This is a genomic window from Neobacillus sp. YIM B06451 (assembly GCF_032667185.1).
Classification (GTDB): Bacteria; Bacillota; Bacilli; order Bacillales; family Cytobacillaceae; genus Bacillus_D.
Genome location: NZ_JAVFKJ010000017.1, coordinates 1 through 57,671, shown reverse-complemented (window position 1 = coordinate 57,671; position 57,671 = coordinate 1). Strand labels below are relative to the sequence as shown.

Here is a 57,671-nt window from a genome sequence, read left to right as displayed (position 1 = left end):
CACCCACGAAGGAATGCTGTCAACAGAAGGCGGAGAAAATTGGACCTTTAAAGGAAACTACGATTTTGATTTTATGGGCTTCAATGTAATGAGCGATGGGACGATGATTTCAAGCGGGCACCCGGGAAAGGCGTCCAATCTCCCAAATCCACTTGGATTTATGGTAAGTAAAAATAATGGCGAGAAATGGGAGCCGATTTCATTGCTGGGCAAGGTTGATTTCCACATCCTGTCCTCCAATTTCAGCAAGCCTGATGTCGTCTACGGGGTGAACCAGATGGACAGCGGCAACTATAAAGCGGGGATCTATAAGAGCACAAACGGTGGCGAGGATTGGGAGCTCCTGAATTCGTCCGGACTGCCGCAGGACTTGCATACCATTTATTCAATTGTTTCGATGCCTGATAACGAAAATGTACTGCTGGCTGGTACCGATACCGGAATCCTGAAGTCAGAGGACGGAGGCATTACGTGGGGGCTGTATGACCAATCCCGACTGATTACTGCGTTTGGCGTATTGCCGGATACAATGGAATTGATCAGTTATTCGATTACAAACCAGGGAGCGGGGATTATGACAAGCTCCGATATGGGCCAAACCTGGTCGAACAAAGGATTCGACCTTGGCCAGGATGCAGTTGCATATTTCGGCATCAACCCGAAAGATTCAAAGAAAATCGCGATTTCCACCTTTGAAAACAGTGTGTTTTATACCGAAGATGGAGGCGGCGATTGGAAGCCGATCATGGATAAAGGGGTTGTCCAGTAAGAGGCCCAGGGAAGCGGGAACCATGGAAAGATGAAAAGCTCATAAAGTAACCAGCTTTCGAAATTCAAAAGCGAAAAAAATTGGGGTGGTCTTCAATGACTGGGGTATTGTTCGGATCAATTCTGATTGTGGGATTGGGAATCATGTTTGTAATACGGCTCGCCAGCAGTGAAGCAAAAGAGGCCCAGTGCTGCGGTGAAAGTAGCTGCAGCTGTAAAGGCAAGCATTCGAAGAGATCCTTTCGTGGCTGCTGCGGAGGCTAATGATAAATGTTTAAAAGCCAGGGTTGCTTTAGATGTAAAGCCCTGGCTTTATTTTATATGCGTATTTACAGAAGGTTGATGGAGTTCTCCGTTTAGCCTTTAGTTGCCCGGGTAACAGTATAACGTGATAAAAAAGGAGGTGAATCGGATGCAAATGCTAATGTATCAGGAATGCATTGATGCCTGTTTTGATTGTATGGTGGCCTGTAATTCCTGCTATGATGCGTGCCTGAAGGAAGACGATGTAAAGATGATGGCAGACTGCATTCGGACCGACCGGGAATGCGCCGATATATGTGCTCTTGCAATTAAGGCAATGCAATCCAACTCGCCATTTGCAAAACAAATCTGCGCCCTTTGCGCGGAAATTTGCGAAGCATGTGGAGAGGAATGCCAGAAGCACAGCCATCACGACCATTGCAGGAGATGTGCGGAAGCTTGTTTCCGTTGTGCCGAGGTATGCAGGAGGATGGCAGCTTAATAATTTCGTTAATGAAGGCATTCACCCTTAAATGTTATTGGGAATGCCTTTTTCTTATAGAGTCAGCTGGATTGAATTAATTTCAGGTTCGAAATCTTAATGTGCTGCCACAAACAGGGGGTTTTTCGGGAATGTAAAAATGCCGCCCCTGAATTGGAGCGGCATTGCGACTTAATGATGCGATGTAATTGGCAATAGTCTTATTTTGCCGGAACAGGGGTAGGTGTTCCTTCACCGTACGATTTATAATGGTCGACAATCGTTTTGTTGATATCCCTCAGGCTTTTTCCGTCTTGTTTCAGCATTACCGCCTCCCGGGCGATATTGACACAAACGTCTCAGGAAATGCCGTGCGGGTCCCATTCTGTGACTGCCATATTGCCATCCATGCCGGCGATGAAACAGTCAAGATTGCTTTCATGTCCTGAATCTGCTCCACAGCCACAATAGCAAGGCACTGATTCCAAAACTTCTGGATACTGAGCGGCCAGGATGTACGTTTCCTGGACCTTTTTAGAAGATTTCATAACATAATCAGGCAGTGCTGGATGCTTTGGATCAAGTGCGAGGTTTTTAGTATCCAAGGAACTGCAGGCTGAAATGACGCCAATGGCTAGTATCGCCAAGATTAGCAGCAAATAACGTGATAATTTCATGGCTCTCCCTTTCGTGTTGGTTATTTTTTTGGGAATCAACAGGATAAGAATAATGTTTATCCTGGTGTGGCAAAGATGAATGAACCTCTATTTCAGAATGAAGGAAAATTGTGCAGAAAGTATCGAGAAAAGGTTAAGGATTTTCGAACAATGGCCAAGTTTTGTGGGACCTATCTGCTGGCTATAAAATAAAAGCCTCTCTCAGAAGAAAGGCTTTAACATTCTATAGATAAATTGGTAAATCTACCGGCTTGGCAGGCCAGGATTAATCCGCGGGAACCGGCGTCGGTGTTGCTTCTCCATAGGATGAATACTTGCCAACGATTGATTCATGAATTTTCTTCAGGCTTTTTCCGTCTTGCTTCATTTGTACCGCCTCCCGGGCGATATTGACACAAATGTCTCAAGCGGTGCCGTGGTTATCCCACTCTGTTACGGCATTATTATTGCCTATACCTTTGACAAAGCAGTCAAGGTTGCTCTTATGCCCTGCGCCTGTGCCACAGCTGCAATAGCAAGGGACAGAGGCGAGCACTTCTGGATACTCGGCGGCCATCACATACGTTTCCTGTACCATTTCAGGGGTAGCCAGGACATAATCAGGCAGCGGCGCATGCTTCGAATCAAGCTTCAGTTCATCGGACTTTGCCGAATCAGATCTGCAGGCCGAAGCCACGCCAATGGCAAGAATTGCACACATCAGCAGCAAATACTTAAAATACCTCATAGCCTTCTCCCTCTCAGTATTGTATAAACCTATTTTAACAAGGAATCCATGATGGAAACCTACCCCTTTTCAAACGTTTTGTGACACCGAATCCCAGTCCAAGGCGCCGCCTTGAAACAAAAACACCGCACTAGGTTACCAAGCACCACACTAACCTGCCGCACCGATTAACTGTTCTGTTTTTTTCGGCAAAAGGTTGGGTATTATAACAATATTTAAAGCTTTCGGAGGGGGTTTCATCATGGATTTGACGCCGCAGCAGCGAGTGGAGCTGCATGGTTTTAATAATCTGACGAAGAGTTTGAGTTTTAATATGTACGATATTTGTTATACGCAGACGAAGGAAGAACGGGAAGCGTATCTTGAGTATATTGATGAGCAGTATAACGCGGACCGTCTGACAAAAATCCTCAAGCATGTCGCGGATATTATCGGTGCGCACGTGCTGAATGTGGCGAAACAGGATTACGTGCCACAAGGGGCGAGCGTGACGATGCTTGTCTCGGAGGGGCCGGTTGTCGAGGTGCCGACCGAGGTTTTTGAGGAATCGCCTGGGCCGCTGCCATCTGCCGTTACGCTCGCTCTCGACAAAAGCCATATCACGGTCCATACGTATCCCGAATACCATCCGGATGAGGGGATCAGCACATTCCGGGCCGATATTGACGTATCGACGTGTGGGGAGATTTCGCCGCTGAAGGCCCTCAACTACTTGATTCATTCGTTCGAGACGGATGTGATGACGATGGATTATCGTGTCCGCGGATTTACGCGCGACAAAGAAGGCTACAAGCTGTTCATCGATCATGACATTTCTTCTATCCAGAACTACATCCCTGACGAGATAATCGACCGTTATCAAATGATTGACGTGAACGTATACCAGGAGCATATTTTCCACACAAAATGTAAGCTGCGCGATTTCGACCTGAACAATTACCTTTTCGGCTACACGAAGGATAAACTCACCGAAGAACAGCGCCGGGAAATCACCGAAAGCATCCAATGGGAAATGGACGAAATCTTTTACGGGAAAAATATTTACCAGGGCAGCTTTGTTAAAAATGCAGAAAAGGCCTTCCGCGACAATCTCGAAAACGAAGTGCAAAAGAAACAGACCGGTAAGGAGCCTGAATAAGGCTGCCTGACCGGTCTTTTTTTTTGAAAATTGTAACCTTTAACCCGATTGCCCGAAATAGTATGAACGGCCGGCACCATGGCTAAGATGGTATGTAGAATAAGGAAGTACGGGCGTGTGTGCCGAGGTGGGAAATGAAAACGGAAGTAAAAAATAAAGTAAACACTAGCCTTGAGGCAAATGTTGATTTTTTTAAAAAAGAGCTTGGGGTAGGCAAAAGCTTTGACGTCATCCATCTAGAAGTGGAATATGCCGGCCGGAAAATGGCGCTATTCATGGTGGACGGGCTCGTCAAGGACGACATGCTCCATCTCCTTTTGAAGTTCATGGCGAATTTACAGGAGGATCAGCTTCAAAGCGCGACAATCCAGCAGCTCATGAAGTCGTACCTTCCGTACATTGAGCTCGATTCGACGGATGATCTTGACAAAGCTGTGGACACGGTGCTTGCGGGCCCGACCGCGCTTGTTGTTGACGGAGCATCAGAGGTCATCCTAATTGATGCCAGAACCTATCCGGTCAGGGGGCCTGAAGAACCTGACACGGAGAGGGTTGTCCGTGGGTCACGCGATGGTTTTGTTGAAACAATCGTCTTCAATACGGCATTGATCAGAAGGCGGGTTCGCGACCGGACGCTCAGGATGGAGTACATCCAGGCGGGGCGGCGGTCGAAAACCGACATGATCATTTGCTATATCGAAGACATTGCCGATGGGGAGCTAGTCGATAAGATTAAGGACAAGTTGTCCAGCATCGATACGGACGGGCTGCCAATGGCTGAGAAAACCATTGAGGAATTCATTACCGGGAGCTATTTGAACCCTTTCCCGGCAGTCCGTTACACGGAAAGGCCGGACACGGCTGCGGTTCATCTGTTCGAAGGGCATGTATGTGTACTCGTTGACGGGTCGCCGAGCGTTTTGATTACACCGACAACCTATTGGCACCATCTCCAGCATGTCGAGGAATACCGGAATAAGCCGCTTGTAGGAGCCTATTTGCGGATTGTGCGGTTTTTTGCTGTATGGGCGTCGCTATTTTTGCTGCCAATTTGGTACTTGCTCACGATTGACCCGAGCCTCGTGCCGAAAAGCATGAAATTCATCGGGCCGAATGATCCCGGCAAAATTCCTTTGTTCCTGCAGTTTTTAATAATTGAAGTTGGGATCGACATGCTGCGGATGGCTGCGATCCATACACCGACTTCGCTTGCGACGGCCCTTGGCCTTGTCGCGGCATTGATGATCGGGCAGGTCGCCGTGGAGGTCGGCCTTTTGACGAACGAGGTCATCCTGTATTTGGCGCTTGCCGCGATTGGCACATTTGCAACCCCCAGCTATGAATTGAGCCTTGCCAACCGGCTTGCTAGGCTGTTTTTACTTATCGTAACGGCCTTGTTCCATACATTTGGTCTCGTCGTCGGGTTCACCCTCGTCATCATTTACTTGTCGCGCATGAAAAGCTTTGGTGTTCCGTACCTGTGGCCGTTTATTCCATTTGATTTCCGGGCGTTCAGGGATGTGCTGTTCAGGTCACCTATCCCACTCAAACATCTGCGGCCAAGAGTACTAAAGCCAAAGGATCCAGACAGGTAGGAAAAAGGGGCAGCATTTTCCGTGTTGTTCCTTTTTAGTTTTTTTATGTGAATATTCAAGAGGATCTGCGACGGAATCAGCATGTTTTCTATAACAAGGATTGCTGCTAGAAAGCAATTATTTTTCGAAAAAAGTGGCAGCCCAAATTCTAAAATGTGGGCTGCCACTTCTTTCGCTATGGTTTCCCTAGTCCTCCACAAAAGGAAACATCAGCACCTTCTTCGACTCGCAATACTGAAGCAGCGGTTTCCCCGGCAGAACCACCGGGCTCATCGTATTCACATCAACCACAGCCTCCGCAACCGACACATCCCACGGCAGATGGTGAATATCGCCGCGCAGCACCTTGCCATCCCGGACCGTGAACAGGCAATACCGCTCAACCAGCCAATGCTCCAGCGTCCCTGCCCTGCACAAACCCGGCTCCGAAACCGGCCGATACAAACACTCAAAACGGCCGACCCCATCCTCGCCCGTAATCCGCCTGTTCGAAAACCGAAAACCTTTTCTTTTGTGAAAATTGGCCGCCGCGCTCGTGCTATTTTCTGGCACACTCAAGTCTTCCGCGCCGTGGTTCTCCTCCGCACTTTCCTCATCAAACGACATCTCCGCATTTTTATAAGGAAGCGCAAGCAGACCGTTTGCCGCGAAAACCGCCGGGGCAAGGTTCGCATCCAACGAAAAGAACCAGATGCCCTGCCTCCCCTTACGTTTTACATACGTCCTCACATTGAGCTCCAAATACTCATTCAGCATAGGGATTTCTGGCAGCGCCCTGAACCGCTGGTGCTTGACCTGGAACGGCGATATTGAAATCCACGCCTGGCCTTCCCACGTATCAAGCTCCATTTCTTCCGGTACCTGCTGCCTGACCATGGCGGCATCAACAGGCCAATGCAAAAAAAGCAGACTCTCCCACGTCTGGGTCATCAGCCATGGCGCATCCGGCAGGGGGTAGGGCCGATGAGCCGTCTCCCTCAGCAACTCGTCCATATTCGTGAACCACCTTTCATTCAGCACTTTCCTATCCTTTACCCTTACCCAATTTTCCGCTAAGCCAGCCTATACATCCGCCAAAGTTGAAAAAGCAGGCGCCCTATATGCAAATAAATGCTATTTCGGGTATGATAGAATAAAAATTACAACAATTGCGGGGGAAAAAATGAAAGATTTAGAACAAGAACTCTATTATAATCTACTTTCCCGTTCGGCCGATATGACAGAGGAATGGCTTAGCCGGAGGACCGAAAAAGCCGGTTCGCCTTATTCAATCGAAGCATCCCCAGAGCTTGTCAACAAACTCCGCGAACAAAACAAGCTTTTTATTGAACGGATCATAAAAGTCTTTATTGAGGAAGAAGAGGGATTCAAAAAGGGAATTCTCGACTGGACCCGTATGGTATCGGAGGACCGGGTAAATTCAGGGGTACCGCTTCACTCTGTGATTAAGCAATTCGGGATTTTCCGGAGTGTCATCATACTTTTTATCGAAAATTTCGCGCGTGATTACGAGAAAGAGCTCTCATTCGAAGACATTTTCCGTTGGACAAAGCAAATCAATTTTGCCTTTGACAAAGTCATTGATTTATTTTCAAAACATTACTACGAAGTCCACAGCAAGCTGATTTCGGAAAAGGAAAAGATGATCTACGAGCTAAGTTCACCGGTCATACCGGTAACAAAAGGTACGGGTGTATTACCGCTCATCGGTGAAATCGACATTGACCGTGCCGCTGACATCCTGGAATCCGTCCTGAACCAAAGCGCCGCTATGCGCATCAACAAGCTCGTTATTGACATGTCGGGCGTACCCGAAATGGACTCCGCCGTCGCATGTGAGTTGTCAAAATTATTCAAGGGATTGAACCTGATTGGCATCCGCGCGATCCTTTCCGGTATCAGGCCAGAGGTCGCCAAGGCTGCTATCACCCTTGGAATCAACTTCGATAACACCGAATTCGAACAGGACCTCGCCGCAGCGTTGACAAAGCTCAACTGGCAAGACTAGCGCACGAACCAAATCAAAAGGGGGGTAAAAGGTGATTCAATATCTATCAGCATTCTTCCTGCCCGGCCTGTGCGTCATGCTGTTTGCAAGGGTCACCTACAACCGGGTCATTGCACTCGCCCTAACAGTCGGCCTCATCGCGGCATCCGTCTACAAAGGCTACACAAACAGCTGGGGACTCATCATTGTCGACGCCTTCTCGCTCACCGTGGGCTTTTGGGCCGCCTCGCACCTTAAGCCGAAAGAAACCGCAAACAAAGCCTGACCAGCTACCCGCCAAACTCCGGCGGGTTTTTCTATTTCTGGGCCTAATGAAAAATTGGCCCCCGCACCATATAAACCGCGGGTATAAAGCAAGCATACCCAACACGTTATCAAATTTTCCAAAAAACATCCTGAATGTAGCAGGAAAACCAAAAATTAAATCGAATATTTGTTCGTATAATGTTGGTTTGCGCCCTCCCCTTTGTGGTAGAATGTTTTTATAAGATTTTTAGCAATGCCGGGATTGTGAATTTCGGCATCCTTTCAGTTTGTCCGTAATATGGCCGTCTTTGGAGCCAGCCGGTTTGAATGAGGCGCCATGGCGGGCATACTGATTACCATATGAATTGGCGGCAGAGAAACGCCAATATGCACACCTTGAATGATTAAACCATACACCCGTGTTTGCCAATAGACGCTTTATTTTAGTATTGGAGGTTCGGATAAACGTGAAGAACCAATTTGAATTAGTGTCCAAATACAAGCCGCAGGGGGACCAGCCCGAAGCGATTAAAAAGCTTGTCGACGGTATTTACAAAAAGAAGCCCATCCAGACGCTTCTTGGCGCGACGGGTACGGGTAAGACGTTTACCGTTTCCAATGTCATCAAGGAGGTAAACAAACCGACGCTTGTCATCGCCCATAATAAGACGCTCGCCGGCCAGCTTTACAGCGAGTTCAAGGAATTTTTCCCGAACAACGCGGTCGAGTATTTTGTCAGCTACTACGATTACTACCAGCCGGAGGCCTATGTGCCCCAGACCGATACATTCATTGAAAAAGACGCGAGCATCAATGATGAAATTGACAAGCTTCGCCACTCGGCTACTTCTTCTTTGTTCGAGCGTCGTGACGTCATTATCATCGCATCTGTATCGTGCATTTATGGTTTGGGTTCTCCGGAAGAATACAAGGAAATGGTGCTCAGCCTCCGGGCGGGGATGGAAATCGAACGGAACAAGCTGCTCCATAAGCTCGTCGATATCCAGTATGCCCGGAATGACATCGACTTTAAGCGCGGTACGTTCAGGGTACGGGGCGACGTTGTCGAAATCTTCCCGGTGTCAAAAGACGAGCATTGCATCCGCGTCGAGTTTTTTGGCGACGAGGTCGAACGCATACGCGAAGTAGACGCCCTGACAGGCGAAATCATTGGTGAGCGGAACCATGTCGCCATTTTCCCGGCATCCCACTTCGTGACAAGGGAAGCAAAGCTGAGGCTAGCAATCGAAAATATTGAAAAAGAACTGGAAGAGCGTCTCGAGGAACTCCGCGCCGAGGAAAAGCTGCTTGAAGCACAGCGACTCGAGCAGCGGACCCGCTATGACCTTGAAATGATGAGGGAAATGGGCTTCTGCTCCGGCATTGAAAACTATTCCCGCCATTTGACGCTCAGGCCGCCGGGTTCGACTCCATATACACTTCTCGACTACTTTCCGGACGACTTCTTGATTGTCGTTGACGAGTCCCATGTTACGCTGCCACAAATCAGGGGTATGTTTAATGGAGACAAGGCCCGGAAGCAGGTACTTGTCGACCATGGCTTCCGCTTGCCGTCCGCGCTTGATAACCGCCCACTCAAATTCGAGGAATTCGAGCAGCATATCAACCAGCTAATCGCTGTTTCGGCTACGCCAGGCCCATATGAAATTGAACATACACCGGAAATGGTCGAACAGATTATCCGGCCCACGGGGCTATTGGATCCAAATATTGACGTGCGCCCAATTGAAGGCCAGATTGACGACCTGATTGGCGAAATCAACGAACGGGTCAAGAGGAATGAGCGTGTACTAGTGACGACCTTGACGAAAAAAATGTCCGAAGACCTGACCGATTATCTGAAGGAAATTGGCATCAAGGTGCAATACTTGCATTCCGAAGTCAAGACACTGGAACGGATTGAAATTATTCGCGAGCTGCGCCTCGGGAAATACGATGTGCTTGTAGGAATCAATCTTCTCCGGGAGGGCCTCGATATTCCGGAAGTGTCGCTTGTCGCAATCCTTGACGCCGATAAGGAAGGTTTCCTCCGTTCAGAGCGGTCGTTGATCCAGACAATCGGCCGTGCCGCCCGTAACGAACGCGGGCACGTCATCATGTATGCGGATAAGATGACGAATTCCATGCAGATTGCGATTGAAGAAACGAAGCGCCGCCGCGCCATCCAGGAAGAATACAACAAAAAGCACGGCATCACTCCGATGACGATTCAGAAAGACATCCGCGATGCGATCCGCGCCACGCAGGCCGCTGAGGAAGGCGAAGCGTATTCACCGGCGAAATCACTCGGAAAGCTGGCCAAAAAGGACCGCGATCGCGTGATTGCCGACATGGAAAAAGAAATGAAGGAAGCAGCAAAGGCGCTTAACTTTGAACGCGCCGCAGAGCTTCGCGACCTGATACTAGAGCTGAAAGCGGAAGGATGACTGTAACATGGCTATGGATAAACTTGTCGTAAAAGGCGCCAGGGCCCACAATTTAAAAAATATTGATGTCACCATTCCGAGAGATAAACTTGTCGTTTTGACAGGGCTTTCCGGATCCGGAAAGTCCTCGCTTGCCTTTGACACCATTTATGCGGAAGGGCAGCGCCGCTATGTCGAATCGCTGTCCGCCTATGCCCGCCAGTTCCTTGGGCAGATGGACAAACCGGATGTCGATGCAATCGAGGGCCTTTCGCCGGCGATATCAATCGACCAGAAAACAACGAGCCGCAACCCGCGCTCGACCGTCGGGACGGTCACGGAAATTCACGATTATTTAAGACTTCTTTTTGCCCGTGTTGGGCGCCCCGTGTGCCCGAACCATGGAATCGAGATATCTTCCCAAACGATTGAGCAAATGGTTGACCGGATCATGGAATACCCTGAACGGACGAGGCTGCAGATTCTCGCACCGGTCGTATCGGGCAGGAAAGGGACCCATGTCCAGGTACTTGAAGATATAAAGAAACAGGGATTTGTCCGCGTCCGCATTGACGGGGAAATGCTTGATTTAAGCGATGAAATTACGTTGGAAAAAAATAAGAAACACTCGATCGACGTTGTCGTAGACCGTGTCGTTGTAAAAGAAGGAATCGCGGCCAGGCTAGCGGACTCACTGGAAACCGCGCTCGGGCTAGGGGACGGGAAGGTTGTCATCGACGTCATTGGCGAAGAGGAACTGCTGTTCAGCGAACACCATGCCTGCCCGCTCTGCGGTTTTTCAATCGGTGAACTCGAACCTAGGATGTTTTCGTTCAACAGCCCGTTCGGGGCTTGTACGGAATGTGATGGGTTAGGCGCAAAAATGGAAGTCGATCCGGACCTTGTTATCCCGAACAAGGAACTAACCTTGAACCAAAACGCGATTGCCGCCTGGGAATCAGTCTCTTCACAATATTATCCGCAGCTTTTAAAGGCTGTGTGCGACCATTACGGCATCGATATGGATGTTCCAGTCAAGGACTTGCCAAAAAGCAAGATGGACCGCATTTTGTATGGATCGGAAGGGAAGAAAATCTACTTCCGCTATCGGAATGATTTCGGCCAGGTAAAGGATGGCTATATCGTTTTTGAAGGTGTCTTACGGAATGTCGAGCGCCGCTTCAAGGAAACGAGTTCCGACTGGATCCGTGAACAGATGGAAAAATACATGGGGCAACAGCCCTGCCCAACCTGCCATGGGTACAGGCTAAAGAAAGAAACACTAGCTGTCCTCATTACAGGTAGGCATATTGGCGAAGTAAGCGAACTCTCTGTCGAGGAAGCAAAGCAATTTTTCCGATCCCTTGACCTAACTGAAAAAGAAAAGCAGATTGCAAGACTCATTCTCCAGGAGATTAATGAGCGGCTCGGCTTTTTGGTGAATGTCGGCCTGGATTATCTGACTTTAAGCAGAGCAGCCGGGACACTTTCCGGCGGTGAAGCCCAGCGGATTAGGCTCGCCACACAAATCGGCTCGCGCCTGACCGGGGTTCTCTATATCCTGGATGAGCCGTCGATAGGCCTTCACCAGCGCGATAATGATAAACTAATCAGCACATTGAAGAGCATGCGTGATATCGGCAATACCTTGATCGTTGTTGAGCACGACGAAGATACCATGCTCGCTGCCGATTATTTGATCGATATCGGTCCGGGTGCCGGGGTTCATGGTGGCGAAATTGTTTCGGCTGGAAAGCCTGAGGAAGTAATGAACGATCCCGCGTCATTGACAGGCCAATATTTGGCCGGCAAAAAGTTCATCCCGCTTCCGATCGAACGGCGCAAGCCAGATGGCCGATTTATTGAAATTAAGGGCGCTACCGAAAACAATCTGAAAAATGTTTCAGTCAAGTTTCCGTTGGGCGTGTTTCAGGCTGTCACCGGCGTTTCCGGTTCTGGAAAAAGTACGCTTGTAAATGAAATTCTTCAGAAGTCCCTTGCCCAAAAACTGCACAGGGCTAAAACGAGGCCCGGAGCGCACAAAAGCATCAAGGGCATTGACCAGCTTGATAAAGTCATCGATATCGACCAGTCGCCAATTGGCCGGACGCCACGTTCAAACCCGGCAACGTACACCGGTGTATTCGATGATATCCGCGATTTATTTGCCAATACGAATGAAGCGAAGGTGCGCGGCTACAAGAAGGGGCGTTTTTCCTTCAACATCAAAGGAGGGCGCTGTGAAGCCTGCCGCGGCGATGGCATCATCAAAATTGAGATGCACTTTTTGCCGGATGTTTATGTACCGTGTGAGGTATGCCACGGTAAACGCTACAATCGTGAGACACTTGAAGTGAAATATAAAGGCAAAAACATCTCTGATGTCCTTGATATGACCGTCGATGACGCAGTTGAGTTTTTTGCCAATCATCCAAAAATCAGCCGCAAACTCCAGACGATTGCAGATGTCGGCCTTGGCTATGTGAGACTAGGCCAGCCTGCGACAACTCTTTCCGGCGGGGAAGCGCAGCGGGTTAAACTTGCCTCCGAGTTGCACAGGCGCTCAAACGGCAAGACTATGTATATCCTCGATGAGCCGACTACCGGTCTGCATGCCGATGACATCTCCCGCTTGCTGAATGTACTGCAGCGCCTCGTTGAAAACGGCGACACAGTCTTAGTCATCGAGCACAACCTTGATGTCATTAAAACAGCCGATTATCTTGTCGACCTTGGTCCTGAAGGCGGCGACAAAGGCGGAACGATTGTGGCAACCGGAACGCCTGAACAGGTGGCCGAAGTCCCTGAATCGCATACCGGCCGCTACCTGAAGCCAATCCTCGAACGTGACCGCGCCAGGATGCTCAAACAGGTCGAAGGAACTGAAAAGCAAACAGCTAAAGCAAGATAGTAAAACGGGACCGCTCATTTAAAAGGGCGGTTCCTTTTTTCGTGTTAGGAGACAAATTTTTTAAATGTATGCTTCAAACTCTTTGGGAGCGACATGAGTCCCACGCCCTCTTAATTGTGACACAGATTCGGTTTTAGTAGCGAGTTGAATCCCGAAACCCCAGGAATCGGGACACAGAATTGGTTTTAAGAGGGAGATGAGTCCTGATTAACAGTTAACCAAAATGAGAATCCCCACAAGGAATATTCTTTAACAATCTATATCCTTTTTTTCTTCCAATTCGTCAACTAAGTTTAAATGTTCTCGGTATACGTCACCTGTGGATTTCGTTACATCTTTCTTCCAAAATTGTTACAATTCTGAAGTTTGTGTAAAATGAATGTAATAGTAAAGAAAGAAGGAGCTTACCCAACACAAAATTGCTGCGGAAAAAAGTGTCTGTGTGCTGGTTTCAGCCCAAAGGGGATGTGAGAAAGATGTTAAAGTTTTTACTTAAGCAAGCGGCGATGTGGGTTTTGGTTATGACGCTATTTTTGGCTCTTTTGTTTTTACCCAGGGATATCATCTACCAGGAAGGCCGAGCTGTTAAATTTCTTGGGGCGAAATACGAATATTCGCTTGAGAAACATATTGATCAATTTCAGGAGTTTATTACATATATCAAGGAAAACAAAGGCCTCGGGGATGTAATGGAGGGCCATTCGCGGGTTGAAAGCATTATGCACACCTTTATAAAGAGCATGAAAATTGCAATCCCTGCCTTATTCATCGGCCTATTCGTTGGAGTGGCCAAAGGGGTGCTCGACTATCGAATCAGAAACAAGAAGACTAATATTTTTGGTGAAACATTAACAAGGTTCTTTCTTTCAATTCCGGACCTGTTTTTAATTATCATGATACAGATTGGAGTCATGACGGCGTACAGTTGGGGCCTTCTCCCTTACATGCGGGTTTACGGAAGCGACACAATGAGCACGACGATTCTCGGAATTATTTATCTCTCCATTTACCCAGTATTTTATATTGCCAATATCACGTTTTTAAGCATCCGCGATGAGCAGGCAATGGATTACATCAAGACGGCTTTTTCGAAAGGGACTTCTTCATTAAGGGTTCTCTACACGCATGTTCTAAAAAACTGCTATCCGAAAATACTCAGCCATACGAACACCATTACACTTTATACTTTATCAAACTTGTTCATTGTTGAATTCTTGACGAATTACCGCGGTGCGGCCTATTTCTTTTATCAGTCCGTTGCATCGCCATTCATATTTGCTGTAGGGCAGGAACAATACCCAATCAATATTTATAGCGCGGCGGGGTATATCTTTCTTTTTACATCAGTTATTTTCCTTTCAAAAATTAGTCAGCCAGATTGGAAAAAGCCTGCTGTATCCGCTTGAAAGGAATGAAGCATGATGAAGGATAACTGGAGGCTTTGGACTGGTGCTTTTTTTCTTATTCTCTTAGGTGTCGTCGCTGTGGTGGGGCCGTATTGGCCATTTGTTGATACGGAGCTGAAAGAAACTGGAGCGATTAGAACGGATGAGGGGAAAATCATCCTAGTACCATTTCCGCCAATGGAAGGATATCCGCTTGGAAGCACCCATAAAGGGGTGGATATCCTGAGCCTGCTCATAATGGGAACGGGAGAAACGCTTAAAATTGTCCTGAGCGTCGTAGCGCTGCGTTACGTATTTGCAGTTCCGCTAGCTGTAGCCGGCTTTTACTCCAAATTTATGGAGGGGGTCATGAACGGCTGGCAGCAGCTTTTTTCATTTATGCCGCCAATTTTCTTCGTATCGTTTTTTTCCGGCCTGCCACTCATCTTTTTCTCTGATTGGAGGCCATTTTATATGATTTTAATCCTTGCTTTGCTAGAAACAGGGAGGGTCGCCGAAATCATTCACACACATTTGCGGGATACAGAGAAACGGCCATATATTGAGGCGGGAATTGTCTCTGGCTGCTCGCCGTACACATTGTTCAGGAATTATTACATGCCTGTCGTCATACCAAATATTATTGTAATGATTATAAATGATATCGGCAGGACGCTATTCCTTCTTGCGCAGCTTGGCATCGTCTTTATTTTCATCAGCCAGAAATTCATGATGAACGAATGGGGATCGGCGTATGAAGTTGTCAACACTTCTCCATCGTGGCCAATGATTTTTACTACGATCCTTCATGATGTCCGAATTTACAAATGGATTCCGTTTGCCGGGATAGGCGCAATCGGCATCACCCTTCTGTTCATCAATCTGTTTGCGGGAGGGCTTCAACGTTATTTTGAAAGCAAGCACCGGACTGCAAGGTATGATTTGTAAAAAAAACAACACATCCTGAAACTTTTCAGGAAAAGGCCCGTAAAAACAGGGGAAGGAGGCTGGTGTTATGGATACAAGGAAAATCCTATCAGGATTATGCTATTTCAGCATTTTTTTTGCACCGTTCCTATTTCCAATTGTCGTTTATTTTGTAGTAGATGATTTCATCACGAAGGAACACGCCAAAAAGGCATTGTTATCCCACCTTATACCATTCGTGGCGATTCCGTTTGCGATGCTTGGTGCGATAGCGGGTGCCGGGTCTGATGCAGGATTTGGGATTGCGATACTCGGCATGGGGATATACGGAATCCTGTCGATTGGCGTAATCATCTGGAATGTTGTGAAAGGAATAAAAACGATCCAGGAGCTGTAAGCTGTACAAACTTGCAAAATTGGCAAGGAATGAAACGAACATCCCTGTTTAGGCTAATTTCTGATATACATGAAGGAAAAAGTAGAGGAAGGGGAGTATTTTTGTGAAGGAAGAACGTAGAAGGATTTTGGAAATGGTTGAGCGTGGCAGTTTATCAGCGGTGGAAGCCATCACCCTGCTTGAGGAATTGGAAAAGTCGTCCAAGATTGCCGGCGAGAAGGAGCAGGAGCTGAGGAACGAGCTTTCGGTAGTCGTGCAGGAGGAGCCCGAAAGCAGTAGGGGAAGCGATGAGCCATACAGGTCTCATACAACGAAGGATAAGCTATTTGAACTTCTTGATACCGCGATTAAAAAAATCAAGGAGCTGGATCTGGATTTCAATTTTGGCCAATCCGTGGAAATTTCACACATTTTCCACCAGAACGCAGTGAGCCTGACTGACATTGATGTAAGCATTGCAAACGGCTCGCTGAAGATTGTCCCATGGGACCAGCAAAACGTCCGGGCTGATTGCCAGGCCCGTGTTTACCGGGTCGAGAACCAGGATGAGGCAAGGAAAACGCTACTTGAAACGGTTGTTTTCGATGTTAACGACGGAAGGCTTAGATTTTTAACGAATCATAAATGGATGAAGGTGGACACAGTCCTGTATGTCCCGGACTCGTCGTACGAGAAGGTTCGCGCTAAATTGTTCAACGGGCCGGTAACCGGGGAAAATCTCCGCGCGGCAGATGTAAAGGCAAAGACGGGGAGCGGAAAAATTTCCTTTAAAAGAATTTCCGGCAAAAAGCTTGAGGCCGAGACCGGAAATGGGCACATTAAGCTGAAAGGCTGCGCTGTGGAAAAGGTTGAGGCCGAAACGATCAATGGCGGCATCAAGCTGGAGGGCTCCTTCCAATCGGCGGATCTTAGGACCTTTACCGGTGGCATCACCTGTGACATTCAGGGGGCATGCGAGTTCATTTCGGCAAAAGCGGCGACCGGAGGAATCGATATATATGTGCCGGACGGCCAAGCGGTCGATGGCGAACTAAGGTCCAATTTAGGCGGATTCCAGGTTGACCTCGACAGGATCCAGCTTCTTGAAGAAAAGAGCGAGATGATCCAGAAAATGCTCCGCTTTAAAACGATCCAGCCAGATGGACGGACTGCCCGGATCATCGCCGAAACAAAAACCGGCGGCATCACTGTCAAAAAGGCCGGTACTTATAAGAAGGATGAATTTTAATTGATAGTTGCGGCTACGTCATTCGAATTTGATTTAGATAGGTATTCCGTATGAATTTTTAAAAAAAGAGAAGGTTGCTGTAAACGAAAGGGTGAGCTACAAATGAGATGGCTAATTGGGATTGGAATCAATGCAATATTGTTCATGGCAATCGCGGGGTATTTTGATGATGCTTTCCGGCTTTCGGGCTTTGGCGCCGCCATTGTTGCAAGTTTCCTGCTGTCCATCCTGAACGTGCTCGTCAGGCCTGTACTCATTTTGCTCACCTTGCCTGCTACTATTTTGACTCTAGGGCTGTTTTTGTTTGTAATCAACGCGATAACACTGCTATTGACAGATGCACTCATGGGGCCGGCATTTGATATCTCAGGCTTCGGGATGGCGCTGCTCGCGGCAATCATCCTCTCGTTGGTGAATATCATCATCCAAAAATTCGTGATGGATAAAAAGAAAAAATAGAGCTCAATGAAAAAAGCGCGGCGAATCGCGCTTTTTTTCGTTGCCTGCCAGGTTGGAAGATAGTTTTCAACGGGAAAAACATCATCTACCACGGAACTTTTTCGGAATCTTGTACCTTATTCAAGATAGACAAAGGCTGTAAATCCATCGGCCTTCAGCTTTATTACAAGTGCTTCGGCATTTTCTTTTTTGGAAAAGGCGCCTGCCTGTACTTTATGTAGGCCATCTTTCCCCATTGTGGTATAAGCGTGGTAGCCTTTAATCGACAGTTTCTTTATCAAATCATCGGCATTGGCTTTATCACGGAAAGCCCCCGCCTGAACATGATAAAGATTCCCTCCGCCAGAATCAGGTGCCGCTGGTGTTTTCTTTAATGCGTAATGTTCGGCAATCCCGGCGGCAATCGCCTTTCCGCAAATCTGCCTGTAGGAGTCGGAACGCAGAAGGGACTCTTCTTCCAGGTTGGTCATGAACCCGCATTCCGTAAGAATGGCGGTCATATTTGTTTCCCTCAAGACGTGAAAATCGGCGGTCTTGACGCCCCGGTCACGGCGGCCGGTTTTTTCGACCAGATTTTTCTGAACCTTTAAGGCAAGCTCATAGGCATCCTTTGGTTTTGTCACGTAAACGAACGTATCGACCCCGTTCGCGCTGTTCCATGTATTTTGGTACGCATTTGCGTGAATCGCCACATAGGCATCCACCTTTAATTGGTTTGCCTTGTCTGTCCGTTCCTTGAGAGGGACATCCCTGTCGTCCGAGTGGGCGAAGTATACCAAAACATCCTGATATGTTTCGAGTTCCTTTTTTGCATAGCCTGCAACAGCCCTGTTAAATTCGTATTCCCGCATCCCCGAAGGACTCCGCTTGCCCGCAGTAGAATAGCCATGGCCCGCATCCAGCATTAACTTCATCTAACTAACCCCCTTTATAAACTCTTTCTCTTACTAAATATGAAAAAGTTTCGATAGTGGATAGGGACAAGCTGGTATTTATTTAAATTACATTCTAAATGTAGAGGGGGGTAAAACAAAAAAGAGCCATTTGGCTCTTTTTCATAATCGTATTGTTCAAATTTTTCCTGCTAAATTATCGAACTGCAAGTACCTAACGGCCCTTTTGGTCAAATATCATTAATCAGGCTGAGCGCATCCTCATCGGCAATGATTGTCACATTTCCATGCCGCTGCAGCGCAGATGCTGGGAAGTCTTCGGTAACTTCTCCTTTTATGAGGCTGTGCAGCGCTTCAGCTTTTGACTTTCCGTTAGCTAGGAGGATAATTTCTTTGCTTTCAAGGATAGTCGCGATTCCCATTGAAATCGCCTTTGTCGGTACTTCCTCAGGAGAGGAGAAAAAGCGGGCATTATCCGTGATTGTCTCCTCCGCGAGCGAGACTATTTGGGTCCTGCTATCGAATGAAGTGCCTGGTTCATTAAAGGCGATATGGCCGTTGCGCCCAATTCCAAGAAGCTGGAGGTCGACTCCGCCAAGCTCGGCGATTCTCTTTTCATAATTGGTACACTCCGCCTCGAGGTCGTCCGCCGTTCCATCAGGAATGAAGGTTCTCTCCGGACTGATGTCGAGATGGTCAAACAAATTTGTTTTCATAAAGAAATAATAACTATTGGGATCTGTTTTCGGCAGACCGATATATTCATCGAGGTTAACGGAAGATGCCTTGCTGTAAGAAGTCCCGTTTTCCTTGTGATCTTCAATCAAATATTGATATGTGCCAATTGGCGTACCGCCCGTCGCGAGCCCAAGTACAATCTCCGGGTTGGCGCGCACCTTTTCCGCAATCATTTCCCCGGCGGTTTTTGCCATTTCTGTACTATTTGATACTTTGATAATTTTCATCCTTCATCCCTCTTTCCTAACCAATACTTATTACCGTTTATTATTATGACGGAATTTACCGTATCATCCAAATGAAAAATTTGCAGTCTTATTCATTTTTATGCGCCAGCACCCCTCGGCACCATGTGGCAGCGACTTCCATGTTGGAGTCCAGAACGGCCAAATCCGCGTCCTTGCCTGGAGCGATACTGCCTTTTTTATCAAAAATGCTAATTTGCTTAGCCGGGTTCACGCTTGCCATCCGGACCGCATCCAGGAGGCCAATGCCGGAAAAATCGGATGCATTCCGGACCGCGTCGTTCATTTTTAGTATGCTTCCTGCTAGCGTGCCATCAGCCAAAACAGCTCGGCCATCCCCAACGGTTACATCCTGGCCTCCGAGGTCATAAATGCCTGCATTCAGGCACTTCGCCCTCATTGAGTCGGTGACGAGCACCATCCCATCGGGCCCTTTCGCAGAAAGGGACAGCTTGACCATTTCAGGGGCGATATGGATGCCGTCGACTATCATTTCAACGAGAAGCTCCTTGAACAATAGCGCCGATCCGGCTGTACCGGGCTCCCGGTGGTGCATGCCGCGCATGCCGTTGTATAAATGGGTCACATGCCTTGCTCCTGCATTCACCGCTTTTTTGACTTCATCATAGACGGCGTCTGTATGGCCGATGGAGGCGACGACGCCTGTGCTCGCCAAATATTCAATGAACTTTGTTCCGTTTTCAAGCTCAGGCGCCGTTGTGACGAGCTTAATTAGGCCCGCTGCGCTTGATTGCCAATGTTTGAAAAGATCGATATCCGGATCGATAATGTATTCCCTTGGCTGCGCCCCCGCCCTTTTTGCATTGATGAATGGCCCTTCAAGATGGACGCCGACCACTTCCGCCTTCCCAGGGCGGTTATCAACTTCGCAGTAACTTGCCGCATTTTTCAGCGCATTCTCGATATTCCCATGTTCCTGGGTGATTGTCGTTGCGAGGAATGCGGTTGTTCCTTCCGCGGGCAAAGCGCTGGCAATCGTCCGAAGCGCTTCATGTGTGCCGTCCATTGTATCCGCTCCGGCCGCTCCGTGAATATGGAGGTCAATGAATCCTGGTACGACCGTTTCGGATTCCCCGATTTCATGCACCTCAGCATCGGGGTATTTTCCATTGGCTTCAGCTAAAGGGCCTACTGCGGAGATTTTTCCATCCTCTATAAAGATGTACTGATTTGTTTTGACTTCATTTTCAAAAACACTTCTGCCTTTTATTTTTAGTAAAATGGCCAAATTAACCAGCTCCATTCGCCTAAATACGTCTTGGTGCTTCACTTAAGTATACGGTTTTTCTCGTTTGGCTGTCCAGACAACAGGTATGTACGATGATTAAATGGGCCGGCTTGATTTTGTTCCAATGAAAAAAGTGCTAAAATAGATAGAATCAATTGAATGCGCCAGAAGAGAAGGAGGAAGGGCTTTGTTGAAAGTACGTACGAGAGATATATACGAAAAGTTTGGCCTTGAACTCATTTGTGGCGGTGAAGGAATAGACAGGCCGATTACGACAAGCGATTTATCCAGGCCGGGCATCGAACTCGCGGGCTTTATTGATTATTATCCAGCTGAACGCATCCAACTGCTTGGAATGACCGAGCTTTCTTTTTTTAAAAAATTGAATGAAAGCGATCGCGTCTTAAGGATGGAGCAGTTATGCACGGATATTACTCCTGCAATCATCATTACACGAGGCCTTGACGTTCCGGAAGAATTAATAGAAGCAGCCGAGCGGGAATCCGTTCCAGTGCTGCGCACGAAATACAAGACAACCCGCTTCTCCGGGAACTTGACTAATTTTCTTGAAAGCAGGCTCGCACCTACAACGGCGGTCCATGGAGTATTGGTAGACGTTTATGGAGTGGGGGTTCTCATTACCGGAAAGAGCGGCGTTGGTAAAAGTGAAACCGCGCTCGAGCTGGTGAAGCGCGGCCACAGGCTTGTTGCCGATGATTGTGTTGAAATTCGCCAGGAGGATCAGAATACGTTAATTGGAACGTCGCCTGAACTAATCGAACATCTCCTCGAGATCCGTGGACTCGGCATTATCAATGTGATGACACTGTTCGGCGCTGGAGCTGTCCGTACTCACAAACAAATTATTTTAAACATCCATCTTGAAATATGGGACCAGGAAAAACAATACGATCGCCTGGGCCTTGACGATGAAAAATTGAAAATTATCGACTCCGAAATTACGAAACTGACAGTTCCCGTCCGCCCAGGCCGAAACCTGGCTGTTATCATCGAGGTTGCCGCGATGAACTTCCGTCTGAAGCGTATGGGCGTCAACGCAGCAAAGCAGTTCACTGAAAAGCTGTCAGGTGTAATCGAGGAAGGCCGGTCTTAACTGTTGTAACCGCCTTTAGCTATAGTAAACTGTCCAAATTTTTATAGGTAGAGAGAACACTAAAAGGAGAATGAGAATGGAAGAAACGATTACCCCGCTTAATCCGGTTGCGATTGATTTAGGGCCGATCCAGGTCCACTGGTACGGCATCATTATCGGGACCGGGCTGGCACTGGCTTTATTTCTCGCCATGAGGGAAGGTGACCGGAGGGGGCTGCCAAAAGAGACCTTTTCCGACCTGCTCATTTGGGCAATCCCGATCGCCATAATTTCAGCACGCATTTATTACGTTATTTTCCAATGGGACTATTACGCCCAAAACCCTGGCGACATTATAAAAATCTGGAATGGCGGAATCGCCATCTACGGCGCCCTGATCGGTTCCGTTTTGACAGCGTACTTCTTTACAAAGGCACGCGGAATATCCTTTTGGAAAGTCGCCGATATCGCCGCTCCGAGCATCATCCTCGGCCAGGCAATCGGCCGCTGGGGGAACTTCATAAATCAGGAAGCTCATGGGGAAGAGGTTTCGCGGTCGTTCCTTGAAGGCTTGTACCTGCCTGATTGGATTATTAATCAAATGTACATTGGTGGACATTATTATCACCCGACCTTCCTGTACGAATCGCTTTGGAACTTTGCCGGCTTCGCGTTGTTGCTTTTCCTGCGACGCGTCAACCTTCACCGTGGGGAGAGTTTTTTGGCATACGTTATCTGGTATTCAATCGGCCGTTTCTTCATCGAAGGGATGCGCACTGACAGCCTAATGCTCGGTGATATCAGGGTCTCACAGCTGCTATCGATCTTCCTTATTCTGCTTGCAGCTGGATTGATCATTTACCGCCGCAAAAAAGGCCTCGCCGATGCCCGTTACCTGGATAATGACGGGAAAGGGAAGTAGGGCTATTGTAAAAACGTACATTGGATAGGCCGGGGAAGCCGCCATTTAATGTATGACAGTTTAAGTAGGTTTTTCCGTTTGAAAGTTTCTTTATCCGGGCAATGGAGGGGCAGTTTTGATAGAGTTTTACGCTTCCGCATCTTTGGATGCTAAATCAGTGAAATCTCTGGTCTCTGATCAAACACGAGGGCGGTTCTGTGCTCTCAGCTTCTGTGTTTGAATCAGGTGGGATTTTTGACTGCAAATGGATTTTTCTCGTCTAGGGTGTCCAAATAAATCCTGGATTCGGACACTGAATGGAGTTTTCCGAGCTTCAGTGTCCAAATAAAGCCTGGATTCGGACAGCGAATGGAGTTTTCTGAGCTCCGGTGTCCAAATGAAGTCCGGATTCGGACAGCGAATGGAGTTTTCCCAGCTTCGGTGTCCAAATGAAGCCCGGATTTGGACAGCGAATGGTGTTTTCGTAGCTTCGGTGTCCAAATGGCATCAAATGGAGTCATGCAATTCAGGTTTTCCTTAAGAAGACAGTTTTGATAGGGTTTCAGCAAACAACTGTCTTCATCGAGGTTATGAAGACAGTTTAGATGAATTTTCAACTTTAAAGTGTCTTCAAATTTATTTTCCGAAACGCACCACAATACAAAAAACAAAACGCACAAAGGGGAAAAGAGAAGGAATGCTCGTCCAATCAATCAAAAAAGGCTTGCTCGTTGGCTTAAAAACAACCTGGTCGCTAGGAAAAGTCATTTTTCCTGTCACTCTCGCCGTCTCAATCCTGCAATATACGCCTCTTTTGGCATGGCTAATAAAAGTGGTCAGCCCATTGATGGAACTGATCGGACTGCCCGGCGACGCGGCAATCCCGCTCGTCCTTGGCAATGTGCTCAACCTGTACGCGGCAATCGGGGCGATTTTGACTCTTGATTTCAGCGTCAAGGAAGTTTTCATTCTCGCCGTCATGCTGAGTTTTTCACATAATCTAATCGTGGAATCAACCGTTGCCCTGAAGGCAGGAGTGAAAATTTGGATTGTGCTGACAGTCAGGCTTGGACTGGCCTTCGTGTCCGCTGCAGTTATCAATCTTGTTTGGCACGGAGGTGGCAGCCAGGCGGTTTACGGATTCATCCAAGCAAAGGCAGAACCGGCTTCTGGTGCTCTGAACATTATCCTTGAAGCCATTGGAAAAGCAGGCCTTGGCATCGTCCAGCTTGCCTTGATCGTCATCCCGCTCATGGCTGTCATCCAGATCATGAAAGACCTTCAATGGCTCGGTAAATTTTCAAAGACAATGGCCCCGATGACCCGGGCGCTCGGTATGAAGGAAAACACGTCCACGACAATGGCTGCAGGCCTTCTGTTCGGCCTTGCCTACGGGGCGGGCGTCATGATTCAGGCTGTCAAGGAGGATGGGGTCAGCCAAAAGGATGCGACGCTAGCATTCATCTTCCTCGTCGCCTGCCATGCGGTCGTCGAGGACACACTGATTTTTATCCCGCTCGGCATCCCGGTTTGGCCGCTGCTCATTATCAGAATCGGCGTTGCGGTCCTCCTGACTTTCATCGTCGGGACAATCTGGAAGCAACCCGGTGTTATACAAAGAAAGGAAGTTAATTTATGAAGCCAGCCTTAGGAATCGATACAATATTGTTTGACCTCGATGGAACATTGATTGATACAAATGATTTGATCATCAACTCGTTCCTGCACACCCTTAACCGCTATTATCCAAATAAATACACGCGTGACGATGTCCTGCCGTTCATGGGCCCGACACTCCGGGAGACATTCGAACCGATGAACCCGGAAGCTGTCGAAGAAATGATCGCCACGTACCGCGCCTTCAACCATGCCAACCATGACCTGCTCGTCAAGGAATTCACCGGCGTGTTTGAAACAGTAAGGACGCTAAAGGAAGGCGGCTACAAAATCGGAATCGTAACGACGAAAATGCACGATGTCGTCCTTAAGGGGCTAAAGCTCTCCAAGCTTGACCAGTTTTTCGATGTCATCGTCGCCCTCGACCATGTCTCCAAACCAAAGCCCGATCCGGAACCGATCCTGCTCGCTCTCGAACAGCTTGGATCGAAACCTGAGACGGCCATCATGGTTGGTGACAACTACCACGACATCCTCGGAGGGAAAAACGCCGGCACGAAAACAGCCGGGGTCGCCTGGTCGCTAAAGGGCCGCGAATTCCTTGAAAAATTTGAACCGGACTTCATGCTTGAGAGCATGGCCGACATCCTGGACATCGTCGGGGCAGGCAAGCAATGAGGCGCACAAAACGATACCCTGTGGAAGGCGCCAACTCGCTCTGGCAGGTATATAAAACAGTATCGTTTTGGAAAGTCGCCAAAAACTTCATCATCATCCAGATCGCACGTTACACCCCTTTTATCGCAATGAAAATCTGGCTTTACCGGACATTCCTCGGCATGAAGGTCGGCGACAGGACCTCATTCGCCCTGATGGTCATGCCCGACACCATGTTCCCCGAGCTAATCAGCGTCGGGCAGAATAGTGTCATCGGCTACAACACAACCATCCTCGCCCATGAATACCTGATCAAGGAATACCGGCTAGGCGAGGTCCATATCGGCAGCGAAGTCATGATCGGCGCAAACTCGACCATCTTGCCTGGCGTCACAATCGGCGACGGAGCCATCGTCTCGGCCGGCACCCTTGTCCATAAAGACGTCCCCGCCGGCAGCTTTGTTGGCGGAAACCCGATGCGCATCATCTACACCGCCGAACAACTTGCCGAGCGCTGGGCCGACGACCCGATCTATGGCACCGAGAAATCCGAATAAACGGTTCACTTCTTTTTTGGGAAAAAGGGACAAAGTATGCACGCCTACCAAATTTGGACACCCAGAACCGCGTTTCGCTTAGGCCGTTCCGGAACCTGCTCAGCGCAGCTTCCGGAACGGCCTTTTTGCATGCGGCCTGGACTCACGTCCCACAAGCGGCCGCTCTGCCACAAAATGTATTTCTGCTGCTGAATAGGGGAGGCGCTCAAGCCCGCTGCTAGCGACTACTTTTCATCCGCTTTTTTATGCTAGCAAACTGCTATTGGATTGGTAGCGATTCCCGGAGATTTTCCCGATTTATCCTGAAGTTCGGTTTTATTGGTTTATCCCGAAATTTTACTAATTTACCCTGAATTGCGTTTATTAATCCTGAAATCCACCATAGTTGAGAATGATTGTGTTCGTCCGTAACCTTATTTGAATTCTCCGAAAGTGATTATCTCTTTCTCCAAGCAGTCTGGAAGTTTCTGAGTTTCATCCCCGGGCCGCCAAATTTGTGATATACTACTTAAGTTATTACATTAGTGGAGGACTTCATGGGGAAAGATTCGAAAGCATTTAAAGGCAAGGGGAAGCTTCTCTCCTTTTTCCCGACAGGTGAGTATTATTTTACAAAGGGGCTGAAGGCCTACCACCGCAGGGATTTTGAAAAAGCGAAACGATATTTAGAGCGTGCATTCCAGCTGGAGCCGGGCGAACCGATGATTGCCTGCCAGCTTGCTTTGGTGTGGACGGAAATTGGCGGGTATGAAAACTCGAACCGGCTTCTCCACATGATCCTGGATGAACTTGATCCGGAAATGACTGAATGCCATTATTTTTTAGCGAACAATTACGCCCATTTGGGATTCTTTAAAGATGCCAACCATCATTCACGGCTCTATCTTGAGCTTGAAGAGGATGGGGAGTTTGCCGACGACGCAGAGGAGCTGCTAGAGCTGCTGGCCATGGAAGGCTTCGATGACGAGGATGAACTGTTTGAGGAAGATGACCTAATGGTACGGCAGGAGGAAGCGCGCAATCTGCTCGAGTCGGGTTATTTTCCGAAGGCAATCGAAATGCTGACGTCAATTGTCGAGGAATATCCCGAGTATTGGTCGGCATACAACAACCTGGCTTTGGCCCATTTTTACCTTGGTGAAACCGAACAGGCACACGCGGTCCTTTACGATGTGCTTGAGAAGAATCCCGGGAACTTGCACGCACTATGCAATTTGCTTGTGTTTGCCCATTACCGCCGGGATAAAAAAGAGACTTCAAGGTTGATAGAAATCCTGAAGAAAATTAAGCCGATCATGACGGAGCACCAGTTTAAGCTTGGCGCGACCTTCGCTTTGTCAGGCGAGTACGAGCTTGCGTTTGAATGGCTAAGGAAGCTGCATAAGCGCGGATATGAAGGCGATTCCCCGTTCTACTATTGGTTTTCGTATGCGGCCTACTATACAGGGAGGGAAGAGCTCGCACAAGCCCTTTGGAAAAAGGTTATTGCGATGTCACCCGACAAGGAAGGCAGCGAGCCGTGGAATAACGACGGCGCTTCAGGAGGGATTGAAACCCAGTCTCGTTCGATCATCCAAAAACTTGGCAGCGATTATCCAGAAGAACGGCTGTTTGGAATTTTCCTTTCTTCTGTTTCAAAGAACAGGCAGGAACTTTTCGAATCAAGCGTGCTTGATGAAAGCGGAAAGTTTGGGGCACTTGAACGGGCTTATCTTGCCTACCTTAAGGAAGGCAAGCGTTCACCGGCTGCTGATGCTCATGATGCAGCGGAGATCCTCTACCAGACGTATCGGCCGATTGGCGCTGTTGAAGCAGGTTTGTACCTGATGTGGTTCTCGGTGTTCGAGGAAGCCGAAAAGCAGGGGTATAGCCTGAAGAATGCTGCAGGCTGGGCGGCCGGAGTTGTGTATGTATGGCATAAATTGCGAAACGATAAGGTGCCTATGGACCAGCTTGTCGACCAGTATTGCGTTTCATCGGGAACAATCAGGAAATATGCCAAACTCATCATGGGCTGCATACAATAGGGCAGAGCGTGAATTGGTAAGCTTGACTGGCTCTTTTTCCAATGGCACCAGCGGTTTTACGCGGCAGGGGCAGGAAAATCGGGGATGGACCGGCAACGAACGAGTGAGCAGATGGTTGGACTCGAAGCCTGTTGTTTTATAGGATAGATGTGATAAGGAAAGACTATTCTTGGAATGCAACCATCGTTCGATATAAGGAGTGACAGGCATGTCGGAAGAAAAAATTTATGATGTGATCATCGCTGGCGCTGGGCCTGCCGGAATGACAGCAGCGGTGTACACATCTAGGGCCAATTTGTCCACGCTCATGATTGAGCGCGGGATTCCCGGAGGGCAAATGGCAAATACGGAAGAAGTGGAAAACTATCCTGGATTTGACCATATCCTGGGCCCGGAGCTCTCGACAAAAATGTTCGAGCATGCGAAGAAATTCGGCGCGGAATATGCATACGGAGATATAAAAGAAGTGATTGATCACGGTGACTACAAGACTGTTGTTGCCGGGGCGAAGGAATACAAGGCGTATTCTGTCATCATATCCGCAGGAGCGGAATACAAAAAGATTGGTGTGCCTGGCGAGAAAGAACTTGGCGGCCGCGGCGTATCTTACTGCGCCGTTTGCGATGGCGCCTTTTTCAAAAACAGGGAACTTGTCGTAGTCGGCGGCGGGGACTCCGCTGTAGAAGAAGGCGTGTATTTGACCAGGTTTGCGACAAAGGTGACGATTGTACACCGCCGTGATGAATTGCGCGCGCAGAAAATCCTCCAGGACCGCGCTTTTGCGAATGACAAAGTTGATTTCATTTGGAACCATACAGTAAAGGAAATCAATGCGAAGGATGGTAAGGTCGGCAGCGTTACGCTTGTTTCGACGGTTGACGGCAAGGAAACGGAATTCCCGGCGGATGGAGTTTTCATCTATATCGGCATGGTGCCGCTGTCCAAGCCGTTTGAAGGCCTAGGCATCACGAATGCAAATGGCTACATTGAAACGAATGAGCGAATGGAAACGCGGGTTCCTGGTATTTTCGCGGCTGGAGACATCCGTGAAAAAACGCTCCGCCAAATTGTCACCGCAACAGGAGATGGCAGCATCGCGGCCCAATCCGCCCAGCATTTTGTTGAAGAGTTAAAGGAATCCCTAAAGGAAAAGCAGGCATAACCTATTCCGGAAAAGTATGAGCCTGTCGAAGAATGGGTAAGCTTGTCTTTAAAAATTAATGTCATTTTAATTTAACTGTAACAAAAGTGAAATAATGGTAGGGTATCATAAAAATAGAAATTGACCCCCTTTTTATATACCCTTCAGCACGGGCTCTTGTCCGTGCCCTTTTTTTGTTGTTTTTTCAATACCAGCTAATAACAAAACTTATTTTCCCTTCATTGTGGGGGAATTTTAAAAATAGTATAATGTATAGAATCAGGGCAGGAATGTCGTTTTAAATTCCCGCTTTGCCATAATTGAGGTGGAAGCTATGCAAAGGGTCGCCAATTGCGTATTGATGAAGGATAGCGAAATACTCCTCCTGCAAAAGCCACGGCGGGGTTGGTGGTCGGCTCCGGGCGGGAAAATGGAGCAGGGTGAATCCGTCCGCGACGCCTGCATCCGCGAATACAGGGAGGAAACGGGCATATACCTGAAGCATCCGAAGCTAAAAGGGGTATTTACAATCATTATCCAGGAAAACGGCCAAACCGTAAATGAGTGGATGATGTTCACTTTTTTTGCGAAGGAATACGAGGGGAAGCTAAGCGAAAGCTGTGAGGAAGGGATTCTTCAATGGCATTCTGCTGACAGGATTTCCGGCCTGCCAATGGCTCCCGGGGATTACCATATCCTTGAATATACGATTCATGGTAACGATATCATTTTTGGAACATTCACATATACACGGGAGTTTGAATTGATTGGTTACCGGCTTGATCCAGGTTGAAAAGGGGGAATCACGAATGAGCACGGGTTCGGTACATGGTACACAAATGGTCATCATTACAGGCATGTCGGGTGCCGGCAAAACTGTCGCTATCCAGAGCTTCGAGGACCTTGGTTTTTTTTGCGTTGATAATCTGCCGCCAACTCTTCTTCCCAAGTTCCTCGAATTGATGAAGGAATCCGGGAACAAGATGAACAAGGTTGCCCTTGTCATGGATTTGAGGGGCAGGGAGTTTTTTGATCACTTATTCAAAGCGCTTGATGAACTCGCCGACGCAGATTGGGTGACACCGAAAATTCTATTCCTGAACGCCGATGATGCCGCTCTCGTCAGAAGATACAAAGAAACACGAAGGTCGCACCCGCTGGCAAGCTCCGGCCTGCCTCTTGAGGGCATCAGGCTTGAGCGTGAACTGCTTGAGGATTTAAAGGGCAGGGCCCAGGTAATCTACAATACAAGCGATATGAAGCCAAGGGAGCTTCGCGAAAAAATCCTGAACGAATTTTCGGAAGACAACGAAACGATTTTCACTGTAAATGTCGTGTCATTCGGCTTCAAGCATGGCTTGCCGATCGACGCGGACCTCGTCTTTGATGTAAGGTTTTTGCCAAATCCCCATTATATTGAGCATATGCGCCCGAAAACAGGCCTTGAAACCGAGGTTTCGGAATACGTCCTGAAGTGGAGCGAAACGCAGAAATTCCTGGCGAAAATAACCGACCTGCTAAGCTTTATGCTTCCCCATTATAAAAGGGAAGGGAAGTCCCAGCTTGTCATCGCGATTGGCTGCACAGGAGGCCAGCACCGTTCGGTAACCCTTGCTGAATACATTGGCCATTATTTCGAAAAAGATTATAAAACTGTCATTTCCCATCGGGATATTGCCAGGCGAAAGGAAATAACGACATGAATGGCGCCGCGCAACCAAGAGTCGTAATCATAGGAGGCGGAACCGGCCTTCCCGTCCTGCTTAGGGGATTGAAACGTTATCCCGTCGATATAACAGCAATCGTAACCGTGGCGGATGACGGGGGAAGTTCCGGACGGCTGCGTGAAGATTTGAACATACCGCCTCCTGGGGATGTCCGGAACGTACTTGCCGCGCTCTCAGACGTCGAACCCCTAGTGGAGGAGATGTTCCAGCACCGCTTCGCTACATCCAATGAACTGTCCGGACATTCACTCGGAAATTTGATACTCGCCGCAATGGCTTCAATTACAGGGAATTTCACACATGCAATCCAGGAAATGAGCAAGGTCCTGAATGTAAGGGGAAAAGTGTTGCCTGCCGCAACGCGCAGTGTCGTCCTGCATGCTGAAATGGAAGACGGCTCGGTTGTGTCCGGGGAATCGAAAATCCCATATTCGGGCAAAAAAATAAAAAGGGTTTATTTGACTCCTTCCGATGTCCAGCCGCTTCCGGAAACACTCCAGGCCATCAGGCAGGCCGACATGATCATCATCGGGCCAGGAAGCCTTTATACGAGCATCCTTCCAAATCTCCTTGTGAAAAAGCTTGGACAGGAAGTATGCCGGTCGAAAGCCAGGAAGGTATATATTTGCAACCTGATGACACAGGCGGGAGAAACGTTCGGCTATACGGCGAGCGACCATGTGGAGGCAATTTACAAACATATGGACCGCCCCTTCATAGATACAATTCTCGTCAACAATGAGGAAATTGACGAACATATCCAGCTTCGCTATAAGGAAGAACTGGCCCATCCGGTTAAATATGACACGGAACGTCTGGAAGAGCTTGGCATCCAGGTAGTCCATGAGGAAATTGCCGTCCAGGATGGCACCGCCCTTCGCCACGACACCAAGAAAGTATCTGCGATTCTTTATTCCATGATTGTAGAGGAAACGAACAAGCGCGGAAACAGTTGAAATTGCATCGCTATTGGACAGCCCCCGCTATAAATCCTGACGGGCAAAAGTTCCTTTAAATGCCTATTGTAGGCACTTGGTATTTGGGGTATGATCGGATATTGGCAGTTTTTTTGCTAAATCCCAGTATAAGTGAAACCAAGCTGAGGCTTGCCCGTACAATAAAAGCGAACCTTCTAAGTGGGGGTTTGGTTTATTCCCCATTGAGTGCCCATTAGAAAATGAGTTAGAAAGAGTATCGTTCTGGAGGTGAGGAATTGTCTTTTGCATCAGAAACAAAAAAGGAATTGACGGCAATTGAAGGAAAGCCCTGCTGCAATTTAGCAGAACTTTCCGCCCTGATCCGGATGAACGGCTCGCTTTCCTTTTCAAACAGGAAGCTGATGGTGGATGTCCAGACAGAAAATGCGGCGATTGCCAGGCGTATTTACACACTGATCAAAAAGAATTATCCCATCCAGGTCGAGCTGCTTGTCAGAAAAAAGATGCGCCTTAAGAAAAACAATGTGTACATCGTACGCCTGGCCCAGGATACAAAGGAAATCCTTGAGGATTTAAAGATTCTTGGCGAAGGCTTTACAATTATCCACGACATTTCGCCGGATTTGATCAAAAAGAAGTGCTGCAGGCGTGCATACTTACGCGGTGCATTTTTAGCAGGCGGTTCTGTCAACAATCCTGAAACATCATCATACCATCTTGAAATAGCTTCACTTTATAAGGAGCATAACGATTCGCTTTGCGAATTGATGAATACATTCGGGTTGAACAGCAAAACGCTTGAACGGAAAAAAGGGTTTATCACCTATTTGAAGGAAGCCGAAAAAATTACCGAATTCTTGAATATAATCGGAGCCCACAATGCCCTGCTCCGCTTTGAGGACGTCAGGATTGTCAGGGATATGAGAAACTCTGTAAACCGGCTTGTGAACTGCGAGACGGCCAATTTGAACAAAACAATTGGTGCATCGCTCAGGCAGGTAGAGAATATCCGCTACATCGATCGGACTGTAGGCCTTGAAGTTTTGCCAGGAAGGCTTCGGGAAATAGCGGAATTGAGAGTGGCTTACCAGGATGTGACACTAAAGGAGCTTGGTGAAATGGTTTCCGGAGGGACCATCAGCAAATCGGGCATCAACCACCGCCTTCGCAAAATCGATGAAATCGCCGAGAAACTAAGGGCAGCTGAACAGGCGCCGAAATAACAGCCAACGATGCGGAAGGTGTTTCGCATGGAGTTTAATTGGGAAGGGTAACAGCAACAGGCAGCTGCCGTAAAAGAGATATAGAGGAGGAAGAATGATGGTAGAAAAAGAAGTGGAAGTAAAATTGAAAACCGGCCTCCAGGCGCGGCCGGCTGCCCAGTTCGTACAGGAGGCTAACCGTTTTTCAGCGGATGTCTTTTTACTGAAGGACGGCAAGAAAGTGAATGCAAAGAGCATTATGGGCCTAATGAGCCTGGCTGTCGGCTCGGGAGCGGTTATCACCATTGCGGCCGATGGCCCCGATGATAACGCCGCCGTCGAAGCTCTCACACAGTATGTTTCGAAAGAAGATTGAATTTTTTGAAAGCGGATTCGTTCAGAGGTGAACGAATCCGTTTTTTTATGGATATGTGATGGTGGCAGCCCGGGGTGTAATTGAAAGGTGATTAAGGACGTCTAATTCTTAAAAGCGGAGAAAGGAGCACCCGCCTTGAGGATAAGGATGGTTTCGATTATTGTTGTATTTTTGATTTTAGCAGGCTGTAATGACAGTAAAGAAGCAGCTAAAGGCCAGTTCGATTTAAAAGGAGTAATTCAAGAAGTAGATAGTGATGAAAACCGAATTTTAATTGAGGATGGAGATGTAGGTCTCGTATGGGTTACGCTTTCCATCCATGGGAAAATTGATCGCTACAGTAAAGGGAAGGAAGTCGTTGTCTGGGTTGACGGTGGAATTGATACATCGCTTCCAGCACAGGCAAAGGCGCTAAATGTTGAAATTGTAAAGTAGAAGCTGCTGAAAGGTAGTATTAGTGAAATTGGGTTCTTGATAAAGGGTCGGCGTTGATTCATCCTTAAATGATGGTTGTAAAGACCGTTTCGAGCTTAGCCAAGAGGTGAAACGGTCTTTACGTGGGTTCTAAAGACCGTTTCGAGCTGAGCCGAGAGGTGAAACGGTCTTTACGTGGGCTCTAAAGACCGTTTCGAGCTTAGCCCAGAGGTGAACCGGTCTTTACGTGGGTTCTAAAGACCGTTTCGAGCTGAGCCGAGAGGTGAAACGGTCTTTACGTGGGCTCTAAAGACCGTTTCGAGCTTAGCCCAGAGGTGAACCGGTCTTTACGTGGGTTCTAAAGACCGTTTCGAGCTGAGCCGAGAGGTGAAACGGTCTTTACGTGGGCTCTAAAGACCGTTTCGAGCTTAGCCGAGAGGTGAAACGGTCTTTACATGGGTTCTAAAGACCGTTTCGAACTTAGTAGCGAGGTGAAACGGTCTTTTTTGAAGGGACTTACACCCAGCCCACACCAAAACAGCCCGCCTCCAAATGGAAACGGGCTGAATCGCCAACTATTATTGCTTATCTTTTTTCTCTTCAACAATATTACGAGTGATGATATGATCGACGAGGCCGTATTCTTTCGCACGCTCAGCAGTCATGAAGTTGTCGCGGTCTGTATCCCTTGCAATTACTTCAAGCGGCTGGCCAGTGCGCTCGGAAAGGATAGTGTTCAGCTTTTCACGAAGGAACAGGATCCGTTTTGCGGCGATTTCGATTTCGGTTGCCTGGCCTTGTGCGCCTCCAAGCGGCTGGTGAATCATTACTTCAGCATTCGGAAGGGCGTAACGCTTGCCTTTTGTTCCGGCTGCAAGAAGGAATGCACCCATGGATGCCGCCATGCCGATGCAGATGGTTTGGACATCCGGCTTGATGAACTGCATCGTATCGTAAATGGCCATCCCGGCCGTGATGCTTCCGCCTGGGGAGTTGATGTAGATGGAGATGTCCTTTTCAGGGTTTTCCGCCTCTAGGAACAGGAGCTGGGCGACGATCGAGTTGGCAACATGGTCGTCAATTCCGCTCCCAAGCATGATAATCCGGTCTTTTAAAAGGCGTGAATATATATCATATGCTCGCTCGCCCCGATTTGTTTGTTCAATGACTGTAGGGATCAAATTCATAAGACTGCCTCCTTAAGAAACATTTTAAGATTTCCTTATGTAAGTATCATACAATGATGGTCAATAAAGGTCAAACGAATCGCTCAGCCAGTAAGGTTATTGATCGAACTTTTTTCCATGTTAGCCATCTTACCCAACGTTGCCCATTTTAAACATAATCTACACTTGCAAAGATGAACGGTTTCCCCTATAATATGAAATTGTGATGCAAAAATATGCCCTCGTGGTGCAACGGATAGCACGCAAGATTCCGGTTCTTGAAATTCGGGTTCGAGTCCTGACGAGGGCGCTACTTTTTAAAAAAATCAACGGTTCCTGACTCGGGCCGTTGATTTTTTTTGTGAAATTTCCTCGCTATCGCATTACGTACCACCGGCCCAGGGGAGCGAAGACAATTCTTTTCCCAAAAACCTTGCCAAGTTTTTCTGTCTATAACCCAAACCGCCGATTTTCATGTAAAATAGAAGGCGGGGGGTAAGCAGATGAACATGAGGATTGGACTTTTGCAACAGCAGCAGACAAGATTGTCAATGACGCAGGAATTGTCCCAGGCAATTGCCCTGCTCCAATACAGTGCCCAGGAGCTGGCGAGCTTTCTGGAAGCAAGGGCGCTTGAAAATCCCCTGCTTGAAGTCATGCCTTCCGGGCAGTCAAAAGGCCGTTCAAGGAAAACAACCTACAGAAAAAAAGAAAACGATATAAATGGAATTGCATCAGAGACGGGGACGACGCTTGAGGAACATCTTCTTTCCCAGCTGAAGCCCGGGCATTTTCCAAAAGATGAACAAAAACTTTTACGTCAGGTAATATTGAATATAGATGAAAATGGTTATTTCCGCGGAGATATAAATGAAATCGCTGTCATTTCGAATGCAAGCCCAGCAAAAGTGGAAGAGTGCCTGCGGGAAATTCAGGAGTTGGACCCGCCAGGAATAGGCGCACGAAACCTGCAGGAATGCCTCCTCCTTCAACTTGATCGAAATGGTCAAGGGTCTCCTTTGGCTCATGTGATCGTAAAAGGATTTTTTTCCGAATTTGCGGAAAAAAAGTGGAAGAAGCTTGCGAAGGAATTAAAGGTGAGCCCTAAGGAAATACAGGAAATATATGACCTATTGCAAAAGTTAAACCCAAGGCCAGGAGCAGATTTTCACCAGGAAAGAGCAGCTTATCTTGTACCCGACGTGGTGGCGGATTGCGTGAATGGGCAATGGCGCGTCCATCTTGTTGAAGGGAATCTTCCGGCAATCGGCTTTAACGACGATATGTACCATTCACTGACGTCTAGCGGCGATGAGCAGGCAATCAAATTCCTGCAGGAAAAATACCAGGATTACCAATGGCTTGCAAAAAGTATCAGGCAACGGAACGATACACTTTTAAAAGTGGCTGGGAAAATTATTGAAAAACAGCCGTACTTTTTTGCGGAGGCGAAGGGGCAGCTGATGCCGCTTACAATGAAGGAAGTTGCCGATTGCCTGGATATCCATGAATCGACCGTCAGCCGGGCAGTCCGTGAAAAATACCTTGGGACGCCATTTGGCACCTTTGAACTGAAGTCGTTTTTCTCCTCCGGAATCGGTACTGTCTCGGACAGCAGTGCATCCTCGGACCAGGTGAAAAAATTGATCGCCGCGATTATCGGGCATGAGGACAAGAGGCAGCCAGTTTCAGACCAGGAGATCACCAATATGCTAAAGAAGAACGAGGGGCTTGTCATTTCGAGAAGGACTGTGGCCAAGTATCGGGAACAACTGGGAATCGCCTCTTCTTCAAAGCGGAAACGATTTTAATAAAGGATGATTGAATTGAAACCGAAAGTTACCTTCTATACTAGGAGCCGCTGCCCGCTTTGCGAAAAGGCGAAGGAGGATTTGCTTGAAATCCGTGAGTCTATCGCATTTGAGCTAGAGGAAATCGATATTGCGTCCAGCGACAAGTTGACTGAGGAATATGGGCTGATGATACCGGTCATCCTGGTTGATGGAATCGAAGCTGGATACGGAAGCATTGATAAGCAGTATTTAGTTTCGTATATTAAAAATAGATAATCCAATCATATTAGTTGAATGTGAAAATCACTCCTGTTAAAATAAGTGCGAACAGGGTGATTTTTTTTGCGACAGGTGGGACATAATTTGTCATAGCGGGACAGAAAACGTCCCAGCGCCTTGGGAAAGGTTCAGTTATGTCTCGCTAATTTGCAAGAAGGAGTTGCGACTCATGCACTCGTTATTAGATATCCAAAAAAGATTATTGCCGGACCTTCTCGACGTTATGCAGGAAAGGTATTCCATTCTTCGGACAATCAATTTTTTGCAGCCAGTGGGAAGAAGGACCCTTGCCGCAAATCTTGGCTATACGGAGAGGGTTCTGCGGACAGAGACCGACTTTCTGAAGGAACAGAACCTGATTGTTTCGCAACCGTTGGGCCTGATGCTTTCAGAAGGAGGAAAAAATCTCCTGGAAGATCTTGATGGCTTAATGCGGGAGCTAAAGGGTATAGACGTAATGGAGCTGGAATTGAAGCATCGCCTTGGCATCCGGAACGTTATCATCGTACCCGGAGATAGCGACCAATCGCCCCTTGCCAAAAAGGAATTGGGGCGGGCGACCGCGAACAGGATGAAAAAGCTGATTGACGGAAAAAATATCATCGCGGTCACAGGTGGATCTACTATGGCGGCAGTAGCCGAGGAACTGGGCCCGGGCCTTGGGAAGGAAGATTTGTTGTTCGTTCCTGCCCGAGGCGGAATAGGCGAGGATGTCCAAAACCAGGCGAATACGATTTGCGCCATTATGGCTGCCAATACAAAATCCCGCCATCGAGTCTTTTACGTTCCCGAACAGGTGAGTATGGATATTTACGAATCTTTTATTAAGGAACCCGGAGTGCATGAAGTGTTGTCCCAGATTAAATCGGCCGGAATTGTGCTCCATGGGATAGGGGATGCTATTACAATGGCTACTCGGCGCAAAACCCCACAACCTGATATGGAAAAAATCATTCAAACCAAAGCTGTTGCTGAGGCATTTGGCTATTATTTTAATGAACAGGGTGACATTGTCCATAAAGTAATGACTATCGGCTTACAGCTTGGCGACCTGGCGGGCATCCCAAAAGTCCTTGCTGTTGCGGGAGGGAGCTCAAAAGCCAAAGCCATTCAATCGTATTTAAAAATAGCGCCGCCCCAAACAATCCTCATAACCGACGAAGGGGCAGCCAAACTAATACTAAGAAGCAATGCAATCTAATCAAAACTGGACACATGTTATTAAAAGGGTATTTACCCTTTGATATAAAATTTTAAGCCTTACCGAATCAAAGGAGGAACTAATCATGGCATTAAAAGTTGGTATTAACGGTTTTGGACGTATTGGACGAAATGTTTTCCGCGCTGCTCTTGACAATCCGAACATTGAAATCGTAGCAGTAAATGACCTTACAGATGCAAATATGCTTGCCCACCTTTTGAAATATGACACCGTTCATGGAACACTTTCAGCAGATGTGACAGTTGACGGATCCAATCTTGTTGTTGGCGGAAAAACTGTTAAAGTTCTGGCTGAGCGTGACCCTGCGCAGCTTGGATGGGGAGACCTTGGCGTTGAAGTGGTTGTTGAATCAACAGGCCGCTTTACAAAGCGTGCTGACGCTGCGAAACATCTTGAAGCAGGTGCCAAGAAAGTTATTATTTCTGCCCCGGCTTCCGATGAAGATATCACAATCGTAATGGGTGTTAACCATGACAAGTACGAGGCAGCAAACCACCATGTGATCTCGAATGCATCTTGTACAACAAACTGCCTTGCACCTTTTGCAAAAGTACTTAACGACAACTTCGGCATTAAGCGCGGCATGATGACGACTGTCCATTCTTATACAAATGACCAGCAAATCCTTGATTTGCCGCATAAAGACTACCGCCGCGCACGTGCAGCAGCTGAAAACATCATTCCTACAACAACTGGTGCTGCAAAAGCGGTTGCCCTTGTCCTTCCTGAATTGAAAGGTAAGCTGAACGGTATGGCGATGCGTGTTCCAACTCCTAACGTATCCGTTGTTGACCTTGTTGCGGAGCTTGAGAAAAACGTAACGGCTGAAGAAGTGAATCAGGCACTGAAAGAAGCGGCTGAAGGCCCGCTGAAGGGAATTCTTAAGTATACAGATCTTCCGCTTGTCTCTTCTGACTATAACGGCAGCACCGAATCTTCCATTGTTGATGGCCTGTCCACAATGGTCCTTGAAGGCAATTTGGTGAAAGTCCTTTCCTGGTACGACAACGAATACGCCTACTCAAACCGAGTAGTTGACCTGTGCGAATATATTGCTGAAAAAGGCGTTTAATCCATACTTATTGGTAAAATTGGCTAACTTTTAAAAAAACAACTATAATGAAATTGGCTTTTAACGGGGAGCGGGGAGGATTCCCCTCTCCTTTTTTAATGGCAAAATCGAAAAAATTCGATGTTCCAGGAGGGATTCCATGAACAAGAAGACGTTGAAGGATGTAGATGTAAAAGGAAAGCGCGTTTTCTGCCGGGTCGATTTCAACGTCCCGATGCAGGACGGTAAAATTACGGATGAAACTAGAATCCGCGCTGCACTGCCAACCATCCAGTATTTAATCGATCAAGGAGCCAAGGTCATCCTTGCAAGCCATTTTGGCCGTCCGAAAGGCAAGGTTGTCGAAGAAATGCGCCTTGCTCCAGTTGGCGACCGCCTTGGCGAGCTGCTTGGGAAGAATGTCCTGAAAGCTGAAGAGGCCTATGGTGACACGGTAAAGGCGCAAATTAGCGGCATGGCTGATGGCGATGTGCTCCTTTTGGAAAACGTCCGTTTTTATCCCGGCGAGGAAAAAAATGATTCGGAACTCGCAAAGGAATTTGCCGCACTTGCCGATATTTATGTGAATGACGCGTTTGGCGCGGCCCACAGGGCGCATGCATCGACCGAGGGCATCGCACATCATCTTCCAGCTGTGGCCGGATTTTTAATGGAGAAAGAGCTTGAGGTTCTCGGAAAAGCACTTTCCAACCCTGAACGCCCATTTACAGCCATTATTGGCGGCGCGAAGGTCAAGGATAAAATTGGTGTAATCGAAAACCTTCTTGAAAAAGTCGACCATTTGATCATTGGCGGAGGCCTCGCTTACACCTTTGTAAAGGCAAAGGGCCATGAAATCGGCAAATCCCTTCTTGAAGAGGATAAAATCGATTTAGCTAATTCGTTCATAGAAAAAGCGAAGGAAAAAGGCGTCTCCTTCCATATGCCAGTCGATGTTGTCATCGCGGATGACTTTTCTCCGGATGCCAATTCTAAAGTCGTCGGAATCGAGGAAATCCCTGCTGACTGGGAAGCGCTCGATATCGGCCCGAAAACCGCGGAGCTTTACAGGGATGTAATCCAGAATTCAAAGCTTGTTATCTGGAATGGCCCGATGGGTGTGTTTGAATTTGATAAATTTGCAAACGGAACAAAAGCAGTTGCCGAGGCACTTGCTGAATCCGAATCTACATATTCGGTCATCGGCGGCGGTGATTCTGCTGCGGCGGTTGAAAAGTTCAACCTGGCAGATAAAATGAGCCATATTTCAACTGGAGGCGGGGCTTCCCTTGAATTTATGGAAGGAAAAGACCTTCCGGGCGTATCCGCGCTGAACCATAAGGAATAAAACAGGAAAGAAAGGACGTGCCGGAATGCGTAAACCGATTATCGCGGGAAACTGGAAAATGCACAAGACGTTATCGGAAGCAAAAAGCTTTGTAGAAGAAGTAAAGGGCCTCGTGCCGGACAGCGGGGAAATCGAATCGGCCATCTGTGCCCCGGCACTATTTTTATCATCATTGGTCACTGAAACGGACAGCTCCCCTGTTAAAATTGGGGCGCAAAACATGCACTTCGAAGAAAAAGGGGCGTTTACAGGTGAAATCAGCCCGGCGGCATTGGCGGATCTTGGTGTCGCTTATGTAATCCTCGGCCACTCCGAACGCCGTGAAATGTTCAATGAAACGGATGAAATGGTGAACAAGAAAACGCTGGCGGCGTTCAAGCATGGGCTTGTGCCAATCGTTTGCTGCGGTGAAACCCTTGAGCAGCGTGAGAACGGCGAAACAAACGGGTTTGTTGCAGGCCAGATTGAAAAGGCTCTCGAAGGACTGACGGAGGAACAGGTGAAGCAAACCGTCATCGCTTACGAACCGATTTGGGCAATCGGCACCGGAAAATCATCGACTGCGGAAGATGCGAATGAAGTATGCTCCCATATCCGGAAAGTTGTTGCCGAGAAGTTTTCACAGGAAGCGGCTGACGCAGTCCGCATCCAATACGGCGGCAGCGTCAAGCCTGATAACATTGCGGAGTACATGGCCCAGCCTGATATCGACGGTGCGCTCGTTGGCGGCGCAAGCCTGGAACCACAATCGTTCCTTCAGCTTTTGGAGGCTGGTAAATAATGAGCAAATCTCCTGTAGCTCTAATCATTCTTGACGGCTTCGGCCTGAGGGGTGAACGATTTGGAAACGCCGTTGCGCAGGCCAAAAAAACAAACTTTGAACGGTACTGGAATGAATACCCACATGCGCAGCTCCTGGCGTCCGGCGAGGCGGTCGGCCTTCCAGAGGGGCAGATGGGCAACTCTGAAGTCGGCCATCTGAACATCGGCGCGGGCCGGATTGTGTACCAAAGCCTGACGAGGGTGAATATCGCCATTCGGGAAGGGGAATTCCAAAAGAATGAAACCATCCTGGGTGCCATTGAGCACGCGAAAAAGAACGGGACCGCCCTTCATCTGTTCGGGCTCCTGTCCGATGGCGGTGTCCATAGCCATATCAGCCATATGTTTGCTTTACTAAAGCTTGCTGCTGAAGCAGGCCTGGAAAAGGTTTATATCCATGCCTTCCTTGACGGCCGGGATGTCGGCCCGCAGACAGCTGGCACCTTTATTGAGGAAACACTCGAAAAAATTAAGGAATATGGCGTCGGCCAGTTTGCAACCATTTCCGGACGTTATTACTCAATGGATCGCGACAAACGTTGGGACAGGGTTGAAAAGTCATACCGTTCCATGGTCTATGGCGAAGGCCCGTCGTACTCCGAGCCGATGCAGGTAATCGAGGACTCTTACCAGCACGGGATTTTCGACGAATTCGTACTTCCTTCCGTTCTGACGGACGAAGATGGCCAGCCGGTAGGGAAAATCCGGGACAATGATGCGGTTATTTTCTTTAACTTCCGTCCGGACCGCGCCATCCAGATCTCAAATACATTTACCAATGAAGATTTCCGGGCTTTTGACCGCGGATCAGGACATCCAGAGCATTTGTATTTTGTCTGCCTGACTCATTTCAGCGAATCGGTTGACGGATATGTGGCATTCAAGCCAACCAATCTCGACAACACGCTTGGCGAGGTGCTTTCCCAAAACGGACTGAAGCAGCTGCGGATTGCCGAAACAGAAAAATACCCGCATGTCACTTTCTTTATGAGCGGCGGGCGGGAAGACAGGTTTCCGGGCGAGGAAAGAATCCTCATCAACTCCCCGAAGGTTGCGACCTATGACATGAAACCGGAAATGAGCGCCTACGAAGTAACGGATGCGCTTTTAAAAGAAATCGAGGCTGAAAAGTTCGATTGCATCATTCTCAACTTTGCAAACCCGGATATGGTCGGCCATTCAGGAATGCTTGAACCGACCATAAAGGCTGTTGAAACAGTTGACGAATGCCTTGGAAAAATTGTCGACCTACTTTTACAAAAAGGCGGCACTGCCATCATTACCGCTGACCACGGTAATGCAGATGAGGTTGTTACGATTGAAGGAAACCCGATGACTGCCCACACGACAAACCCGGTTCCTGTCATCATCACAAAACCGGATGTTGCATTAAGGGAAGACGGCATACTCGGCGACCTTGCTCCAACCGTCCTCGACCTGCTTAAGGTCGAACAGCCGAAGGAAATGACAGGAAAAACGCTTCTGAAAAAATAAAACAGATATTATTAACAAGTTCTACTACCGGAATAAAACCGGTAAACTACTACTACTTTTTAAGGAGAGATACTGCATGCCATTTATTACTGATGTTTACGCACGCGAAGTACTTGATTCCCGCGGCAACCCAACAATCGAGGTAGAAGTTTTCACTGAATCCGGCGCATTCGGCCGCGCCCTAGTTCCAAGCGGCGCTTCTACAGGTGAACACGAAGCAGTTGAGCTTCGCGATGGCGACAAAGAACGTTACCTTGGAAAAGGTGTCCTGAAAGCTGTTGAAAACGTAAATGACGTGATTGCGCCTGAATTGATTGGTGAATACAGCGTCCTTGACCAGGTTGGTGTCGACCAGGCCCTAATCGAGCTTGACGGTACGGAAAACAAAGGGAAGCTTGGTGCCAATGCCATCCTCGGCGTATCGATGGCGGTCGCACATGCCGCGGCAGACTATCTGGATATCCCATTGTACCAATACCTGGGCGGCTTCAACTCCAAGCAGCTTCCTGTTCCAATGATGAACATCGTTAACGGCGGCGCGCATGCCGATAACAATGTCGACATCCAGGAATTCATGATCATGCCTGTTGGCGCTCCTAATTTCAGGGAAGCCCTTCGCATGGGTACGGAAATTTTTCACAGCCTGAAAGCTGTCCTGAAAGGCAAGGGCCTCAACACGGCTGTTGGTGACGAAGGCGGTTTCGCTCCGAACCTTGGTTCAAATGAGGAAGCGCTCCAAACAATTGTTTCCGCGATTGAAAAAGCCGGCTACAAGCCAGGTGAAGAAGTTATGCTTGCAATGGATGCGGCATCTTCTGAGTTTTACAACAGAGAAGATGGAAAATATCATTTGGCCGGTGAAGGCGTTGTAAAAACGTCCGCCGAAATGGTCGACTGGTATGAAGAAATGGTATCCAAGTACCCAATCATTTCGATTGAAGATGGACTTGATGAGAACGACTGGGAAGGGCATAAGCTATTGACTGAGCGCATTGGCAATAAAGTCCAGCTTGTTGGTGACGACCTATTCGTAACAAATACGAAGAAATTGGCACAAGGAATCGAGCAGGGTGTCGGCAACTCCATCCTAATCAAGGTGAACCAAATCGGTACACTGACTGAAACATTCGATGCAATCGAAATGGCGAAACGCGCGGGTTACACTGCTGTTATTTCCCACCGCTCCGGTGAAACAGAAGATGCAACAATCGCTGATATCGCTGTTGCAACAAATGCGGGCCAAATCAAAACAGGCGCGCCATCCCGTACTGACCGTGTGGCAAAATACAACCAGCTGCTCCGTATTGAAGACCAGCTCGGCGAAACTGCCCAATACCTAGGCCTTAAGAGCTTCTACAACCTTAAGAAGTAAATGTGAAGCAGAGGACTCTTCTGTTGCTTCACCAGAAGTTTAAATAGTGAAGCTGAGTGTTTCATTGCAAATGAAAAAACTCCTCCAATGTGCAGCATCACATTCGGAGGAGTTTTTATTTATGAAACGGCCCCAATCAAATTACTTAAATTGGAATTCCCATTTTAGGGACTTTTCAAGAGGTTTTTGGCCGGTAGAGGCCTTGGCGTATTCAATGCAGTATGGAAAAATAGTATTAACCATTTTAAATCTATAACCCCGTGTAACAGATTCCCCTGGCTTCAGCGTTTTTGGACTGCCTATTTTAACTTCTTCATAAGTATCATTGGTATAGTAGATTTTTGGCCGGAGCTCTGGAATAGGTTCATTTGTATTATTCTTTTGGGTGTAGGACACACTGTATTCATAAAATTCACCAAGATTTTTTTTGGTCATCGTTCCCATCTTTACAGTCATGCCGTTATCCGGCGAGATGTAATCCACGTTAAATTCGAGATAGCCACTTGGCCCTTCTTTCACGGTTACGGTACGCTTATATTCAGCCTTGTTTCCGGCCTTATCCTTTACGCTATAGATTATCGTGTTGACTCCTAATATCCTTGTGTTGATATAACCGGATACCTTAATGATCCGGGTTAAGTCGCCATCATTATTATCGAAAGCGGTAACTCCCTTAAGAGGGTGAAAGGATTCACCGATAAACAACTCTATGTCTCCTACTCCTGAAAAAACCGGCTTGATATTATCGATAACAGTAACAATCCGTTCTCTTGAGGCGATATTCCCGGCTTTGTCACTAACAGAATAAGTAAGCTTGTACTTTCCGGCTTTCTTTTCGTTGACCCTTCCGGAAACTTCAATTTTCGAAGTCACGTCTCCATCAGCATTATCCATCGCCGTCACGTCAAACAAAGGATCGAAAGCTTTGGAAATGTAAATCGACTTGTTTGCAACCCCTGAAAGTTCTGGGTCAACCGTATCTTTTATGACGGTTATCGTCCGTACCGCCATTGCTTTATTTTTTGCCTTATCATATACAGTATAGGTCAGGACATATTTCCCGGCCTTTTTCGTATTCACCTTCCCTGATACCACTATTTTTCGTGTGATGTTTCCATCTACATTATCTTTTGCTATAACGCCCTCTAACGGGGTGAACGCCTGGCCGATGAAAATAATTTCATGGGTGATTCCCGCCAGCACCGGCTTTTCCTTATCTTGGATGCCAGCGCCAGCCGCATAGCTTGAAGATGAGAAAAAGAAAAAAATGGAGATGAAGAACATCCATCCGAAAACATGCTTGTTCTCTCTCACTTGCATAATACCCCCTATTAGAAAATGCCATCTCGATAATTTTACATTATTAAATTAATATGGTATATATTTGAATTTTAGTTTTCCGGAATAAAATATAATTAAGCAAGGAGTCGCAATCTTTCGACACATATTATTTTACGAATACAAATATAGTGTTTAATATAAAGGTAGGCAGGCTATCCGCCTGCTTGTAAGCGCTTCAAAAATTTGGAGAGGAAGAGGTGTGGAAAGATGTTAGGTTTTTTGGTACGGATAGGAAGGGCGCTCATGCTCCCAATCGCCGTATTGCCAGCAGCTGCCTTATTGCTTCGCTTGGGCCAGCCGGACTTATTGGATATTGAATTTATTTCTTCTGCTGGTAACGCGATTTTCGCCAACCTTGCACTCCTTTTTGCAATCGGGGTCGCTGTTGGGATAGCCAAGGATGGCAACGGGGCCGCCGGGCTTGCCGGAGCGATTGGCTATTTCATTTTGACGGAGGGTACAAAAGCGATCAATGAAGAAATAAACATGGCGGTCCTCGGAGGAATCCTTGCCGGGGTTATTGCCGGGCTATTGTACAATAAATACCATGATATCAAACTTCCAGATTGGCTCGGTTTCTTTGGAGGGCGGCGCTTCGTTCCGATTATCACAGCTTTAACCATGCTCATCCTTGCCGCGGTCTTTGGATATGTATGGCCGCCAATTCAGCATGTAATCAACTCTGTCGGCAACTGGATCGTTGGAGCGGGGGCTCTGGGGGTCGGTGCATTCGGCTTCCTGAACCGTTTGCTTATCCCGCTTGGCCTGCATCATGTCCTGAACACGCTCGTTTGGTTTGAATTCGGTGAATTTACGAATGCAGCTGGCGAAGTCGTCAAGGGTGACTTGACCCGTTTCTTCGCGAAAGATCCAGATGCTGGAATCTTTATGACAGGCTTCTTCCCGGTCATGATGTTCGGCCTCCCAGCCGCAGCCGCTGCGATGGTAGCCGCGGCCAAAAAAGAAAGGCGTAAAGCTGTAGCCGGGGTAATGATCGGGCTTGCGTTTACCTCGTTCCTGACAGGTATTACAGAACCAATCGAATTCTTGTTCATGTTCCTGTCCCCGGTTCTATACTTTGTCCATGCACTTTTGACGGGGATTGCGCTCGCGGTCACCTATCTAATGGGCATACGGCACGGATTCGGATTCTCGGCAGGTGCGATTGACTACTTCCTGAATTACGGCATCGCCACCAAGCCGCTCCTTCTCGCGCTGGTCGGCCTAGTGTACGCAGCCATTTACTTTGTTGTGTTCTACTTCCTCATTAAGAAACTCGACCTGAAAACCCCAGGCCGTGAAGACGATGTCGAAGGAGAGTTTGACGAGGATTCTGCGATTAAGGGCGACTACCATACAGCCGCCGTCCAATATGTCGATGCCCTTGGCGGAAAGGATAACCTCGTTAGCATCGACAACTGCGTCACCCGCCTTCGCCTCCGTGTGAAGGACACAGACAACGTAGATGAAAACCGCCTTAAGCAGCTCGGCTCCAAAGGAGTCATCAAGCTTAGCAAGCAGGATATCCAAGTTGTCGTCGGTACCGACGTTGAGTTCCTGTCCAACGAAATGAAGAAACTATAGAAAGTTTGGATATGCTTGGCGGCCCTGTGCCGCCAGGTATTTTTTTCGTTCCCTTTGAAAAAATAACCATGTTGATGGCATTAAAAGAGGAGCTGGATTATAAGGCAGTTTCGAGGGGGATTTTAACATGAAAGTGTCTTCATCGGGTTTATGAAGACAGTTAGGAATGCGATTTTTAACATGAAAGTATCTTCATTAAGGTTTAAAGACTTGGAACGAATTTAATTTAAACGCCAACGAAAAAAATTCCCTTGGGAGGTAGCTAAGTTGAAACGAATTCTTGATTGCACCGCGTCCGATTTTGCGAAGATGACCGGGCAGGATATTAAAAAGTCGATCCTCGCCTCGGAAGGTAGGACGATTTTAGCAGAGGTTATCGGGGCGTTTACCCCGCTTTACCCCGCTGTGACAAATCCCGAGATGGTGGCCGCATTTGGCGCAGACTTGATCCTGCTGAACTTCTTTGACGTTTTCAACCCTGAAATTCAAGGGATGCCGGCAACCGAACCGGAGGAGATTGTCCGCAAGCTTAAACAGCTTGTCGGCCGGCCGGTTGGATTGAACCTTGAACCTGTAGACCTTTCAGCGGAAAAGCTTGAAGCACTCACTAAACTACCTGAAGGGCGCATTGCAACCGAGCAGTCCCTTCGCCGGGCAAAGGAGCTAGGCTTTGACTTCGTATGCCTGACGGGAAACCCGAAAACAGGGGTCTCAAATGCCGAGATTACGAAAGCGATAGCCATTGCCCGGGATGTCTTTGGACCTGAAGGACTGATTATTGCCGGAAAAATGCACGGAGCCGGAGTCGCGGGTGAAACTGGAAGCAGCCTGATGGGCGAGGGAACATTGCACGGGTTCATTGAAGCGGGTGCGGATATTATCCTCATTCCGTCCCCGGGAACTGTTCCAGGCTTTACGGTATCAAAAACAGCCCGCCTCGTCGATCTAGTCCATGAAAAGGGCGCCCTAGCCATCCTTACGACCGGGACAAGCCAGGAGGGAGCCGATGAAGCGACCATAAGGCAAATTGCTTTGAACAGCAAGATGGCCGGCGCGGACCTTTACCATATCGGAGATGCTGGTGCAAATGGAATCGCGCTCCCGGAAAATATCCTGGCCTATTCCATTGTCGTCCGCGGCAAGCGGCATACGTATGTCCGGATGGCGGCATCGGTCATGCGTTGAGAAGCTTGGCTTCAGCTCCCACGCGCAAACCTTTTTAGAGAGCAAAGGCTGAAGCCGCCTCGAAGAACTGTCAAAATCTCCATGAATCCCGCTATTGTGAAAAACGGGATTATATGTTAAATTAAGAATACTGTGAATGAACGTCTAACAGGAGGTGGCCTTCATGCATGCATTTTTCGTAACATTATTGGTAATCGTATCAATTGGACTTATCGTCGTTGTTTTACTACAATCTGGCCGTAGCGCGGGTCTTTCAGGCGCAATTTCCGGCGGAGCGGAACAGCTTTTCGGAAAGCAGAAAGCACGCGGTATCGATCTTATCCTTCACCGGATTACGGTTGTCCTTTCGGTATTGTTCTTTATCCTTACAATCGCCGTAACATACTTAAATCTTTAATAATGAAAATTGACCCGGCCGCGTGCCGGGTTTATTTTTTGCGAAAAAAAGGAAGAACGGCTGCTCCTCTCGAATAGGTGAGTGGGATTGGAATAAAAGGAGCGATTGTATGTTAAAGTGGGCCGGCGCAGCGGGTATATGTATAAATGAACAAGGCAATATCTTAATGGTTTTGCAGGGAAAACCTGAGGAAGTGAAAAAATGGTCCGTGCCCTCCGGAGGCATTGAGGAAGGTGAAACATTTCGGGAGTGCTGCAGGCGGGAGTTCCAGGAAGAAACGGGTTTTCTTGTTGAAGTGCTGGATGAAGTTAAGGTGAAAACAGGTACATATGAAGGTTTTTTGGTCGAAGTCCGTTATTTTATTGTAAAAATCGTCGGTGGCAGCCGGAAAATCGAGGATCCGGATAACCTGATTTGGGATATTGCTTGGAAATCAAAAGAGGATTTGGCCACTTTGGACCTTTCCTTCCCGGAAGATAGGGATTTTTTGCTAAATTGCATGGAACTTGAGTGTAATTTTACATAAAAAGGAACCTGGAAAAAGGACTTTCTGAATGGAGAAAAAGGATTCGCCCAGTTATTGGACTTATTTACCCTGTTTTTAAAAGTATTCGCCCCATTTTTCTTGCGATTCGTACCTATCTAAATTTTCAGAAAATAGTTCCTCTATGCTGTAAAGGCTTATTTCTGGAATGTGCTGCCTGCCTTTGTTAAAACTAAGGGAGATGGACATGAGAAGGAGTTAACTGAAATGAAAGTACAACCACCTAAGCCGTTTACGTTTGAAGCCGGGCCGCGAGCGGTGCTTCTCCTGCACGGATTCACCGGAAACTCCGCAGATGTCCGCATGCTGGGCCGCTTCCTTGAGAAAAAAGGATACACTAGCCATGCGCCTCACTATAAAGGCCATGCGGTCCCGCCGGAAGAACTTTTGAAAACCGGACCTGAAGATTGGTGGCAGGACGTCATGCGCGGCTATCAATTTTTAAAAGAAAAGGGCTATGAGGAAATCGCGGTCGCCGGCCTGTCGCTTGGCGGAGTATTCTCTCTCAAGCTGGGTTACACGGTGCCTGTGAAGGGTATTATTCCGATGTGCGCCCCAATGGATTTCCGAAGCGAGGAAACCATGTATAAAGGGGTTCTCCAGTATGCACGTGAATACAAGGAGCATGAAGGGAAAACCCCTGAGGAGATCAACGAGGAAATGGAAGAATTCAAGAAAATCCCGATGACGACGCTAAAAGCACTTCAGGAACTAATAACTGATGTTCGGGACCAGGTCGACCTTATCTATGCACCTCTGTTCGTCGTCCAAGCCCGCCATGACCGAATGATCAACCCGGATAGCGCGAATATTATATACCGCGAAACGGAGTCAATTGACAAGAAAATCAAGTGGTATGAGGAATCGGGGCACGTTATAACGCTTGATAAGGAGAAAGAGCAGCTCCATGAAGATGTTTATACGTTTCTAGAAAGCCTGGATTGGAAAGAATAATAAGAAACACCCTGTTAGGGAGGGATAATTTTGGCAGAAAACATTCAAGCGCATATAGACAGGCTTTTGCAATATATGAGAGATGAAGCCTACAAGCCGCTTACCGTCCAGGAGCTTGAGGAAGCATTCGGGATTGAGGATTCGGCCGATTTTAAGGAATTCGTAAAGGCGCTCGTCCAGATGGAGGAAAAGGGCCTTGTCGTCAGGACCCGTTCAAACCGCTACGGCCTGCCGCAAAAAATGAATCTGATTCGCGGAAAGGTTGCCGGCCATGCGAAGGGCTTTGCATTCGTTATGCCCGAAGAACCGGGAATGGATGATATTTTCATACCGCCGAATGAAACAAACAACGCCATGCACGGGGATACGGTACTGGTCCGTGTATCATCGGAAACATCTGGCGAGCGCAGGGAAGGGACGGTTGTCCGCATCCTGGAACGCGGAATCACCCAGATGGTGGGAACATATGTTGAAAGCAAAAGCTTTGGATTCGTCATTCCGGACGAGAAAAAGTTTGCAGGCGACATCTTTATACCGAAGGCCGCTAACGGAGGAGCCGTTGAAGGCCATAAGGTTGTTGTGAAAATCGTTAATTACCCAGAAGGCCGAACGAGTGCAGAAGGCGAAGTCATTCAAATCCTCGGCCATAAAAATGACCCGGGTGTAGATATCCTGTCGGTTATTTATAAACACGGCCTGCCGCTCGCTTTTCCGGAAGAGGTCTTGGATCAGGCAAATTCGGTACCGGATGAAATTGACGAACGCGACATTGAAGGGCGCCGCGACCTGCGCGACCAGGTGATCGTCACAATCGACGGCGAGGATGCAAAGGACCTTGATGACGCTGTAACCGTAACGAAGCTCGACAACGGCAACTACAAGCTCGGCGTGCATATTGCCGACGTCAGCTATTATGTGACGGAGGGTTCTCCGATTGATATAGAAGCGGAAGAGCGCGCCACCAGCGTGTATCTCGTCGACCGGGTCATCCCGATGATTCCACACAGGTTATCGAATGGAATCTGTTCCCTGAATCCAAAAGTAAACCGCCTGACACTTTCGTGCGAAATGGAACTTGATTCGAGCGGCCATGTGGTCAAACACGAGATTTTCCAAAGTGTCATTAAGACGACCGAACGGATGACATACAGCGATGTGAACAAAATCCTCGTCGAGAAAGATGAGGAAACACGCAGCCGCTATGAAGCGCTCGTTCCAATGTTCGAGTTAATGGAGGAACTGGCTTCCATTTTGCGTAAAAAAAGAATGGGCCGCGGCGCAATTGATTTTGATTTTAAAGAATCAAAGGTGCTGGTGGAAGAGGACGGCAAGCCGACCGACGTCGTAATCCGTGAACGCTCGGTTGCCGAGAGGCTCATTGAGGAGTTTATGCTTGCAGCCAACGAAACTGTCGCTGAACATTTTCACTGGCTGGATGTTCCGTTTATTTACCGGATTCATGAAGATCCGAAAGAGGAAAAGCTGCGCAGGTTTTTTGAATTCATTACAAACTTTGGCTACCTCGTTCGGGGGACGGCCAATCAGGTCCACCCGCGAGCCCTTCAGGAAATCATCGAAGAGGTACAGGGAAAGCCGGAAGAAATGGTCGTATCAACCGTAATGCTTCGTTCCATGCAACAGGCGAAGTATTATCCTGAAAGCCTTGGCCACTTCGGCCTTTCAACTGAATTTTACACTCATTTCACTTCCCCAATCCGCCGTTATCCGGACTTAATCGTTCACAGGCTAATCAGGACGTACTTGATAAAAGGGAAGCTGGATGAAGCGACTCGAGAAAAATGGAATGCGAGGCTGCCGGAAATCGCAGAACACTCCTCCAAAATGGAGCGCCGCGCAGTTGACGCCGAGCGGGAAACCGACGAACTGAAAAAAGCCGAATTCATGGCCGACAAAATTGGTGAGGAATATGATGGCATTATTTCCTCGGTTACGAACTTCGGAATGTTTGTTGAATTGCCGAATACGATTGAGGGGCTAGTCCATGTCAGCTATATGACGGATGACTATTACCGCTACGACGAGCGCCATTTTGCGATGATTGGCGAACGGACAGGCAATGTGTTCCGGATTGGCGATGTAATCACAGTCCGCGTCATCAACGTCAACAAGGACGAGCGGTCGATCGACTTTGAAATCGTCGGCATGAAAGGGACAAGGCGCGAACGGAGCGGAGAAGGAAAAGTTTTCAGGACGAACAGCTCCGATAAAAAGCCGACCAAAGGCAAGGAAGGCGGACGCGGTTCCGTATCCAAAAGCATTGGCCGCGCCGAGCCTGGTTCTTCTGGCGATGGCGATAAGGCAAAGAAGAAAAAGAAACGTAAATTTTACGAAAACGTCCCGAAAAATAAGAGTGCGAAACGAAAAAAGCGGTAAAGTGCCAGTGCTTCGGCTAGAATGCCTATAACGCTTTTCCGAAAAGATGGAGGGCCTCCTGGAGGCTCTCTTTCTTTCCTTGCCCATTCGTTGTGGGAATAGAGATATTTTGCTACAATTAAGGAATGTTAGGGGGAGTCAGCATGCCTAAAGGTGTTGGAAAAACAGTCGCGCAAAATAAAAAAGCGTACCATGACTATTTTATAGAAGAGACATATGAAGCCGGAATCGTGCTGCAGGGAACTGAAATCAAGTCGATCCGAGCCGGCAAGGTGCAATTGAAGGATTCATATGCAAGGATCCACAATGGCGAGATGTTCCTGTACAGTGTCCATATTTCCCCGTATGAACAAGGGAACCGCTACAACCATGATCCGCTAAGGACACGGAAGCTCCTCTTGCACAAACGGGAAATCATGAAGCTGCTTGGCGAAACGAAGGAATCAGGCTATGCGCTCGTTCCATTGAAGATGTATTTGAAAAACGGTTACGCCAAAGTACTCATCGGCCTAGCGAAAGGGAAGAAGAAGTACGACAAACGCGAAGATCTCAAGCAGAAAGAAGCAAAGCGTGATATCGAAAGGGCATTCCGCGAGCGCCAGAAAATGTAAGGTCCGACAGGGAAACCAAGTCCTTCCTATTGAAAAATTCGCTGTTTGTGATATAATAAGAACTGTCGCAGGGTCACTGCGGCACATAATCTAAGCTCATACTCTGAGCTTTTCCGACGTCCGGCAATGTAATAATTGCCGCTCATACTACAATGGGGACGCTACGGATTCGACAGGGGTAGTTCGAGCTTAGGTTGCGAGTCGAGGGGATCGGCCTCGTTAAAACGTCAACGCCAATAACTGGCAAAACTAACAACAACCTCGCTTTCGCAGCTTAATACTGCGTAGCGGTTCCTCCCTCCATTGCCCATGTGGTAGGGTAAGGGACTCACTCTAAGTGGGCTACGCCGGATTCCACCGTCTGAGGATGAAGGAAGAGAACAACCAGGCTAGCTGACCAAACGCCTGTCGACAGGCAGATGGCTCAGCGAATCGCGAATATGTCGACTACACTCGTAGAAGCCTAAGTGCCGATATCTTTGGACGTGGGTTCGATTAAGTATTAGTCGCCTTGCATAGCAATATGCAAGTGAAAATCTGGCTTTATCGGTGAAACCTAAGTCGCGCTATCGCGATAAGGCAATGCCGAGCGGTATGTGGAGCAATTCAACAGCCGTGTATCGACTTATAGGCTGCCCAAGCGGCAGTACTAGGATGCATAATCTGTCCGGGAACCGGGCAAATCTACATTATGCATAATACGCCAGACGGCCTTCGTTATAGAAGAAGGTCGAAGATATAGTCAGTGCCATGACGAAAGCATGGAATAGCACGTCCCACCGTCTCCACCAATACATAATTGGTGGTTTTTTCTTTTTATACGCAAAAATCCGTGATGATCCGCCATAGTTTTTTTATTAAAATCTTTGTTTGATGAACATGAGGTGAATGAGTGAATGATACGAATGGCATGATTATAAAAGAAAGAAACTTTTTTCAAATTCCATTTTTCGCTCCATCATTTGTTGATCATACTTACCGTTTCTAGGAGTAACATTGTTATAATGTAGAAGAATCCAGTTACACCGCTGTCTTTTTCTTTCAACTCTTAAACATTTGGCAATTTGATGCAATGCGGAGAAGAATTCATTCTTTTTATTTATATTTAAGCAGTAAGAGTTTTTGTGCTTTCCAGGCTTGTAGTTTTTCTTGTTAATAATAGTGCCTCCGGTAATACTCTTAATATAATCCAAGAGCTCTATATCTGTAGATGCAATACTAATACAAGGGCGTCAAAACTCTATTTGATGCATTCTTGTTAAGGTTATACTTCCTTCACCATCAATTATTCCAGCTCGATAAGATGCCTCCCACTCTTCCAAAATTTATCCCCCCAACACGATTTGTAATCCTTTACTCTAATTTTAAAATTTTCAACTAAAGAATTCTACATTAACAGAAGCAATGGCAGTGTTTTAGTTATGTGGTTATAATAAATGGCAAAATAGATAACATGAAAACGAAGTGGAACGGCCTTCAAATTAGCAAATAAATAAAAGGCATCGGGAAAAAATCATTCCCAATGCCTTTTATTTTTGGCCTTTAAACTTTAAAGGTTGCTGCGCTCCGCTCTAGTTAGGTCTTTTCGCGATCATTTCGATCTCAACGCCCGCTCCAAGTGGGAGTTTTTCTTGCAATTGTTATTCCTCCAAAAAAATCGGATGTTTATTCTTGATGTATTTTTTCAATAAACGGTGAAATAACGCCGATAGTGATAAATTGTTTTAAAGCCAATTTTCAGCCCATGATTCTAAACCTTTAAGTGCTTTCCCTAATTCGGTTCCTTTTCTTGTTAAGGAATATTCAATGCGAACAGGTCGGCCCGTAATGACATGTCGAAAGATAATCCCCGATTCCTCTAATTCTTTCAGACGTTCATTAAGGACGCGCTTACTTAGATCAGGAATATTAGCGTGAATCTCACTAAACCGTTTTGGTTCCTCAATAAGTGAACGAACAATAAGTCCTACCCATTTCCTTCCTATTAACTGATAAGAATGTTCTATTTTATCGCATAGTGGTGGTTGGGGTACTTCTTTGCTCAACTGTTTCACCTCTGCCATTATTTGTTTTCTTTCTACTTTTAATAACCATTTATTGAAAATAAAATAATATATCATGTTTTATTGTAACACACAAAATGGCTGGTACATAGGAATTTAAGCGTTTCCATCAGTATTAGGGAGTTTTGCCAAAATAGTTCACAAATGTACTTTGGTTACTTATTGTGATAGTTTTCACAAATACCTTTAATTAAAATATCTTTAATTCAAGACAAATTCGTTGACGGATAAAACCTAAGGAATTATTATGTGAATATAAAGTTTGTTTGATACAAAAAGTAACCTATTGATTAAAACAAAGGAGGTGATTTTTATACATTTTTAAAAAGTATGTATGTAAGAGTTTGATTAAGAAAAATATCATAACCAAACTCTGGTATGAATGCTAAGGCATTAACAAAAATTAATTCTAAAAAGCCTAAAAGAAATTCAAATCTGGAAATCGGTCCTTTATTTGAATCAACTATTTAATACGAAAATGAAATTATAAATTTAGATCGATCAAATGTTCAAGTGTGGGATAGGCTCTGCTTAGTGATCGAAACAAAAAAGGGGTGATTCGATTGAAGCAAATCAATCGTGAACAATTAAAAAAAGCGGGGTTTAGCGAAGATATTTTGCCGACGAAGCTAGAAGATAAGAATTGGAACGTCGGAAATTATACATCAATTTGGATGGGTTCAGTTCATAATATCCCAAACTATATTGCCATTGGCGGACTTTTTGCAATAGGGATGTCTGTTGGACAAGTTTTCGCCGTCATTATGGCTGCGTCAATTATATTAGCGGCCGCAATGGTTCTTAACGGGCATGCAGGATCTAAATATGGTTTACCTTTTGCTATGCTCATACGCTCATCTTTCGGAACTAAAGGTGCAATGATTCCAGGAGTGTTAAGAGGGGTAATTGCTGCAATCATGTGGTTTGGATTTCAAACCTTCGCAGGTAGCCAAGCGTTATCAATCCTAATCGGAAAGCTTTGGCCAACATATTTAACGTTAGGCGGAGATTGGAATCTTTTGGGGTTATCATTACCCGGGTTAATTTCGTTTCTATTATTCTGGTTATTTAATGTTGCTCTAATTTTTGGAGGAATGGGACTTGTAGGTAAATTTGCAAATATCCTTTCTCCACTTGTCTATATTGTTTTTGGTGGTATGGCAATTTGGGCAATTAAATTAGCTGGAGGTATTGGCCCAATTTTAGCTTATACAGGAGCAGGAGTCAGCGGAAATAAAGTAATCGTCTTTTTGGCAGCTGTAACAGCAATCATTGCTGCTTGGGCAGCCCCTATCGTAAACGTGTCGGACTTTACAAGACTGGCTCGCTCGACGAAGGATCAAGCGATTGGACAAACAGTAGGTTTAGTCGTGACTTATTTATTGTTTGCCATTGCAAGTATTTCGATCATTGTAGGCTCCGAGATTGCCTTTGGGACACCAATTTGGAATGTACTTGATGTCGTTGCACGGTTTGACAGTACTTTTGCGATAGCAATATCAGTTCTTACACTCTGTTTAACAACATTATCGGTGAATGTGACAGGTAATATTGTGCCTGCTGGTTACCAATTGGCATCCCTATTCCCGAAAAAATTAACGTTTAAATCAGGTGCAATGATTGCAGCTGTAATTGGGATTCTTGTAATGCCTTGGAAACTTATGGAGAATGCGACAAGTATTTTTACATTCTTAAATATAGTTGGCGGCTTATTAGCTCCAATAGCAGGTGTTATGCTGGCTCATTATTTTGTGGTATCAAAAACAGAAATTGACTTGGGAGAACTATATTCCAAGGAAGGTAAATACAACTATAAAAATGGATTTAATGTAAATGCCCTCATAACAGCTACTATTGCAGGGGTGCTTTGCTTAATCGGTAATTTCGTTCCGTTGTTTAAGCCGCTTTATGAAATTTCGTGGTTTGTTGGGGTTATTTCAGCGTTTATTATCTACATTATCCTTGAGATGCGTAGTACAAAAAGTGTTTAGTTAACAAAGTTGAGCAAATGAATTTAGAAAAGTAGCTAGAAAAAAGATTTATCAATATTAATTGGGGTGTCAGGCGGCAATTTTTTAAGAAATGCTGCTAGGGGAATGTCAAACAAAGGCAATTTTGACGGTGGGCATTAATCTTTTTTATCGAAAGGGGTTTTAATAATGGCACTAGATTTACTTATTAAAGGCGGCAATGTTGTATTCCGGGATGGTGTTCGAAAGGTTGATATTGGAATAAAAAACGAAAAAATCACCTGCATTGCTGAGCAAATTACTGAGGATGCAAAAGAAATCATTGATGCGAATGGGCAATATGTCATGCCAGGAATGATCGACACACATGTCCACATCAGTGAACCTGGCCGGACAGAATGGGAAGGCTTTGAAACAGGATCGAAAGCATTGGCAGCCGGCGGAACGACGAGTTATGTGGAAATGCCATTGAACGCGCTCCCAGCAACAATCAATAAAAATGCGCTGGATCTTAAACTTGAAGCGGCAAAAACACAAAACTATGTTGATTATGCCTTTTACGGGGGTCTAGTGCCAGATAATCTGGACAAGCTGGAGGAACTGGCTGATGCGGGAGTCCTTGCCTTTAAATGCTTCATGTCTGATATCACAAGCGATATCCCTGGAGATTTCACAAATGTCGATGATTAT

At 47.1% G+C, this 57,671-nt stretch carries 52 protein-coding genes, 1 tRNA gene and 1 other RNA gene (1 of these 54 running past the window's edge); 45 read left to right on the top strand and 9 right to left on the bottom strand.

All coding sequences use genetic code 11. The annotated features are described in order from the left end of the window. Nucleotides 1-769, top strand: partial view of a F510_1955 family glycosylhydrolase gene (locus RB160_RS20830; RefSeq protein WP_316572369.1) — the 3' portion only. 170 nt of this gene lie to the left of the window's left edge; the window shows 769 of its 939 coding nt (coding positions 171-939); its start codon lies off the left edge, out of view; its stop codon occupies nt 767-769. Nucleotides 770-1,180: 411 nt separating this feature from the next. Next, complete coding sequence (locus RB160_RS20825; RefSeq protein ID WP_316572368.1) at nt 1,181-1,513, top strand: four-helix bundle copper-binding protein; 333 nt, start codon at nt 1,181-1,183, stop codon at nt 1,511-1,513. Between the two features lie 200 nt (nt 1,514-1,713). Here the strand turns inward: RB160_RS20825 and RB160_RS20820 are convergent, their stop codons facing one another. Together RB160_RS20820 and RB160_RS20815 are read right to left on the bottom strand one after the other, a co-directional pair. Continuing rightward, entirely contained in the window at nt 1,714-2,169 is a 456-nt protein-coding gene (locus RB160_RS20820) for a PCYCGC motif-containing (lipo)protein (protein ID WP_316572367.1), read from the bottom strand. 265 nt (nt 2,170-2,434) lie between these two features. After that, nucleotides 2,435-2,896 (bottom strand): PCYCGC motif-containing (lipo)protein, encoded by a 462-nt coding sequence (locus tag RB160_RS20815; RefSeq protein ID WP_396954755.1) that lies wholly within the window; start codon nt 2,894-2,896, stop codon nt 2,435-2,437. A 241-nt stretch (nt 2,897-3,137) separates the two neighbouring features. Here RB160_RS20815 and speD point away from each other — a divergent pair, with 241 nt between their 5' ends. Both speD and RB160_RS20805 read left to right on the top strand, forming a co-directional pair. Beyond that, the gene (gene speD, locus RB160_RS20810) at nt 3,138-4,034 is read left to right on the top strand and encodes an adenosylmethionine decarboxylase (protein WP_316572366.1); all 897 of its coding nucleotides are present in this window, start codon (nt 3,138-3,140) and stop codon (nt 4,032-4,034) included. 134 nt (nt 4,035-4,168) lie between these two features. Beyond that, entirely contained in the window at nt 4,169-5,629 is a 1,461-nt protein-coding gene (locus RB160_RS20805) for a spore germination protein (RefSeq protein WP_316572365.1), read from the top strand. Nucleotides 5,630-5,815: 186 nt separating this feature from the next. On the opposite strand, the gene RB160_RS20800 is transcribed toward RB160_RS20805, so the two are convergent. After that, nucleotides 5,816-6,649, bottom strand: a complete 834-nt coding sequence (locus RB160_RS20800) for a YqjF family protein (protein ID WP_316572364.1) — start codon at nt 6,647-6,649, stop codon at nt 5,816-5,818. Nucleotides 6,650-6,791: 142 nt separating this feature from the next. Between RB160_RS20800 and RB160_RS20795 the strand changes: the two genes are divergently transcribed. The 9 genes from RB160_RS20795 to RB160_RS20755 all read left to right on the top strand — a co-directional run bounded on the left by RB160_RS20795 (nt 6,792) and on the right by RB160_RS20755 (nt 17,616). Then, nucleotides 6,792-7,637 carry an STAS domain-containing protein gene (locus RB160_RS20795; RefSeq protein WP_316572363.1) on the top strand — a complete coding sequence of 282 codons (846 nt, stop codon included), beginning with the start codon at nt 6,792-6,794 and terminating at the stop codon, nt 7,635-7,637. 31 nt (nt 7,638-7,668) lie between these two features. Further along, complete coding sequence (locus RB160_RS20790) at nt 7,669-7,902, top strand: CsbA family protein (protein ID WP_316572362.1); 234 nt, start codon at nt 7,669-7,671, stop codon at nt 7,900-7,902. A gap of 448 nt (nt 7,903-8,350) precedes the next feature. Further along, nucleotides 8,351-10,330 (top strand): excinuclease ABC subunit UvrB, encoded by a 1,980-nt coding sequence (uvrB, locus tag RB160_RS20785; protein WP_316572361.1) that lies wholly within the window; start codon nt 8,351-8,353, stop codon nt 10,328-10,330. Between the two features lie 7 nt (nt 10,331-10,337). Then, on the top strand, nt 10,338-13,220 hold the full coding sequence (gene uvrA, locus RB160_RS20780; protein WP_316572360.1) for an excinuclease ABC subunit UvrA: 2,883 nt from the start codon (nt 10,338-10,340) through the stop codon (nt 13,218-13,220). A gap of 476 nt (nt 13,221-13,696) precedes the next feature. Next, nucleotides 13,697-14,626 carry an ABC transporter permease subunit gene (locus RB160_RS20775; RefSeq protein ID WP_316572359.1) on the top strand — a complete coding sequence of 310 codons (930 nt, stop codon included), beginning with the start codon at nt 13,697-13,699 and terminating at the stop codon, nt 14,624-14,626. 12 nt (nt 14,627-14,638) lie between these two features. Then, entirely contained in the window at nt 14,639-15,553 is a 915-nt protein-coding gene (locus tag RB160_RS20770) for an ABC transporter permease subunit (protein ID WP_316572358.1), read from the top strand. A gap of 67 nt (nt 15,554-15,620) precedes the next feature. Further along, on the top strand, nt 15,621-15,929 hold the full coding sequence (locus tag RB160_RS20765) for a magnetosome magnetite crystal formation protein family (RefSeq protein ID WP_316572357.1): 309 nt from the start codon (nt 15,621-15,623) through the stop codon (nt 15,927-15,929). A 103-nt stretch (nt 15,930-16,032) separates the two neighbouring features. Beyond that, nucleotides 16,033-17,157, top strand: a complete 1,125-nt coding sequence (locus RB160_RS20760; protein WP_316572356.1) for a DUF4097 family beta strand repeat-containing protein — start codon at nt 16,033-16,035, stop codon at nt 17,155-17,157. A gap of 102 nt (nt 17,158-17,259) precedes the next feature. After that, nucleotides 17,260-17,616, top strand: coding sequence for a phage holin family protein (locus tag RB160_RS20755; RefSeq protein WP_316572355.1), 357 nt, complete (start codon nt 17,260-17,262; stop codon nt 17,614-17,616). A 116-nt stretch (nt 17,617-17,732) separates the two neighbouring features. Here RB160_RS20755 and RB160_RS20750 read toward each other — a convergent pair whose 3' ends face one another. From RB160_RS20750 to nagA, 3 genes are all read right to left on the bottom strand, one after another. Then, complete coding sequence (locus tag RB160_RS20750) at nt 17,733-18,530, bottom strand: N-acetylmuramoyl-L-alanine amidase (RefSeq protein WP_316572354.1); 798 nt, start codon at nt 18,528-18,530, stop codon at nt 17,733-17,735. 209 nt (nt 18,531-18,739) lie between these two features. Beyond that, entirely contained in the window at nt 18,740-19,474 is a 735-nt protein-coding gene (gene nagB / locus RB160_RS20745; protein ID WP_316572353.1) for a glucosamine-6-phosphate deaminase, read from the bottom strand. 88 nt (nt 19,475-19,562) lie between these two features. After that, the gene (gene nagA, locus RB160_RS20740; protein ID WP_316572352.1) at nt 19,563-20,741 is read right to left on the bottom strand and encodes an N-acetylglucosamine-6-phosphate deacetylase; all 1,179 of its coding nucleotides are present in this window, start codon (nt 20,739-20,741) and stop codon (nt 19,563-19,565) included. A 187-nt stretch (nt 20,742-20,928) separates the two neighbouring features. Here nagA and hprK point away from each other — a divergent pair, with 187 nt between their 5' ends. The 13 genes from hprK to RB160_RS20675 all read left to right on the top strand — a co-directional run bounded on the left by hprK (nt 20,929) and on the right by RB160_RS20675 (nt 33,412). After that, nucleotides 20,929-21,855, top strand: a complete 927-nt coding sequence (gene hprK, locus RB160_RS20735) for an HPr(Ser) kinase/phosphatase (protein ID WP_316572351.1) — start codon at nt 20,929-20,931, stop codon at nt 21,853-21,855. Between the two features lie 76 nt (nt 21,856-21,931). Beyond that, on the top strand, nt 21,932-22,756 hold the full coding sequence (gene lgt / locus RB160_RS20730) for a prolipoprotein diacylglyceryl transferase (protein WP_316572350.1): 825 nt from the start codon (nt 21,932-21,934) through the stop codon (nt 22,754-22,756). A gap of 676 nt (nt 22,757-23,432) precedes the next feature. Continuing rightward, nucleotides 23,433-24,374 carry a nucleoside recognition domain-containing protein gene (locus RB160_RS20725; protein WP_316572349.1) on the top strand — a complete coding sequence of 314 codons (942 nt, stop codon included), beginning with the start codon at nt 23,433-23,435 and terminating at the stop codon, nt 24,372-24,374. Then, nucleotides 24,371-25,030, top strand: a complete 660-nt coding sequence (gene ppaX / locus RB160_RS20720; protein WP_316572348.1) for a pyrophosphatase PpaX — start codon at nt 24,371-24,373, stop codon at nt 25,028-25,030. Before RB160_RS20725 ends, ppaX begins: the two co-directional genes overlap by 4 nt. Then, nucleotides 25,027-25,566, top strand: a complete 540-nt coding sequence (locus tag RB160_RS20715) for an acyltransferase (protein ID WP_316572347.1) — start codon at nt 25,027-25,029, stop codon at nt 25,564-25,566. Before ppaX ends, RB160_RS20715 begins: the two co-directional genes overlap by 4 nt. 536 nt (nt 25,567-26,102) lie before the next feature. Then, nucleotides 26,103-27,593, top strand: a complete 1,491-nt coding sequence (locus RB160_RS20710; protein WP_316572346.1) for a tetratricopeptide repeat protein — start codon at nt 26,103-26,105, stop codon at nt 27,591-27,593. Nucleotides 27,594-27,801: 208 nt separating this feature from the next. Next, a complete protein-coding gene (trxB, locus tag RB160_RS20705; protein ID WP_316572345.1) occupies nt 27,802-28,755 on the top strand; it encodes a thioredoxin-disulfide reductase in 954 nt (317 codons plus the stop codon). A 313-nt stretch (nt 28,756-29,068) separates the two neighbouring features. After that, nucleotides 29,069-29,527 (top strand): NUDIX hydrolase, encoded by a 459-nt coding sequence (locus RB160_RS20700; protein WP_316572344.1) that lies wholly within the window; start codon nt 29,069-29,071, stop codon nt 29,525-29,527. A 16-nt stretch (nt 29,528-29,543) separates the two neighbouring features. After that, the gene (gene rapZ / locus RB160_RS20695) at nt 29,544-30,437 is read left to right on the top strand and encodes an RNase adapter RapZ (RefSeq protein WP_316572343.1); all 894 of its coding nucleotides are present in this window, start codon (nt 29,544-29,546) and stop codon (nt 30,435-30,437) included. Continuing rightward, entirely contained in the window at nt 30,434-31,417 is a 984-nt protein-coding gene (locus tag RB160_RS20690; RefSeq protein WP_316572342.1) for a gluconeogenesis factor YvcK family protein, read from the top strand. Before rapZ ends, RB160_RS20690 begins: the two co-directional genes overlap by 4 nt. 257 nt (nt 31,418-31,674) lie before the next feature. Continuing rightward, on the top strand, nt 31,675-32,622 hold the full coding sequence (gene whiA / locus RB160_RS20685) for a DNA-binding protein WhiA (RefSeq protein WP_316572341.1): 948 nt from the start codon (nt 31,675-31,677) through the stop codon (nt 32,620-32,622). 97 nt (nt 32,623-32,719) lie between these two features. Next, nucleotides 32,720-32,977 carry an HPr family phosphocarrier protein gene (locus RB160_RS20680; protein ID WP_316572413.1) on the top strand — a complete coding sequence of 86 codons (258 nt, stop codon included), beginning with the start codon at nt 32,720-32,722 and terminating at the stop codon, nt 32,975-32,977. 135 nt (nt 32,978-33,112) lie between these two features. Next, a complete protein-coding gene (locus tag RB160_RS20675; protein WP_316572340.1) occupies nt 33,113-33,412 on the top strand; it encodes a DUF3221 domain-containing protein in 300 nt (99 codons plus the stop codon). A gap of 557 nt (nt 33,413-33,969) precedes the next feature. On the opposite strand, the gene clpP is transcribed toward RB160_RS20675, so the two are convergent. Then, complete coding sequence (gene clpP / locus RB160_RS20670; RefSeq protein WP_316572339.1) at nt 33,970-34,578, bottom strand: ATP-dependent Clp endopeptidase proteolytic subunit ClpP; 609 nt, start codon at nt 34,576-34,578, stop codon at nt 33,970-33,972. A 217-nt stretch (nt 34,579-34,795) separates the two neighbouring features. On the opposite strand from clpP, the gene RB160_RS20665 reads away from it, so the two are divergent. The 9 genes from RB160_RS20665 (at nt 34,796) to eno (ending at nt 43,938) form a co-directional block, all read left to right on the top strand. Further along, a tRNA-Arg gene (locus RB160_RS20665) sits at nt 34,796-34,867 on the top strand. Nucleotides 34,868-35,060: 193 nt separating this feature from the next. Beyond that, nucleotides 35,061-36,368, top strand: a complete 1,308-nt coding sequence (rpoN, locus tag RB160_RS20660) for an RNA polymerase factor sigma-54 (protein ID WP_316572338.1) — start codon at nt 35,061-35,063, stop codon at nt 36,366-36,368. 15 nt (nt 36,369-36,383) lie between these two features. Further along, entirely contained in the window at nt 36,384-36,626 is a 243-nt protein-coding gene (locus RB160_RS20655) for a glutaredoxin family protein (protein WP_316572337.1), read from the top strand. Between the two features lie 172 nt (nt 36,627-36,798). Next, nucleotides 36,799-37,830 (top strand): sugar-binding transcriptional regulator, encoded by a 1,032-nt coding sequence (locus RB160_RS20650; protein WP_316572336.1) that lies wholly within the window; start codon nt 36,799-36,801, stop codon nt 37,828-37,830. Nucleotides 37,831-37,915: 85 nt separating this feature from the next. Next, a complete protein-coding gene (gene gap, locus RB160_RS20645; protein WP_316572335.1) occupies nt 37,916-38,923 on the top strand; it encodes a type I glyceraldehyde-3-phosphate dehydrogenase in 1,008 nt (335 codons plus the stop codon). A 139-nt stretch (nt 38,924-39,062) separates the two neighbouring features. Then, nucleotides 39,063-40,250: a phosphoglycerate kinase gene (locus RB160_RS20640; RefSeq protein WP_316572334.1), complete on the top strand. Its 1,188-nt coding sequence runs from the start codon at nt 39,063-39,065 to the stop codon at nt 40,248-40,250. A 25-nt stretch (nt 40,251-40,275) separates the two neighbouring features. After that, nucleotides 40,276-41,031 carry a triose-phosphate isomerase gene (tpiA, locus tag RB160_RS20635; protein ID WP_316572333.1) on the top strand — a complete coding sequence of 252 codons (756 nt, stop codon included), beginning with the start codon at nt 40,276-40,278 and terminating at the stop codon, nt 41,029-41,031. Continuing rightward, entirely contained in the window at nt 41,031-42,566 is a 1,536-nt protein-coding gene (gene gpmI, locus RB160_RS20630; RefSeq protein ID WP_316572332.1) for a 2,3-bisphosphoglycerate-independent phosphoglycerate mutase, read from the top strand. The genes tpiA and gpmI overlap by 1 nt, the downstream gene beginning before the upstream one ends. Before the next feature lie 76 nt (nt 42,567-42,642). After that, on the top strand, nt 42,643-43,938 hold the full coding sequence (gene eno, locus RB160_RS20625; RefSeq protein WP_316572331.1) for a phosphopyruvate hydratase: 1,296 nt from the start codon (nt 42,643-42,645) through the stop codon (nt 43,936-43,938). A gap of 141 nt (nt 43,939-44,079) precedes the next feature. On the opposite strand, the gene RB160_RS20620 is transcribed toward eno, so the two are convergent. Then, complete coding sequence (locus tag RB160_RS20620) at nt 44,080-45,258, bottom strand: immunoglobulin-like domain-containing protein (protein ID WP_316572330.1); 1,179 nt, start codon at nt 45,256-45,258, stop codon at nt 44,080-44,082. Between the two features lie 228 nt (nt 45,259-45,486). On the opposite strand from RB160_RS20620, the gene nagE reads away from it, so the two are divergent. The 8 genes from nagE to ssrA all read left to right on the top strand — a co-directional run bounded on the left by nagE (nt 45,487) and on the right by ssrA (nt 53,446). Next, entirely contained in the window at nt 45,487-46,863 is a 1,377-nt protein-coding gene (gene nagE, locus RB160_RS20615) for an N-acetylglucosamine-specific PTS transporter subunit IIBC (protein WP_316572329.1), read from the top strand. A gap of 267 nt (nt 46,864-47,130) precedes the next feature. Beyond that, on the top strand, nt 47,131-48,048 hold the full coding sequence (locus RB160_RS20610; protein WP_316572328.1) for a DUF7916 family protein: 918 nt from the start codon (nt 47,131-47,133) through the stop codon (nt 48,046-48,048). A 163-nt stretch (nt 48,049-48,211) separates the two neighbouring features. Further along, a complete protein-coding gene (gene secG, locus RB160_RS20605) occupies nt 48,212-48,445 on the top strand; it encodes a preprotein translocase subunit SecG (RefSeq protein ID WP_316572327.1) in 234 nt (77 codons plus the stop codon). 109 nt (nt 48,446-48,554) lie between these two features. Next, nucleotides 48,555-48,971, top strand: a complete 417-nt coding sequence (locus tag RB160_RS20600; RefSeq protein ID WP_316572326.1) for an NUDIX hydrolase — start codon at nt 48,555-48,557, stop codon at nt 48,969-48,971. A gap of 225 nt (nt 48,972-49,196) precedes the next feature. Beyond that, nucleotides 49,197-49,943, top strand: a complete 747-nt coding sequence (locus tag RB160_RS20595) for an alpha/beta hydrolase (protein WP_316572325.1) — start codon at nt 49,197-49,199, stop codon at nt 49,941-49,943. 30 nt (nt 49,944-49,973) lie between these two features. Further along, nucleotides 49,974-52,337, top strand: coding sequence for a ribonuclease R (gene rnr, locus RB160_RS20590; RefSeq protein WP_316572324.1), 2,364 nt, complete (start codon nt 49,974-49,976; stop codon nt 52,335-52,337). 143 nt (nt 52,338-52,480) lie between these two features. Then, nucleotides 52,481-52,948: an SsrA-binding protein SmpB gene (gene smpB / locus RB160_RS20585; RefSeq protein ID WP_316572323.1), complete on the top strand. Its 468-nt coding sequence runs from the start codon at nt 52,481-52,483 to the stop codon at nt 52,946-52,948. 162 nt (nt 52,949-53,110) lie between these two features. After that, nucleotides 53,111-53,446, top strand: a transfer-messenger RNA (tmRNA) gene (gene ssrA / locus RB160_RS20580). A gap of 1,226 nt (nt 53,447-54,672) precedes the next feature. Here ssrA and RB160_RS20575 read toward each other — a convergent pair. Then, nucleotides 54,673-54,993: a winged helix-turn-helix transcriptional regulator gene (locus RB160_RS20575; protein WP_396954754.1), complete on the bottom strand. Its 321-nt coding sequence runs from the start codon at nt 54,991-54,993 to the stop codon at nt 54,673-54,675. A 581-nt stretch (nt 54,994-55,574) separates the two neighbouring features. Here RB160_RS20575 and allW point away from each other — a divergent pair. Both allW and RB160_RS20565 read left to right on the top strand, forming a co-directional pair. Next, the gene (gene allW, locus RB160_RS20570; protein ID WP_316572321.1) at nt 55,575-57,002 is read left to right on the top strand and encodes an allantoin permease; all 1,428 of its coding nucleotides are present in this window, start codon (nt 55,575-55,577) and stop codon (nt 57,000-57,002) included. A gap of 168 nt (nt 57,003-57,170) precedes the next feature. Further along, the coding region (locus RB160_RS20565) for an amidohydrolase family protein (RefSeq protein ID WP_316572320.1) at nt 57,171-57,671 on the top strand (501 nt) is incomplete at its 3' end.

What these genes read in the sequence shown, in the direction of transcription:
- RB160_RS20755 (WP_316572355.1), top strand. Translation starts at nt 17,260, where the DNA reads ATGAGATGGCTAATTGGGATTGGAATCAATGCAATATTGTTCATGGCA.
- RB160_RS20640 (WP_316572334.1), top strand. Translation starts at nt 39,063, where the DNA reads ATGAACAAGAAGACGTTGAAGGATGTAGATGTAAAAGGAAAGCGCGTT.
- nagE (WP_316572329.1), top strand. Translation starts at nt 45,487, where the DNA reads ATGTTAGGTTTTTTGGTACGGATAGGAAGGGCGCTCATGCTCCCAATC.
- gap (WP_316572335.1), top strand. Translation starts at nt 37,916, where the DNA reads ATGGCATTAAAAGTTGGTATTAACGGTTTTGGACGTATTGGACGAAAT.
- secG (WP_316572327.1), top strand. Translation starts at nt 48,212, where the DNA reads ATGCATGCATTTTTCGTAACATTATTGGTAATCGTATCAATTGGACTT.
- nagB (WP_316572353.1), bottom strand. Translation starts at nt 19,474, where the DNA reads ATGAAAATTATCAAAGTATCAAATAGTACAGAAATGGCAAAAACCGCC.
- RB160_RS20715 (WP_316572347.1), top strand. Translation starts at nt 25,027, where the DNA reads ATGAGGCGCACAAAACGATACCCTGTGGAAGGCGCCAACTCGCTCTGG.
- RB160_RS20595 (WP_316572325.1), top strand. Translation starts at nt 49,197, where the DNA reads ATGAAAGTACAACCACCTAAGCCGTTTACGTTTGAAGCCGGGCCGCGA.
- RB160_RS20700 (WP_316572344.1), top strand. Translation starts at nt 29,069, where the DNA reads ATGCAAAGGGTCGCCAATTGCGTATTGATGAAGGATAGCGAAATACTC.
- rpoN (WP_316572338.1), top strand. Translation starts at nt 35,061, where the DNA reads ATGAACATGAGGATTGGACTTTTGCAACAGCAGCAGACAAGATTGTCA.
- RB160_RS20650 (WP_316572336.1), top strand. Translation starts at nt 36,799, where the DNA reads ATGCACTCGTTATTAGATATCCAAAAAAGATTATTGCCGGACCTTCTC.
- rapZ (WP_316572343.1), top strand. Translation starts at nt 29,544, where the DNA reads ATGAGCACGGGTTCGGTACATGGTACACAAATGGTCATCATTACAGGC.
- trxB (WP_316572345.1), top strand. Translation starts at nt 27,802, where the DNA reads ATGTCGGAAGAAAAAATTTATGATGTGATCATCGCTGGCGCTGGGCCT.
- RB160_RS20795 (WP_316572363.1), top strand. Translation starts at nt 6,792, where the DNA reads ATGAAAGATTTAGAACAAGAACTCTATTATAATCTACTTTCCCGTTCG.
- clpP (WP_316572339.1), bottom strand. Translation starts at nt 34,578, where the DNA reads ATGAATTTGATCCCTACAGTCATTGAACAAACAAATCGGGGCGAGCGA.
- RB160_RS20690 (WP_316572342.1), top strand. Translation starts at nt 30,434, where the DNA reads ATGAATGGCGCCGCGCAACCAAGAGTCGTAATCATAGGAGGCGGAACC.
- RB160_RS20680 (WP_316572413.1), top strand. Translation starts at nt 32,720, where the DNA reads ATGGTAGAAAAAGAAGTGGAAGTAAAATTGAAAACCGGCCTCCAGGCG.
- RB160_RS20770 (WP_316572358.1), top strand. Translation starts at nt 14,639, where the DNA reads ATGATGAAGGATAACTGGAGGCTTTGGACTGGTGCTTTTTTTCTTATT.
- RB160_RS20750 (WP_316572354.1), bottom strand. Translation starts at nt 18,530, where the DNA reads ATGAAGTTAATGCTGGATGCGGGCCATGGCTATTCTACTGCGGGCAAG.
- smpB (WP_316572323.1), top strand. Translation starts at nt 52,481, where the DNA reads ATGCCTAAAGGTGTTGGAAAAACAGTCGCGCAAAATAAAAAAGCGTAC.
- RB160_RS20765 (WP_316572357.1), top strand. Translation starts at nt 15,621, where the DNA reads ATGGATACAAGGAAAATCCTATCAGGATTATGCTATTTCAGCATTTTT.
- lgt (WP_316572350.1), top strand. Translation starts at nt 21,932, where the DNA reads ATGGAAGAAACGATTACCCCGCTTAATCCGGTTGCGATTGATTTAGGG.
- RB160_RS20805 (WP_316572365.1), top strand. Translation starts at nt 4,169, where the DNA reads ATGAAAACGGAAGTAAAAAATAAAGTAAACACTAGCCTTGAGGCAAAT.
- tpiA (WP_316572333.1), top strand. Translation starts at nt 40,276, where the DNA reads ATGCGTAAACCGATTATCGCGGGAAACTGGAAAATGCACAAGACGTTA.
- gpmI (WP_316572332.1), top strand. Translation starts at nt 41,031, where the DNA reads ATGAGCAAATCTCCTGTAGCTCTAATCATTCTTGACGGCTTCGGCCTG.
- RB160_RS20620 (WP_316572330.1), bottom strand. Translation starts at nt 45,258, where the DNA reads ATGCAAGTGAGAGAGAACAAGCATGTTTTCGGATGGATGTTCTTCATC.
- RB160_RS20600 (WP_316572326.1), top strand. Translation starts at nt 48,555, where the DNA reads ATGTTAAAGTGGGCCGGCGCAGCGGGTATATGTATAAATGAACAAGGC.
- RB160_RS20710 (WP_316572346.1), top strand. Translation starts at nt 26,103, where the DNA reads ATGGGGAAAGATTCGAAAGCATTTAAAGGCAAGGGGAAGCTTCTCTCC.
- RB160_RS20775 (WP_316572359.1), top strand. Translation starts at nt 13,697, where the DNA reads ATGTTAAAGTTTTTACTTAAGCAAGCGGCGATGTGGGTTTTGGTTATG.
- speD (WP_316572366.1), top strand. Translation starts at nt 3,138, where the DNA reads ATGGATTTGACGCCGCAGCAGCGAGTGGAGCTGCATGGTTTTAATAAT.
- RB160_RS20825 (WP_316572368.1), top strand. Translation starts at nt 1,181, where the DNA reads ATGCAAATGCTAATGTATCAGGAATGCATTGATGCCTGTTTTGATTGT.
- eno (WP_316572331.1), top strand. Translation starts at nt 42,643, where the DNA reads ATGCCATTTATTACTGATGTTTACGCACGCGAAGTACTTGATTCCCGC.
- uvrA (WP_316572360.1), top strand. Translation starts at nt 10,338, where the DNA reads ATGGCTATGGATAAACTTGTCGTAAAAGGCGCCAGGGCCCACAATTTA.
- RB160_RS20725 (WP_316572349.1), top strand. Translation starts at nt 23,433, where the DNA reads ATGCTCGTCCAATCAATCAAAAAAGGCTTGCTCGTTGGCTTAAAAACA.
- ppaX (WP_316572348.1), top strand. Translation starts at nt 24,371, where the DNA reads ATGAAGCCAGCCTTAGGAATCGATACAATATTGTTTGACCTCGATGGA.